Genomic DNA, 55,911 nt, shown 5'->3' with positions numbered 1-55,911 from the left:
CTGAGCCTCGAAGACGCGGGCCAGCTCATGCTCACGGGCCGCATCAGCAACAACGCCTACGACGCCGACGGCAAGGACGCCATTGAGGTGCTCACCAAGCGCGGGCACGTGGTGAACGTGGCCGAGGCCTCGGACCTGCCCAACATCCGGGCCCTGGGCCAGCGGGTGGAAAAGCACTACATCTGCTACCCCAAGGAAATTGCGGGGTGAGTTGGTAGTTGTCAGTTGTTCGTTGTCAGTTGTTAGGTCGTTCAACGGCAAAACCGTTAATCTATAACTGGCAACCCCTAGAGGGTGTGTTGGTTGAACGAGCTGACAACGAACAACTAGCAACTGACAACTAGCAGCTACCAACTCAGCAAACGATATTTCTCTACTTTTGCCGCATGGAATTTACGGTAGGCCAGATTGCAGAAGTCTTGCGCGGCGATGTCGAAGGCGACGCCACGCAGCGTATTGACCGATTAGCAAAAATCGAGGAGGCCCAGGCGGGCGCGCTGTCGTTTCTGGCCAACGCCAAGTACGAGCCCTACCTCTACACCACGGGCGCCTCGGCCGTCATCGTGAGTCGGACCCAGGTGCTGCACAAGCCCGTGCAGGCCGCCCTGATCCGCGTCGACGACCCCTACACGGGCTTTACGGCCCTGCTCGAATTCTACCAGCAGGCCACCCGCACCGGCCGCCGCGGCGTGGAAGAGCCGTCCTTTATCGGGGCCGGCTCCGAAATCGGCGACAACCACTACCGCGGGGCGTTTAGCTACATCGGTGAAAACTGCCGCATCGGCCGCGACGTGGTCATCTTTCCCCAGGCCTACATCGGCGACCGGTGCGTGATTGGCGACGGCACCATTATCTATGCCGGGGCCAAGATCTACGCCGAAACCGTTATCGGGGCCCGCTGCACCGTGCACGCCGGCGCCGTCGTCGGCTCCGACGGCTTCGGCTTCGCGCCCCAGCCCGACGGCTCCTACCGCGCCATTCCGCAGATTGGCAACGTGGTGCTCGAAGACAACGTGAGCATCGGCGCCAACGCCACCATCGACTGCGCCACGATGGGCTCGACCCGCATCCGGGAAGGCGCCAAAATCGACAACCTCGTGCAGATTGCCCACAACGTGGAAATCGGGCGGCACACGGTGGTAGCGGCCCAGACGGGCATCTCGGGCTCCACCAAAATCGGCGACTTCTGCGTGCTGGCGGGCCAGACCGGCATTGCCGGCCACCTCTCGCTGGCCAACCGCACCACCGTCACGGCCCAGTCGGGCGTGGGCAAGTCCATCAAAACCGAAGGCATCCTGCTGCAGGGCTCCCCGGCCTTCCAGCTCCGCGACAGTCTGCGGGCCAACGCCATTTTCCGCCACCTACCCGAAGTGGAACGCCGCCTGAGCGAACTGGAGAAAAGAAACCAGACGCCGGAAAAGTCCTAGCTTTGCAGCCCTATTTAGTTGTCAGTTGCTCGTTGCCAGTTGTCAGGTCCGTTCTGTTGAGGATAGCCCGGTAGCTGACAACCGGCAACTAACAACTGACAACTCACCAGATGAACGACAAGCAACACACGATTAAGGCGCCCGTGACCGTCAGCGGCATCGGCCTGCACACCGGCGTTACGGCCAACATGACGTTTTGCCCGGCCCCAGTCAACCACGGCTACAAGTTTCAGCGCATCGACTTACCCGGCCAGCCCATCGTGGATGCCGACGTGGACAACGTGGTGGATTTGAGCCGCGGTACGACCATCGAGCAAAACGGCGCCCGCGTCAACACCGTGGAGCACACGCTGGCCGCCCTGGTCGGGTTGCAAATCGACAACGTGCTGATTCAGCTGGACGGCCCCGAGCCGCCCATCATGGACGGCTCCAGCTACGAGTTCATCAAGGCCATCATGACGGAAGGGCTCGAGGAGCAGAATGCCCTGCGCAACTACTTCGAGATTCCCGAGGAAATCCGCTACGTGGAGCACGGCCGGGCCGTGGAAATTGCTGCCCTGCCCCTGAATGACTACCGCCTGACGGTGATGGTCGACTATAACTCCCCGGTGCTGGGCTCCCAGCACGCTTCGCTGAACGACATTTCGCAGTTCACCAACGAAATTGCCACGTCCCGCACGTTCTGCTTTCTGCACGAGCTCGAAACCCTCTACAAGAACAACCTCATCAAGGGTGGCGATTTGAGCAACGCTATTGTGGTCGTGGACCGCGTGGTAAGCGACGAAGAGCTTTCCGACCTGGCCACCATGCTGGGCAAGCCCAAGGTGGCCGTGAAGAAGGAAGGCATCCTCAACAACGTGGACCTGCGCTACAAAAACGAGCCCGCCCGCCACAAGCTCCTCGACCTCGTGGGCGACCTGGCTTTGGTGGGCCGGCCACTGAAGGGCCAGATTTTGGCTGCCCGCCCCGGGCACGCGGCCAACGTGGCCTTCGCCAAGAAGATCAAGAAGAAAATGATGGAGGCCAACGCCTCCTCGGTGCCCACCTACGACCCCAACCGGACGCCCGTAATGGACATCAACCAGATCATGCAGGTGCTGCCCCACCGCTACCCTTTCCTGCTGATCGACAAAGTCATTCACCTCGACGCGACTACTGTTACGAGCATCAAGAACGTGACCGTGAACGAGCCCTTCTTTCAGGGTCACTACCCCGGCAACCCCGTTTTCCCGGGCGTACTGCAGGTGGAGGCCATGGCCCAGACCGGCGGCATCCTGGTGCTGAACACCGTGCCCGACCCGGAAAACTACACGCCTTACTTCATCGGCATCGAAAACTGCCGCTTCCGGAAGATGGTAAAGCCCGGCGACACAATCATTTTCTGCTGTGTGTTGTTAGCTCCCATCAAGCGGGGCATTGCCAAGATGAAAGGCCAGGCCTTCGTGAATGGAAAAGTGGTGATGGAAGCCGAAATGAGCGCCGCCATCGTCAAGAAAGAAGCCTAATTAAATTCTGAGTTCGGAAGTATGAATCCGCAATGGTCTAAGGCTCGATAATTGCCGCCGCCCATTTCCCGATTCAGAATTCGGAATTCTTAATTCAGAATTACTCCCAGAATGAACCAGCCGCTCGCCTACATTCACCCCGAAGCCAAGATTGCCCAAAATGTCGTCGTGGAGCCGTTTACGACCATCGACAAAGACGTGGAAATCGGGGAAGGCACCTGGATTGGCCCGAACGTGACCATCATGTCGGGCGCCCGCATCGGCAAAAACTGCAAGATCTTCCCCGGCGCCGTTATCGCCGCCATGCCCCAGGATCTGAAGTTTGCCGGCGAGAAAACCACCGTCGTTATCGGCGACAACACCGTGATTCGGGAGTGCGTGACCGTGAACCGCGGCACCGTGGACCGGCTCAAGACCGTGGTGGGCGCCAACTGCCTGCTGATGGCCTACGTGCACGTAGCCCACGACTGCATCATCGGCAACAACTGCGTGCTGGCCAACGCCGTGCAGCTGGCCGGCCACGTCGAAATCGGCGACTACGCCATTATCGGCGGCACCTCGGCCGTGCACCAGTTCGTGAAAGTCGGGCAGCACGCCATGATTTCCGGGGGCTCGCTGATTCGCAAAGACGTGCCGCCCTTCGTGAAGGCCGGCCGGGAGCCGCTCACCTACAGCGGCATCAACTCCATCGGTTTGCGCCGCCGCGGCTTCACCGACCCCAAAATCAGCGAGATTCAGCAGCTCTACCGCCTGCTGTTTCTGACCGGGCTCAACAACAACGACGCCCTGGACAAGATTGAGCTGGAGCTGCTGCCCTCCCCGGAGCGCGACGAAGTGGTGAATTTTGTGCGCAACTCGGGCCGCGGCATCATCAAGGGCTACTCCCGCAACGGCAACAACGCCGAGTAGTCCGTGCGCATCGAAGCCACCGGGCTGGGGAAGCGCTTCCAGCGGGAATGGATTTTCCGGGGCCTGACGTACATTTTCGAGCCCGGCTCAGCCACGGCCATCCTGGGCCCCAACGGCTCGGGCAAAAGCACCCTGCTCAACACCATTTCCGGGCAGCTGCTGGCCTCGGAAGGCGCGCTGACCTACGAACACGCCGGCCGGCCCGTGGCCGTGGAAGACGTGCCCCAAGTGCTGGCCTACTGCGCCCCCTACCTGGAGGTGATTGAGGAGCTTACCCTCACCGAACTGCTGCAGTTTCACACCCGTTTCAAGCCCCTGCGGCCCGGCTGCAGCCCCGGCCGGCTCATCGAGCTGATGTACCTGGAAAAGTCGCGGCATAAGCTCGTGCGCGACTTTTCCTCCGGCATGAAGCAGCGCCTAAAATTGGCCCTGGCCCTCTACGCCGACTCGCCCCTGCTGCTGCTCGACGAGCCGACCACCAACCTCGACCGCGCCGGGGTGGCCTGGTACCGGGAGCACGTGCACGCCACCGCCCCGGGCCGGCTGGTGCTGGTGAGCTCCAACGTGCCCGAGGAATACGACTTCTGCTCCCAGCAGCTCAGCATCACCGATTTTGGGGCCCAGGCCGCGCGGTAGGGCAGTATCAGGCACATGCGCGGCTTGAGCGGCCGCAACAATATTTTGGCTTGGGGGCTGGCCAGCCCCCACTCACTATCCGCTACTTGACACGCTTCACCCAACGGGGTACTGCCGGTTTTTCAGGTCTTTATGCTTCCCAACTGGCCGCAGGCGCGTCGGTTCGCCAGGAATCTAGGCCGGTTTCGGGGCGGGACCCAGGGGAAACCGGCCGAAATTTTCGGCGCCTTCCGGCAACTTATTTTCCTTTCCGACAATTAACCGAAAGCTGCTTCCCCCGTATCTTCGCAGCTGTAAACCTTTGGGACGTATTACCCCCCATTTTTCACCCATTATTGCCCTTACCCGGCCATGAGACAATACGACGACCTCGACGATGATGATCTGCTCGGCGACGACGACGAGTTAGATACCTTCGCTAAAACGGGCGGCAACGCCACCCGCGGCAGCTCCGAAGACCGCCTTTCGGCCAAGTATGCCGACTATCTGATGTGGCGCGACACGGGCTCCTCCCACGATGAGGCCCTGGATTTGGCCAGCATGACGGAGGAAGAATACACAACTGCCGAGGCCGCCGAAGACCCCGACGGCAGCCGCGGCTTTGCCAGCCTCGATGACGACGACGATGATTTCGCCGACGATGACGACGAGGAAGACTCCTACACCAGCCGCGGCCGCAGCAAAGGCCGTTACGACGACGACGATTACTAGGGCTTAGATTGGCCCAACAACAGGAAAGCCGTTCTGCATTGCTGCAGAACGGCTTTCCTGTTTTGGCGGCGGACCGGCTGTAGCCTAAGCCCAAAGACCGAATGCCTCTTTACCCTTTCGAGCCGAACACGCGGCGCAGAATTTCGGTGGTGCGGGCCACGGGGTTTTCCCGAATGTTGGCTTCTTCCTGGGCAATGAGGGTAAACAACCCGCCGATGGCCTTGTCCGTGGCATACTGGTTCAGATCGGTCTGCACGGGCTTCACCAGCGGAATCTGGTTGTAGCGGGTTGTCAGGGTGGTGTAGTACTGGGTGGCACTCACCTTGTCCAGGGACTGCTGAATGATGGGTTTGAAGGCCGTGGTGAGCTGGGCGGTGGTCGTGCGCTTGAGGTACTGAGTGGCCGCGTCTTTCTGTCCGGTCAGAATACCCCAGACGTCGCTGAAGGTGAGGCTCTTGATGGCCGACAGAAAAATGGGCTTGGCGCTTTTCGCCGCATCCTCGGCCCCGCGGTTCAACGACAGCTCGAACTTATCGACCTGGGAGCCCAGGCCAATAGCCCGCAACGTGGTGGCCACGCGCTGGGCGTCGGGCGGGAAGGGAATACGGATCAGCTTGTTGAGGTAGAAGCCGTCTTGCTTCGAGGCTTGGTCGGCACCCTTGGAAATCCCCTGGGTCAGGGCTTCCTTCAGGCCCATGGCCGCTTCATTCTGACTCAGCGTGCCCTTGGTGGTAGAGCCGGTCGTGGTAGTGCCCACGCCGGGCTTGTTTTTCAATAGGTCCCCGATTTTGGGCAAGCTGAATATCTGAGCCGAGGCACTCAGGCTCAGGGTGAGGCCGGCGGCCACGAGAAGAGAATAGCGCAGAGTTTTCATATCCGGAAGCGGCAAAAAAGGCGACCAACGCAGCCGCTGCGTTCCGTTAGACAGAAACCGGACCAAAAGGTTACGGCCCACTTTAAAGCAAACCGGTCCGCCAAGCTCCCCGTGGGCTTAGCGGACCGGTTTGCTTGGGAGCAGAACCTCGCGGCGTTACTTGCTGCGGCCAAAGGTGCGGCTTAGCAGTTCGGAGGTGCGGGCGGCGGGGTTGAGGCGGATCCGGCCTTCCTCGGCGGCCATCAGCGCAAACAGGCCGTTGACGGTTTGCTCGGTAGCGTAGCTCGTCAGGCTGGGGTTGAGCTTGGTGACGAGCGGGATCTTGTTGTAGCGGGCCACCATTTCGGCGTAGAGCCGGGTGGCACCGGCCTGCTCCAGCGAGGCCTGCATGACGGGTGTGAAGGCGGCCACGAGCTGGGGCGCGGTTTTCTCGTTGAGGTAAAGCGTGGCCGCATCCGGCTCCCGGCTGGTGAGCAGGCTCAGCGCGTCGCTGAAGCTGATGTTCTGGATGGCATTCACGAAGATGGGCTTGGCCTGGGCCGAGGCAGCCTCGGCGGCGTGGTTGAGCGCCACTTCGAAGTTGTCGACCAAAGCGCCCAGGCGCAGGGTGCGCAGGGTAGTGGACACCAGCTCGGCCTCGGGCGGAGTCACCAGGCGGATGTCGGCGTTGGCGTTGAAGCCGTCGGGGGCACTAGCCTGCGCTACGGCCTTGCTGATGCTGGTCGTCAGGGCCTCGTGCAGAGCGGCGTTGGCGTCGTCAGCGGTGAGCGGGGGCAGCACCGGCACCACGGGCGTAGTCGTCTTGACGGTGGTTTTGGTGGTCGTGGCGGGCTTGGCTACCACTTTGGTGGTCGTTTTCTTCGCCGCCGTGGTCTTGCTGGCGGTGGTCGTCTTTTTGGTCGTGGTGGTTTTCTTGGTCTGGGCCGTGGCGGCCTGCGTGCCAACCACCGACAGGGCCACCACGGCGGCCAGCATGCGGAAACGAGTCATAGGGAGAAAAAAAACGAAAACCAGACGCCCTTCGTGGTGGTCTTATTCGCTCAAGGGCCCAAATTGCACCAAATTCCCACCCCTTCCTAACCCGAGACCCATGCCCCAGCTGCCCAACGCGGAAATCATTACCATCGGCGACGAACTGCTCTACGGGCAGGTTATTGATACCAACTCGGCGTTTCTGGGTCAGGAGCTGGGCAAGCTCGGCATCCGGGTGCGGCAGATTACCAGCGTCTCGGACCGGGCCGACGAAATCGTGACGGCCCTGGATTTGGCCCGCACCCGCGCCGACGTGGTGCTGACTACCGGGGGCCTGGGCCCCACCAAGGATGATCTGACCAAGCACATCCTGACCGAGTACTTCGGCACTGAGTTGGTCCTGAACGAGTCTTCCCTGCGCGACGTGGAAGCCATCTTTGCCCGCTTCAACCGGCCCATGCTGGAAGTGAACCGCCAGCAGGCCTACTTGCCCGCTACCTGCACGCCCATCCGCAACGCGGTGGGCACGGCCCCAGGTATGTGGTTCGAGGACAAGGGCACCGTGTTCGTGAGCATGCCCGGCGTGCCTTTCGAAATGAAGCGCATGATGACCGACACCGTGCTGCCCCGCCTGGCCCGGCACTTTCAGGTCCCGCCCATCGAGCACATTGTCATTCAAACCGTGGGGCTGGGCGAGTCGTTTCTGGCCGAGCAGATTGCCGACTGGGAAGATGCGTTGCCCCCGAATATCAAGCTCGCCTACCTGCCCTCGCTGGGCGCCGTGCGCCTGCGCCTGACCGGGCAGGCCGACGGGCAGCCCAACCTGCGGGGTCGCATGGAAGCCCTGTTGCCCGAGCTGCGCCGGCGCCTGGGCAACCATATTTTTGCCGAAACCGATATTCCCCTGGAGCAGGCCGTGGGCCAGCTGCTGGCCGAGCGGGGCCTGACGGTGGGTACGGCCGAAAGCTGCACCGGCGGCTACGTGGCCCACAAGCTCACCAGCGTCCCGGGCTCGTCGCGCTACTTTTTGGGCAGCATTGTTTCCTATCATAACGATATCAAAATCAAAGAGCTGGGTGTGCTGCCTGAAACCTTGGCTGCACATGGAGCCGTGAGCGAAGAGGTGGTGCGCCAGATGGCCGAGGGGGCCCGCCAGCGCCTAGGCGTAGACGTGGCCGTGGCCACCAGCGGCGTGGCCGGCCCCGACGGCGGCACCCCAGAAAAACCCGTGGGCACCTTCTGGCTAGCCTACGCCGACGCCCACCAGACGGTAGCCCGCAAGATCAGCTTCAACCGCGGCCGCCAGCTCAACATCGACTACGCCACCAACAGCCTGCTCAACCTGCTGCGCCTGAGTCTGCCCGTTTCGTAGGCGGTGCTCCGCGGACCGGAACCCGGCGGCCAGCGTTGCATTTGGGAGCCATTCGGGCCCATCGGCGGGCTGCTTGGCAGGAAACGGCGCCGCGCTTGCGGCTTTCTGCTACCTTTGCGGCACTAAACTCCCCACCCAACAATCCCAACCCAAGAAAACTACCGCATGGCACGAGTGGAAATGGTGATGCCCAAGATGGGCGAAAGCATTATGGAAGGCACCGTTCTGAAATGGCTCAAGCAGGTCGGCGACGCCATTGAGCAGGACGAATCAGTGCTGGAAGTAGCTACCGACAAGGTAGATACCGAAGTTCCCGCCATCTACGCCGGCGTACTGCAGGAGATTCTGGTCCAGGAAGGCCAGGTGGTGGCCGTGGGCGCTCCTATTGCCATCGTTGAAACCGATGCCGCCGCCGCGGGTGCTTCAGCCCCGGCCGCCGCTCCAGCTGCTCCCCAGACGGCTCCTTCAGTTAACGGCACCGCGCCCGAGGTTCCCTACGTACCCGAGGCCCAGGCCCCGCAAGCCGCCAAAGCTGCGGCCGTGGCCCAGCCCGGCCGCTTCTACTCCCCGCTGGTGCTCAGCATTGCCCGCGAGGAAGGCATTTCGATGGCCGACCTAGACTACCTGCCCGGCACCGGCAGCGAGGGTCGCGTCACCAAGAAAGACATTCTCGACTACGTGGCCGGCGGCAAACAGCCGCTGGGCCAGGCCGCCGCGCCGGCACCAGCCGCTGCTGCTGCTGCTCCCGTGGCTCAAGCTCCTGCCCCGGCTGCCCCAGCTGCTGCGTCGGCACCAGCGCCAGCCGTGGCTTCCAAGCCCGCGCCTTCCGTGAGCGGCGGGCAGGAGCTGATTGAGATGGACCGCATGCGCAAGATGATTGCCCAGCGCATGGTCGACTCGAAGCGCATTTCGCCCCACGTGACGAGCTTCGTGGAAGCCGATGTAACTGACATCGTGAACTGGCGCAACAAGCATAAGGATGCCTACAAGAAGCGCGAGGGCGAGAACCTGACCTTCACGCCCATCTTCATCCAGGCCGTGGCCCGCGCCGTCCAGGACTTCCCGATGATTAACGTCTCCATCGACGGCGACTACATCATCAAGAAGCGCGACATCAACATCGGCGTGGCCGTGGCTTTGCCCTCGGGAAACCTGATTGTGCCCGTGATTCACAACGCCGACCAACTCAACCTGAACGGGCTGAGCAAGAAAGTCAACGACTTGGCTTCCCGGGCCCGGGCCAACAAGCTCAAGCCCGAGGATCTGGAAGGCGGCACCTACACGCTCAGCAATGTGGGCTCGTTTGGCAACGTGATGGGCACGCCCATCATCATGCAGCCCCAGGTGGCCATCATGGCCGTGGGGGCTATTAAGAAGAAGCCGGCCGTGATAGAAACCCCTCAGGGTGACCTCATTGGCGTGCGTCACTTCATGTTCCTCTCGCACTCCTACGACCACCGCGTGGTCGATGGTTCGCTGGGCGGCATGTTCGTGCGCAAGGTGGCCGATTACCTCGAGCAGTTCGACCCGAACACGGCTATCTAACCCCTCGTTGCCTTACCCGAACGTCATGCCGCCCCCGGCATGACGTTCTTTTTTGCCTGCCCCGCTTTATGAAAAACGCGCTGACCATTGCCGCCCTGGTGCTTTCCCTGGGCCTGATCCTGTACCTCTACCAGCAGATAACCCGCCTGGAGGAAGCCCTGAAAGTCTCGGAGAAGCGCTTCGCCGACTGTGAACAGGTCAGCTTCCAGCTTCAGATGAAGGCCAACGGCAACGTGCCCCGCGGCAACCTGCCGGCCACCGACACTGCCCGCAGCCGCTAGAGAGTGTGCCCAAGGCATTTCTAATAGCAACAACGCCCCGCCGTGCGAACATGGCGGGGCGTTGTTGTTACTGACAGTCCGTGCGTGCCTAGGCGGGGCGGCCAAGGAGCAGCAGCAGAAAGGCGTACTGCCGGGCCACGTCGTGGATAGATTTGAAGCGGCCGGAGGCGCCCCCGTGGCCGGCATCCATGTCGGTGTGCAGCAGCAGCAGGTTCTGGTCAGTTTTCAGGGTCCGTAGCTTGGCTACCCACTTGGCCGGCTCAATGTACTGCACCTGGGAGTCGTGCAGGCCGGTGGTGACGAGCATGTTGGGGTAGGCCTGGGCCCGCACTTGGTCGTAAGGCGAGTAGGACAGCATGTAGTTGTAAAACTCCCGCTGGTTGGGGTTGCCCCACTCGTCGTACTCGCCGGTGGTGAGCGGAATGGTGTCGTCGAGCATAGTCGTGACTACGTCCACGAAGGGTACGGCGGCTACCACGCCCCGGTAGTACTCGGGGTGCAGATTGACCACCGCGCCCATCAGCAGCCCCCCGGCCGAGCCGCCCATGGCAAAGAGCCGGTCGGGGGCCGTATAGCCTTGCTCAATCAGGAAGCGGGAGCAGTCGGTGAAGTCAGTGAAGGTGTTCATCTTCTTGAGCTTCTTGCCGTCTTCGTACCACTGCCGGCCCAGCTCCTGCCCGCCCCGGATGTGGCAGATAACGTAGGCAAAGCCCCGGTCAAGCAAGCTCAGGCGGGCCGAGCTGAAGGCCGCATCCATCGACAGGCCGTAGGAGCCGTAGGCGTACTGCAAGAGCGGGGCGCTACCGTCCTTCTGAAACCCGCGGCGGTAGACGATGGACAGCGGAATCAGGGTGCCGTCGGTGGCCGGGGCGTAGGCGCGCTCGGTCACGTAGTCCTCCTTGCGGAAGCTGCCCAGCACGGCCTGCTCCTTGAGCAGGGTCTTGGTCCGGGTGGCCATGTCGTAGTCGTAGGTCGAGGTCGGCGTGGTCAGGGACGAATAGCCGTAGCGCAGCACCGGGGTGTCAAACTCGGGGTTGATGCCGATAAAGGCCGTGTAGGTGGGCTCGCCGAAGTTGAGGTAGTGCTCCGCCCCGTCCTGCCACCGAATCACGCGCAGGCGCAGCAGCCCCTCCTGCCGCTCGCCCAGCACGAGGTAGTCGCGGAACAGCTCCATGTTTTCCAGAAACACGTCCGCACGGTGGGGAATCACTTCCTGCCAGTTCGCCTTGGCCGTATCCGCGACGGGCGTTTTGAGCAGGCGGAAGTTGGGCGCCCCGGCGTTGGACAGCACGTAGAAGTCGGGCCCGAAGTGCTCGACTTCGTAGAGGTGGTCGTCCTCGCGGGCCAGAAACACCCGGGGCTCGGCCGTGGGCGTAGCGGCCGGCAGGTAGCGCACCTCCGCCGACATCGTGCTGCCCATGTGCAAAAAGATGTACTCCCGGGACTTGGACCGACTCACGCCGGTGTAGAAAGTATTGTCGGTTTCCTCGTAGACCAGCACGTCGAGGGCCGGGTCGGTACCGAGGGTATGACGGTAGACCTGGTAGTCGAGCAGAGTGGCCTCGTCCTTTTTGGTGTAGAACACCGTCTGGTTGTCGGTGGCCCACACGGCGTTGCCGCTGGTATTCGGAATCTGCTCGGGATACTGCTCCCCGGTCACTAGGTTGCGGAAGCGCAGGGTGTAGAGGCGGCGGCTGACGGTATCCTCGGAGTAGGCCAGCACCGCGTTGTCGTCGCTTACCTCGAAGCCCCCGATCTGGTAGTAGGCGTGGCCCGCAGCTAGTTCGTTGGCGTTGAGCAGCACCTGTTCGGGTGCCGACAGGCTGCCGGGCTTGCGGCAGTAAATCGGGTACTCCCCGCCCTCCTCGTAGCGCACGTAGTAGTAATAGCCGTTTTCGCGGTAGGGCACGGACTCATCCTGCTCCTGGATCCGGCTTTTGATTTCCTGAAACAGGGCTTCCTGCAAGTCTTTTACTGGGGCCATCTGCTGCTCGAAGTAGGCATTTTCGGCCCGCAAGTAGTCGAGCACCTCCGGGTCCTGGGGCTGGTTGAGCCAGTAGTAGTTGTCGGTGCGGGTGCCGAAGGGCGAAACAAGCGCTTTGGGCTTGGGAGCGGCTACGGGAGGATTAATCATAAAAAGTCAGGCGCTTTGGAACGGGAGGTCAGGTGGCGGGCCGCAGCGGGTGGGCCCGGCGCCGGTGTACGTAGGCTGGGGTAGGCAGGGCCGAACAGCCCCGGGGGAAAAAGCCGAAAGAGCTGCTCCGGGTTGGGAACAGCTCTTTCGGGCGGCGGCGACAGGGCTTTACAGGGCCGCCAGGCTTTGCTCGAGGGCCGTGATTTTGGCTTCGGCGTCGGCCAGCTTCTGCCGCTCCCGCTCCAGCACGTCGGGCTTAGCGTTGGCCACGAACTTCTCGTTGCCGAGCTTTTTCAGGACCGAGTCGCGGAAGCCGCGGGCGTAGTCGATTTCCTTTGCCAGGCGCTCCTTCTCGGCGCCCAGGTCAATCTGGCCTTCCAGGGGTACGAAGTACTCCACGCCCCCGGCTACGAAGCCCACCGCGGCGGCCGGCGCGGCCTCCACCGTACTAATGTCGGTCAGGGCGGCCAACTTGCGAATCACCGCGTCATAATCCTGCAGCAGACTGGCATCGGTGGTTTTGGCGGCCAGGGTCAGGGGCTTGTTGGGGCCCAGACCCTTCTGGTTGCGAATCACGCGCACCCCGGCGACGATGTCGAGGGCCTTGCTCATGCGGGCAATCAGCTCGGCGGCGCCGGCGGCGGGCTGGGCCTTGGGCCAGGCCGCTACGCACACGTACTCTTTGGGGCCCCGCTCGGCCAGCTCGTGCCAGATTTCCTCCGTGATGAAGGGCATGAACGGGTGGAGCAGCTTGAGCAGGGTTTCGAGGAAGCCGGTGGTGTGCTTGAGCGTTTCGGCGTCGATGGGGGCCTGGTAGGCGGGCTTCACCATCTCGAGGTAGAACGAGCAGAAGTCGTCCCACACCAGCTTGTACACGGTCATCAGCGCATCTGAAATCCGGAACTTCTCGAAGTGCTCGTCCAGCTCGGCAATGGCCGTCTGCAGGCGGGACCCGAACCATTCCACGGCCTTTTCATTGGCGAAGGGCAGCGTGGCGTCCACTTCCCAGCCCTGGGTGAGGCGGAAGGCGTTCCAGAGCTTGTTGGTGAAGTTACGGCCCTGCTCCACCAGCTTCTCGTCGTAGAGCAAATCGTTACCGGCCGGGGCCGAGAACAGCATGCCGGTGCGCACCCCGTCGGCGCCGAACTGCTTGATCAAATCGAGTGGGTCGGGGGAGTTGCCGAGCTGCTTGCTCATCTTGCGGCCCTGGGCGTCGCGCACGATGCCGGTCAGGTACACGTTGCGGAAAGGGACTTCCTTGCGGTACTCCAGCCCGGCCATGATCATGCGGGCCACCCAGAAAAACAGGATGTCCGGACCCGTGACCAGGTCGTTGGTGGGGTAGAAATAGTTAACGTCGGCGTTGTCGGGGTCCTTGAAGCCGTCGAACACCGAAATCGGCCACAGCCACGACGAAAACCACGTGTCAAGCACGTCCTCATCCTGGCGCAGGTCGCTGAGCTGCAGGTCCGGGTTGCCGCTTTGCTCCCGGGCCAGCTCCAGGGCTTCTTCGGCCGTGAGGGCCACCACGTAGGAGCCGTCGGGCAGGTAGAAGGCCGGAATCTGCTGGCCCCACCACAGCTGCCGCGAGATGCACCAGTCGCGCACGTTCTCCATCCACACCCGGTAGGTGTTCTTGAACTTGGCCGGGTGCAGCTTCACGGTGTCGTTTTCCACCACTTCCAGCGCCGGCCCCGCCATCTGCTCCATTTTCAGGAACCACTGCATGCTCAAGCGCGGCTCAATGACGGCCTTGGTGCGCTCCGAGGTCTGCACGATGCTGGCGTACTCCTCCACCTTCACCAGGTGGCCGGCCTCCTCCAGGTCCTTGACGATGTTGCGGCGGGCCGCAAACCGGTCCTGGCCCACGTAGAGCACTGCTTTTTCGTTGAGCGTGCCGTCGTTGTTGAGAATGTCGATAACGGGCAGATTGTGCTTGACGCCCAGCTCGTAGTCGTTCAAATCGTGGGCCGGCGTCACCTTCAGCGCGCCCGTGCCGAAGTCGATGCTCACGTACTCGTCCAGAATCACCGGGATTTCGCGGCCCAGCAGCGGAATGCGCACCTTGGCCCCGTGCAGGTGGGTGTAGCGCGGGTCGTTGGGGTTCACCGCCACGGCCACGTCGGCCATGATGGTTTCGGGCCGCGAGGTAGCCACGGTCAGGTAGTTGTCAGTTGTCAGTTGTTGGTTGTCAGCATCGTTCTGCTCACTAACAACTGACAACGATTCCCTGACAACTTCATACCGCAGGTGGTACATCTTGGCCATCACGTCCTTCGGAATCACTTCCTCATCACTCAGCGCGGTCTGGCCCAGCGGGTCCCAGTTCACCATGCGGATGCCGCGGTAAATCAGGCCCTTCTGGTGCAGATCCACGAACACGCGCAATACGGCCTGGGTCAGCTCGGGCTCCATGGTGAAGCGGGTCCGGTCCCAGTCGCAGGAGGCGCCGAGCTGCTTGAGCTGCTCGAGGATGATGCCGCCGTACTTTTCCTTCCAGGCAAAGGCGTGCTCCAGGAATTGCTCCCGGGTCAAATCCTTCTTCTCGATGCCCTGCTCCTTGAGCAAGGCCACTACCTTAGCCTCGGTGGCAATGGAGGCGTGGTCGGTACCGGGCACCCAGCAGGCTTCCTTGCCCTGCATGCGGGCCCGGCGCACCAGCACATCCTGAATCGTGTTGTTGAGCATGTGGCCCATGTGCAGCACGCCCGTCACGTTGGGCGGCGGAATCACGACGGTGTAGGGCTGCTTGCGGGGGTTGGCCTTGGCTTTGAAAAAGCCCTGCTCCTGCCAGCGCTGGTACCACTTGGCTTCCACGTCGGCGGGGGTATAGGTTTTGGCGATGGACATCGTCAAGGGAATATCGGTGGGGGAATAAGGGCAAAAGTAGGCAATTCGGGCCGGGGCGGGAAATCCGGGGCTGCCGGACCGGTGGCGCAACCTTTCCCCGCGGCATTAATCCGATTTTAATACCGCGGCCTGCAGATTGAAGCTACCTTTGGAACCGACATTGCCTGGCACGCCGTAAAGGGATTTTGTCTAACTTCTCCTGTTTTTTCCACCCATTTACCGGAAGTATGGCGGGAATTTTCTCTTTTCTGAAGCCGCAAAAGCCAGTTCCGGCCGCCGGAGCCGGACCCGTGGCCGCCCCGGCCCCGACCGTCCGCATCGGTATGGGGCAGCTGCTGGTGGAAGGCGGCGAGCCGGAGCGCAACCTGGAGCGGGCCGCGCGCATGATTGAGCAGGCCGCCCAGCAGGGCTGCGACATCGTGCTGTTGCCCGAAACCCTGGACTTCGCCTGGACCCATCCTAGCGCCCTGACTGAGGCCCAGCCCATTCCCGGCGCCTTCAGTGACCAACTCTGCCAGCAGGCTCTGCGCTACAGCATTTACGTTTGCGCCGGTCTGACTGAGCGCCGGCACGGCCGCAACTACAACGCGGCCATCCTGATCAATCCCCAGGGCGAAATCATCGTCACCTACCACAAAATCAACTTGCTGACCGTCGAGCAGCCCTTCTACGCCGTAGGGCAGACCCTGAACGTGGTGGATACGCCGCTGGGCAAAATCGGCGTCAATATCTGCGCCGACAACTACCTCGACGGCCTGGCCATCGGGCACACGCTGGCCCGCATGGGCGCCGAGTTTATCCTGGCTCCCGCCTCCTGGACCGTCGACTTTTCCATCACCGAAGAGGCGGACCCCTACCGGGAAAAGTGGGTGACGCCGTTTTCCATTCTGGCCCGGCTCTACAACGTGGCCGTTATCAGCACCACTTCCGTCGGCTATGTGGTAGGCGGGCCCTACGAGGGCAAGAAAAGCGTGGGCTGCTCCCTGGCCGTCGATGCGTCCGGCGTGCGGGCTCAAGGCACGTTCAACGAGTTTGCCGGCGAGCTAATTGTGGCCGACATTCCCCGGCCCGTCCGGCCTGAGCAGGGCACCGCCATCGGCGAGATGCTGCGCACCAAGGGCTACCGGTTCGACGAACTCCCAACTTCCTGATTTGACTTCCGTTACCTCTCCTATTCTTCCGCCGTCCGCTACCCTAGTGTCAGTGCCTATACCGCAGAGCCCGCAGTGCTGCATCCGTTGCATCATGGATACCACGGTGCCCGGCATCACCTTCGACGCCGCGGGCGAGTGTAACTTCTGCGCTTTGCACGACAAGCTCGACCGGGCCTTTCCCCTCGGCGCCGCCGGCCGGCAGAAGGTGCAAGAGCTAGCCGCCGACATCAAGCGGCTCGGCCGGGGCCGCAAGTACGACTGTATTCTGGGCGTGAGCGGGGGCCGCGACAGTTCCTACACGCTCTGGTACTGCGTCACGCAGTTGGGGCTGCGGCCCTTGGCGGTGCACTTCAACGACGGCTTCGGCAACCCCGTGGCCGGGGAAAACATGGTGACGGCCTGCCGCAAGCTGGGCGTAGAGCTGCGCACCATCACCTCCGACTGGCGCGAATCCAAGGACCTGAAGCTGGCGTTTCTGAAAGCTTCCACGCCCGACATGGAGGAAGGCACCGACTTGGGCATTGCCACGGCCCTCTACGGGGTGGCGGCCCGGGAAGGCGTGCAGCGCATCATCATCGGGCAGTCGTTTCGGACCGAGGGCATTGCCCCGCTGTCGTGGAACTTCCTCGACGGCAAGTACCTGAAGGCCGTGCACCGGCAGTTTGGCACCGTGCCCCTGCGCCCCTGGACGCCCAACGACCCGGGCTTCAACCTGGGTCTGAAGGAAATGTTCTACTACACTTTCGTGCGCCGGATCAAGACCGTGACCCTGCTCTACCACGTCGACTACGTGCGCACGGAGGTGGATGCGCTGCTGGAGCGGGAGCTGAGCTGGCAGAACCCCGGCGCCCATTACTTCGACGACCTCTACCAGAGCGTTATCTACTACCTCAACCGTACCAAGTTCAACATCGACCGGCGGCTGTTCAACTACTCGGCCCTGGTGCGCTCGGGGCAGATGCCGCGGGAAGTGGCCCTGGCTCGGGTAGCCCAAATCAACTCCATCGAGGATGAGCGGGTTATCAATTTGTGCATCAAGCGCCTGGGGTTGACCCGGGCGGAATTCGACCGGATTGTGGCCGCCCCGCCCCGCACCTTCCGCGACTACCCCAATAACTACGGCCTGATCCGGCTGCTGCGCTGGCCCATTAAGGTGTTCAGCCGCCTCAACCTGCTGCCCGAATCCGCCTACGACAAGTACTTCAACTGCGGCACGTAGCGGCGAGGTGGTGAGTTGTCGTTCTGGCGGGCCTGTCATGGCGAGGAGGCACGACATTCCGCGCCACAAGCGGCAGCAATCCGTCCTTGTGGCAGTTACCCACTGCTCTTTTACTAGAAAGCCCTTTCCTGTTGACACGGGAAAGGGCTTTTTGCATTACCTGAAGTAAAGAACCAGTTGAGTTTGCCCGAACGACAACTCACCAGTTCACCTTACGCCTCGGCGTGCAGCCACTCCTTCTTTTTGAGCAGGGCTTCCTGGGTTTCGCGGTAGTCGGGGTCGTCCACGCAGCAGTCGACGGGGCACACGGCGGCGCACTGGGGCTCCTCGTGGAAGCCCACGCACTCGGTGCACTTATCCGACACGATGTAGTAGTACTCGTCCGACACCGGCGTCTGCGGGGCCGTGCCCGCCACCGTTTCGCCGCCGTCGACCTGCACTTGCTTCAGGGCCGTGCCGTCGGCCCAGCGCCACTGGGCGCCGCCTTCGTAGATGGCATTGTTGGGGCATTCCGGTTCGCAGGCACCGCAGTTGATGCACTCGTCAGTTATCATGATGGCCATAGCCGCAGTCCTCTTTTTTTGGGTGATGCTGTCCTAATACGGGAGTCCTTACGAAAAAAACGGGCGCGGGGACCTCCTACAGCCCGGCAAAAGTAGAAACTAACCGCTACTCTTGCGAGTTTTTTAGCTGTTCCGCTCATTTGCCGGTTTCCTGCCACTTTTGCAGCACGGTTCTTTTACGCCGTCCGGCCGCTTCTCCCCTAGCTTGTCCTTGTTCCCTATGAATCATTCCGACCGCCTGGCGGCATTTATTGCCCTGGGCCACCGCCTGCAAAACCTGTCCGCCGCCGAAATCACCGAGCTGGCCGCCCGGGCCCGCAACCAGAACAACTGGTTTGACGAGCCCAACGTGCAGGCCGCCCTGCTGGGCGTGGCCGCGCTCCTGGAAGAGCATACCCTGCGGCAGTGGGCCAGCCGCTACCCCGCCGAGCCCGCCGAAAGCCGGCGCGTGGGCGTGGTCATGGCCGGCAACATCCCGCTGGTGGGTTTCCACGACTTGCTCTGCGTGCTCGTGAGCGGGCACCAGTTGCTGGCCAAGCCCAGCTCGGAAGACCGGCTGCTGATGCGCTGGGTGGCCGACGAGCTCATCAAGCTGGAGCCGCGCTTCGCCGAGCGCATTGCCTTCGTGGAGCGGCTCAACGAGGCCGACGCCTTCATTGCGACCGGCTCGAACAATACGGCCCGCTACTTTGAGTACTACTTCAGCAAAAAGCCCCACCTCATTCGCCGCAACCGTACCAGCCTAGCCATTCTCAACGGGCAGGAGTCGGCGGCGGCACTGGCGGCGCTGGGCCGCGACATCTTTCAGTACTACGGGCTGGGCTGCCGCAACGTGAGCAAGCTCTACGTGCCCGAAGGCTACCGGTTCGACGCCCTGCTCGACGCGCTGGAGCCCTGGCACACGGTGCTCCACCACAACCGCTACCAGAACAACTACGACTACAACAAGAGTATTCTGCTCGTCAACTCCGTGCCCCATTTCGACAACGGCTTTCTGCTGCTCACGCCCGGCGCGGCCCTGGTTTCGCCGATTTCGGTGCTGCACTACGGTACTTACCAGAGCGAAGTCGACCTCGTGGACCAGCTTACCGACGTGGCCGAGCAGATTCAGTGCATCGTCTCGGACGCCCACCAGTATCCGGGCAGCTTCGCCTTCGGGCAGGCCCAGAGCCCAACCGTGAGCGACTACGCCGATGGCATTGATACCATGGCCTTTCTGGCGGAAATAGCGTAGCTTCCACCCCAAATTTCCGGCGCGGCTCCCGCGCCGCTCATACTTTCTTCACCGCCGGGATATAATCTTCTCGTTTTTCCGGCCCTCACGCCCCCGCTCCCTACAACCGCCTATTGCCCCATGAATTCTGACCTGCCAGTTCCCGAAACCGTCGAGAAGGAAGTGCTCCCCGACTTGCACTACCCCGCCGCCGACGTGCTCAACAATCCCGTCACGCGCCAGCAGCGCCACCACGACGCGGAGCGCGCCGCCACGCTCGGCAACGCCTACCACGGCAAAGTCGACATCTATTTTCAGACTGCCGACGGCGCCACCAAGCGCGTGTACACCACCGTCTGGGCCGCCGACCAGGAGCACCTGACCCTCAAATCCGGCGGCTCGCTGCCGCTGCGGGCCGTGCTGCGCTTCGAGTTTTACTAAGCTCCTTGCCTGCGCTTCGCCAATTAAAAAGCCCCGACGTTCAGCAACGCCGGGGCTTTTTAATGAACAATGCGCGGTTGCCGAAGGCTAGATCCGGTCGAGGGTCTTGGCAATCAAATCGTTGACGGCGGCTTCGGCGTTGGTGGCAAACTCGCCGGTGGCGCGGTTGGCCACAATGGCGTTCAGCGACACCACCTCGTGGCCCAGCATCCGGCCCAGGGCGTAGTAGCCAGCGGTTTCCATCTCGAAGTTGGTCAGGCGGAACTCGCCCTCGGCGCTCTGGTGGCGGAAGCCTTGGAAGCGGCTGATCAGGTCGGGCAGGCGCAGATCCAGGCGCAGCACCCGGCCCTGGGGACCGTAGAAGCCCGGGCAGGTGAGCGTGTTGCCCACGATCATGCCCGCGCCGAGCTGCTCGCGCAGTAAGTCGGCCCCGCGCACGGCGTAAGGGCGGTACGGCAGGTCGAGGGCCTGCTGGATGCCGGCGGCCACTTCTACTTCCAGCCCGGTTTCAACGAGGGGGTAGAACTGCATCAGCGAATCGAGGCCGATGCCGTGCTCCGAGACGAGGTGGGAGCCCACGGGAATATCGGCCTGCAGGGCGCCGCTGGTGCCCACGCGCACGATGCGCAGCTGAATCCGCTCCTCCTGGGGGCGGGGCTCCCGGGTCACGAAGTCGATGTTGACCAGGGCATCGAGCTCATTCATGAGAATGTCGATGTTGTCGGTGCCCATGCCGGTGGAAATTACCGTCAGGCGCTTGCCCTGGTAGTAGCCCACGTGGGTCACGAAGTCCCGCTTGCTGATGCGCGTCTCGATGGAATCGAAGTGCTGACTGATCAGCGGCACCCGCTCCGGGTCGCCGACGGTGATGATGGTGTCGGAGAGGTGGTCGGGCAGCAGGTTGAGGTGGTAGATGCTGCCGTCTTTGTTGAGAATCAGCTCGGAGTCAGGAATGGGCATGGGGAGGGCGTTTAGAAAAGGAAGGTGCAATGGTACGGAAAAGCGCCGGGATGGTCCGGCAAAAAAAAACTGTCATCCTCCGCTGGCCGGGGCCGCGCGAGGATGACAGCGTGCAGGCAGAAGAAAATTAGCGAACCGGGGCGCGGTAGGAAAGCAGGCCCTGCTCGGGATTGTAGTTGTTGCTGAGCTTGGGATAGGTGCCCGTACCGTCGTAGGGGCGCTTGTCGGGGTGCTGCTGGCAAGTGGTGGAGCAGGCGCCGTCGAGCTGCTGGCTGCAGGTTTCGCAGAGCGGCACGTGGGCATTGCAGTGCGGATTGGCGCAGTTCACCATCCGGTCGGAAGGCGTCTGGCAGTGGTGGCACTGGGAAATAACGGTCGGGTTGACGCGGTTCACGTCCACGGTCACGCGGGAGTCAAACACGTAGCACTTGCCCTCGAAGTCCTCGCCGCCGGTTTCGATGCCGTATTTGATGATGCCGCCGTGGAGCTGGTACACGTTTTCGAAGCCCTGCTCGAGCAGGTAGGCACTGGCCTTTTCGCACTTCACGCCGCCGGTGCAGTAGGTCAGGATTTTCTTGTCCTTGAACTCGCGCAGCTTCTCCACCCGCTCGGGGAAGTCGCGGAAGTTCTCCATGTCCAGGGTCACGGCGTTCTTGAAGCGGCCCACGTTGTATTCGTAGTCGGAGCGCACATCCACAATCACCACGTCGTCGCGGTCCTTGAGGTCTTTGAACTCCTGGGGCGAAAGGTGCTGGCCGGTTTTCTCGTGGGGCTTGGTGTGGTGCAGGCTGCTGTGCACGATTTCGGGCTTCACGCGCACGTGCAGCTTCTGAAACGTGTGGGCGTCTACCTCGTCCACCTTGAACTCCAGGGCCGCAAAGCGCGGGTCGGCCTTGACGATGCGCATGTACTCCTCGCAGTCGGCCGCGAGGCCCGATACGGTGCCGTTGAGCCCTTCGTGGGCCACGATAATGCGGCCCAGCAGATTCAGCCGCAAACACAGGCGGTGGTGCTCCTCGCGGAACGCCTCCGGGTCCTCGATGGGCGAGTAGCAGTAATAAAGCAGAACGCGGTAATCCATGTCACTTAGAACTAAGATCGTAGAAGTGAGGTCTTAGAAGTGAGAATCCAGAACGACATTTCGCAGCTCTAGGCTCTCAACTCCAAGTTCTCTGTTTTAAACCTTCTGAGCCGGGTTGCCAAAGACAGTCTGGTTGGCGGGCACGTCGGCCACGACCACCGAGCCGGCTCCGACGCGGGCCTTGGCGCCAATCTTGACGCCGGCCACGATGACGGCCCCGGGGCCAATGAAAGCCTGCTCGGCTACCGTAACGTCGGCGTTGATGATGGCTCCGGCCCCCACTTGCACGTAGTCGGCCAGCTCGGCCTTGGCGTCCACCACGGCGTTGGGCCCGATCAGGCAGCCGTTGCCCAGCTTGCTATTGGAGGCTACCACCGCCCCGGCGCCGATCAGGTTGCCGTGACCCAGCCAGGCGTGCTCCGACACGCTGGCGCGGGCGTGAATGGCATTCACGGGCACGGCCTGGTACTCGTCGTGGAGCATGGTGGTGAGGCTGCGGCGGCTGGCCGTGTCCTCGGTGGCCACGAATACCTCGCACTTCTTGCCCAGCAGCTGGAGCAACTGCTTGTCTTCGGTATTGCCCATCACGGGCACGTCGTTGAGCTCGGTGTTCTGAAGCTTGGCATCGTCGTCGAGCAGGCAGTACACGACTACGTCGTTGCTGGTGAAAGCATCGAGGGCATTGATACCCAGGCTCTGGGCACCCAGAATGATAACCGGATTTTCCATAGGAACAGCACAGCGCCGGCGGGCGGCGGATTTTGGCGAAACCACAAAGATACGTGCCCCAGCCCGGGGCACCAAGCCCGGTTTGCTCCGCTCGCGCAAAAGCCCCTGTCTACAGCCCCAGGCGCCGCAGGAAGCGGGCGGCGTACTCATTTTGCAGGCTCAGCAGCAGCACGAAGGGCAGCAGTACCGAGCGGTAGCGGTTCAGCGTGCCCAGGTTGGGCGTGCTCAACCCGATCAGTACGCCCAGGGCCAGGCAGTAGAATCCCAGCGCCAGCACCAGGGCGAAAGGCAACTGCCCGCCCCGCCCCCGCAGCACCGCTCCTACGGCCACCACCACCACGACCAGCAGCAGCATATTTTCCAGCCCGGCAGCCCCGTACAGCAGGCCGGTGCCCTCCCAGGGCCAGGGGCGCACCAGCACGTTCAGCAGCGCTGCCGGGGCGTTGTGCAGCATGCTGGGCAGCGTCGGGCCTAGGTCGGCGTACTCAATGTGGGGTTGCTGGTGGGAGTTGGCAAGCATATCGGAGTAGGCGTGCAGCAGCTGGCTGGAAAACTTGTTGAAGCGAAACACCGGACTTATTTCGCTGCCCACCCACGCCCCGCCGGCCACCACCAGCGCAAACAGCAGCGCCTGCACCCCGCGCGACTGGGCCCCGCCCAGCTGCTGTACCACCCGGATCAGGGCCAGCCCGCCCAGGGCCGCAAACAGCAGGGCCGCGAAGAAAAACCGCATCTTGAACTGAAGCCCGGCCAGCAGCAGCGCCCCCAGGACAGCCAGCGGCCGCGGCCGGCCCGGGGCGTACAGCCAAGGCAGCACCAGGGCCAGCAAGCCGGCCGCGCTGCCCAGCAGCAGGCTTTCCTTGGTCAGGCCGCTGGTCCAGTACACGGCGGAGGGCCAGGCCAGCAGGGCCAGGAGCGCCGCCCCCCGCGGAACGGCGGGAAACACCGCGTTGACGCTACGCACCAGATGCCAGCAGCCCACGAAGCAGAAAAGCGACAGGTACAGGCTATTTAGGCACGCGGCCCCCAGGGATGCCAGGTTCAGGGCCGAGAGCAGTTTGATGAGAAAGAACGTGTTGGAGTAACCGTGGTAGACTAGGCTTTGGCCGCCGAAGTGCAGCTCGTCGCTGAGCAGGGTGCGCAGCCAGCTGCCGGGCGCCGCCCAGAGCTGCCGGGTCAGTACCCGGGCCCACTTCTGAAAATAGACGGCGTCGCCGCTGAGCAGAAAACAGTCGCGCAGGCTTACCAGCAGCCGCACGCCCAGCAAGGGCAGCAGCCACCGCCCTAGCTCAGCCGTGCGCCGCTGCCGACGCAGCCACGCGCCCAGCGCCAGCAGCAAACCCAGATTCAGCGCCAGGGCGACGAGTAATTTCATGATCGAACGGGATTTTGCTGCAAAATACGGCTTCCGATGGCACAGTGCAGGCAGCGGCGCGGCTGGCAGTAGCCGTGGCTCAGGGCCAGCAGCCCCTGGGAGTCGGCGGCGGTGCGGTGCCGGAAGCCCAGCCGCTCGTAGGGCTCGGTCAGGTGGTTATGTTCGGCGGGCAACTGCTCGAGCAGGCCCACCGCCGACTCCACCAGTTCGGCCTGCCCCGTCTGCCGGGCGTAGGCCACCCGCAGGGGCACTACCACATTGGTAACCAGCAAATGCACGCTGCTGCGGCCCAGGGCCGGTACCTTGCCCGGCTTGCCCGGCCGGAAGTGCTGCCGCCAGTAGTCGGATACGGGGGCCTGGAAAAACTGCTCCAACACCGCTACGCTGCCCGCGCTGAGCAGGGGCGCAAACAGCGTGGGGCGCGCGTGCAGCACCGCCGCCAGCTGGCCCAGCCGCACGGGTGGAAAGTTGGCCGGCCGCAGCCGCAGGAAGTTCCACTCGTGTCCGGGTAGGGCCGTCGGCAGCTGGTACTTGTGGCGCATAAACGAGTATTCTTTTCGCAGACTGCCGATGTACTCATCCGCCGCCGTGGCGGGCTGCTCGGCCAGAAAGCCCGCTTGGCCGAACAGCAGGGCCTCGGTTTGGAGCAGGTCGTGGCGGTGGCGGCGCAGCACGCTCAACGGCAACGCTTTGGCCAGCCGGGCCAGGGGCTCACTGTTTTTCTGAAAGCCAAAGCCCGCCGCCAGCGCGTGGTAGGCCGTGGCTTCCCAGTCGTGGGCCAGGGTTTCGTGCAGGGCTGCCACCACGACGGCTTTCTGCTCCACGCGCTCCAGCAAGGCCCGTTCCGCCATCATGGTGCGGGTAATATCGGGCACCACGGGCAGCAGCGGAGCGCAGGGCAAGGCCGCGGGCTCCGGCTGCTCTAGCAGGCGGTGGTATGTATTCAGCATTTCCGGCGAGAGGCGCCACGCCAATGCCAGCACCGGAATAACCGAGCCGTTGGTGCGCTGCACCTCCTGGTCGGCGGCGTACACCACGTGCAACACCACCTGGTCGTACTTGGGGTCGGTCTGGTGCTGGTGGCGGTGCCAGTCGGAGGCGCGCAGGTGAATTTCGACGGCCCCATTCCACTCCACCTCCCCGAGCTGCAGGCGGGCGTTGAGAAAGTCGGGGCCGGCGTCAGCGTTGCGGTAGCCGGGCTTCAGCACTGTTACGGATTCTCCCGCTTCGGTTTGCAGGTTGGTCTTGTCGAAGTACTGGTGCTGCCAGACATAATGGAGAAAATCTTCTTTCATAGAATATTCGATAGGGATAAGGGATAGAGGGGGTAAGATAGATAATCCGCTTAAAACCAAACCGGCCCGCCCCCGCACGAAGCGGAAGCGGGCCGGCTGATGGGCGGCTTCGGACGAAAGACCTAGCGCAGGTCGATAACCTTGACGCCCTTGTACTTCGTCTTGTCGAAGTTGAAGGTAGTGGCGTCAATTGGCGGGTTGGGCTGGAACTTGCGGATGGTGTAGGTGTAGCGGTTGCCGTTCTTCTTGAACATCTTCCAGCTTTTCACCGACTTATCCACCTTGCTCACCGTCACGCGCACCTTATACACGGGGTTGTCCTTGTTCTCGGGCGAGAGCTCAATCACGTCGCAGGCCTCGCCGGCTTCCTTGGTTTCCTGCACGTAAGCGTACTTGTAGCCCTTCTTATAGAGCGTGAAGATCTGCGTGGGCGACACTTCCTGGTCGGCCGGGTCATAGTCCGAGATGTTGACCTCGTTTTCGGCCTTCATGTAGGTCCACATGGTCTGGCCGTTGTTGATGATTTCCTGGCCGGCGAGCTTGACGCGAAACTTCTGCCCGCTCACGGTGATGTCGCCGGTGATGTTTTCCTTGAGCTTGGCGGCGTCGTTTTCCAGGGTCTGGGTGAAGTTGGCCTTGAACGCTTTCAGCGCCTGATACTTGGCGCTCATCTGGTCGAGAATCTTGCCGGCTTTGGGGTCCTGCTGCGCGGAGGCAGTCGACAGCAGCGACACGGACAACGCGAGCAGAGAGAGGATTTTTTTCATTGCAAAGAGAGGTGATACGGAAGAGTAGCTACAGAGACGTACGAATCGGGCCTTTGTTTGGTCCTTAACCGAAAAAAGGCCGAAAAGGTCGCTTTCCCCGGTGTTTTTCGCCGTTGCTACCGGCTATTTTGGCAGGTTATTCAACAACTGTTCCAAACTGTACTCGTCCGGAATCAGGACCTCGCGGGCCTTGCTGCCTTCGAAGGGCCCCACGATGCCAAAGTGCTCGAGCTGATCGATGAGGCGGCCGGCGCGGTTGTAGCCCAGCTTGAGGCGGCGCTGCAGCAGCGAGGTGCTGCCCTGCTGGTGGGTGACGATGACGCGGGCGGCCTCCTCGAACATGGAGTCGCGCGAGGACGGGTCGAAGTCCTCGGCATCGCCGCTGCCGGAGCCACTTTCGCCCACTACTTCGGGCAGCAGGTAGGCGTCGGGGTAGCCCTGCTGCTCGCCGATGTAGTCGCAGAGGCGGTCGACCTCGGGCGTGTCGATAAAGGCGCACTGCACCCGGATGATGTCGGAGCCCTGGGAAATCAGCATGTCGCCCTGCCCGACCAGCTGGTCGGCGCCGCCGGCGTCGAGGATGGTGCGGGAGTCGATTTTGCTCGTAACCTTGAAGGAAATCCGGCAGGGGAAGTTGGCCTTGATGATGCCGGTAATCACGTTTACCGACGGGCGCTGGGTGGCCACAATCAGGTGAATGCCGATGGCGCGGGCCAGCTGGGCCAGGCGGGCAATGGGCGTCTCGACCTCCTTGCCGGCCGTCATCATCAGGTCGGCCAGTTCGTCAATCACCAGCACGATGAAGGGCATGTAGCGGTGGCCCTTCTTGGGGTTGAGGCGGCGCTCGATGAACTTGCGGTTGTACTCCTTCAGATTGCGGCAGCCGGCGTCCTTGAGCAGGTCGTAGCGCCGGTCCATTTCCATGCACAGCGAGTTGAGCGTGTTGACCACCTTCTTGGTGTCGGTGATGATGGCCTCGTCGGTGTCGGGTAGCTTGGCTAGGAAGTGGCGCTCAATCTTGTTGAAGATGCTCAGTTCCACCTTTTTCGGGTCGACGAGCACAAACTTGAGCTGGGCCGGGTGGCGCTTGTAGAGCAGCGAAGCCAGAATCACGTTCAGACCCACCGACTTCCCCTGGCCCGTGGCGCCGGCCATGAGCAGGTGGGGCATCTTAGCCAGGTCAACCACGAACACCTCGTTGGTGATGGTGCGGCCGAAGGCAATAGGCAGGTCCATTTCGGTGCTGGCAAACTTATCCGTGGCGAAAACCGAGCGGATGCTCACCATTTCCTTCTTGGTGTTGGGCACCTCGATACCGATGGTGCCCTTGCCCGGACTGGGCGCGATGATGCGGATGCCGAGGGCCGCGAGGCTCAGGGCAATGTCGTCTTCCAGGCTCTTGATCTTGGAGATGCGCACCCCGGCATCGGGCACGATTTCGTAGAGCGTGACCGTGGGGCCGATGGTGGCTTTGATGCTGGCGATGTTGATGCCGTAGTGCCCCAGCGTTTCCACGATGCGGTCCTTGTTGGCCTCCAGCTCTTCCTTGCTGACCTGGGCCTTGGCCACGCCGTAGTCGTTGAGCAGCTCCAGGGTGGGGTACTGGTAGCGGGAGAGGTCCAGCGTGGGGTCGTAGTTGACGGCGGGCATGGTTTCCATGTCCTGGTCATCGTCGGCAATGGCAGCCATGTCGGCGCCGGCGGCGGGGTCCAGCTCGCCGGGCTGGCTGTCGATCTGCAGGGCCGGGCCGGCCGTTTCGCGGGGCGCGGAAACGGGCAGCGGGGCATCGTCGTCGGCCAGGTCGGCCATCGACAGCGGCGTGGGCACGCGCGTCGGCAGGGCCGCAACCGGCTCGGGGTCGGTGGGCGTTTCGAAGGAGAAGCTCGGGCCGCTGGCGGCCGGGGCGGCCGCGGCGCTGGCGCCGGCCGCCGCAATGGCCGCGGAGGCACTGGCCAGCGTGGCCGCTACCGACGACGAGGCGACGGTCAAGGGCACGGCAGCCGCGGCGCTCAGGGCCGGCGAGGGGGAGTTGATGGGCCCGGAGGCAATGGCCGGCGCGTCGTCCAGCTCTTCTTCCTCGGGCTCGTCGAGTTCGGGCGCGGGCACCGCTTGTACGGGCGCCGGAGCGGGCGTAGCGACCGGGCCGACGCGGCGCAGGGTCATCTGCGGGGCCGGGTCTTCCTCTTCTTCCTCCTCATCGTCGGCGGTAACCACTGCGTTGAAGCCGTTGATAGAAGCCGCGGCCGTCTGGGCTTGCGCCGCCGTGCCGAAGGCAGGCTCGTCGTCGTCCGCTTTGCTGCGGCCCAGATTCAGGGTGGTCACGTTGAAGAAATAGACCACGAACGAAATCAACAGAAAGGCCAGCAGCAGCACCGTGCCCCAACCGATGAGGCTATCAAGCCAGAGGGCCGCTTCGTAGCCCACTCCCCCACTCAGGAAGTCGAGGCTGTGGGCCAGGGCGGGGTCGGCATCGGGCGCTTCCAGGGTGAGCACCACGTAGCCCAGCAGCAGGCTCAGCCAGCCCATGGTAAACAGGCACAGCGCCAGCACGTAGCTCAAGGACAGCTCGGCGCGCCGGAACACGATTTTGTAGCCCAGAAAGAACACGATGGGAATGACGGCAAACGCGGCCACCCCAAAGCCCTTGTGAATCAGCAGCTCGGCCAGCATGGCGCCCAGCAGGCCCAGCCAGTTGCCCGACTCCTGCCCGGCTTCCTTGACTGGCGTCGCGTTCAGGCTCTCGACCACGCTCTGGTCGGCGTGCCCGGTAAAGAGGAACGAGACGAAGGCAATGGTGAGGTAGATGGACGTGAGCAGGAAGAAGAAGCCCAGAAACAGCTGGAAGCGCCGGTCGCGCAGGAAGCCGAACACGTTGCCCAGCTTCACAGAAGGCAGCTTCAGGGGCTGGCGCGGGGCCTTGGGGGCCGGTTTGGGCGCGGCCTTGGCGTCGTTGCGACGCGGCTCGCGCGCGGGCTCCGCATTCTGGCGGGGCTGGTTGCGTACCGGCCGCGGCTCATTGGTCCGGGCCGGCTCAGGAGAAGAAGTTTGTCTGTAGGTATTTTTTGCCATTGCCCCGCACTAAAAGGCCAAATCTAGGGATTTTCAGCGGTTTTTACGGCCTCGCCCCGGCCGGCGCCCCCCGCTGGATTGCGGACTGCGCTTCGTAAAGATACAGGTGCCAGTACGCCGTCCTAGCCGAAAATTCGCCGCGGGCTACCAACCCGCTGCGGGCCGGCGCCGCCAGTCGCGCCGCCGACAGCACGAAGCGGCCGCCTAACTTCCGGAAGGCCACCGCGTCGAAGGCGAAATCCTGCACCACCCGCCGCTGAAACGCCGCCACGCGAAAATCCTTGCCCAGCTCGGCCGAAAACAGGTAGCAGCGGTTGCCCCAGGCATCGAAGTAGGTGCGCAGGAAGTCGTCCTTGGCCAGCTCCCCGGCAATGAGGGGGCGGAACTGGTGCTTGTAGGTGACGGGGTAATTGTTCTGGTAGCTGTCGAGGGTGTAGAAGCCGTTGAGCTGGGCCACGGCGGGCGGAAAGCCCAGGCAGGCTACCCGGTAGGCCGCCGGCCCCAGCCCAGTCTGCTCCCGGATGCCGGCCTGCACCTGCCCAAACAGCGCGGGTGCCACGTAGGCCTGGTAATTCGGCTCCGTGGGGGCTGCCCGCCCGGCCAGCTCGCGCAGGTTGTTGGTCCACTCCGAATTCATGCCCAGCCCCAGCGCCAGCTGCAGGGCCACGAGGCCCGTCCGCAGCCCCCCGGCCGGCAGCGCGCGCAGACTCAACGCCAGAACCACAAACCAGAGCAGCGGGGTCAGGAAGTGGAAGCGGCTCAGGTTGAAGGTGCGCAGCGGGGGCAGCGCCTGCTGGACCAGCTCAATAAACTGGGGGTAAAAGCCGCAGAACAGCGCCACCGCCGCCAGCACGGCCAGCAGCCCCAGCAACAGTCGCCGCTGGTTCCCAGCCCGGCCCAGCGGCTTCCAGGCGGCGGCCACGGCCAGCAGCATCACCGCGCGCGAAACCAGGCTGGCGTGGTACTGCCCCGTAAAAAAGTAGCGCCCCGCGCTAACCAGCCCCGCGCCCAGACCCGGCTTGCCGAGCTTGCCGAGGTCAAACTCCAGGCGGTGGGGCACAAACTGCTTGGCCACCAGCAACGAGTAAACCAGCGGGTACTCGACCACCAGGTACATAGCCGTGAGCAGCGCCAGGGCCCCGGCAGCCCGCCAGGCTACTCCCCGCCCCTGCGCCCAGTCGAGCAGCAGCAGGGCCGCGCCGGCCGCCCCGGCGACGGGCCCGATAAAGACGAACATCGACCAGAGCGGAAACAACGCCACCAGCAGCCAGTCGGTCCAGCGGCCGGGGCCGCGGCGCAGGTTCAGAAACGCCAGCAGCAGCCAGGGCTGCCCCAGCACGGTGAGCCCGTAGATGGTGTAGGCCGGCAGCACGGCCCAAGCCAGGGCTAGGCCCGCCGCCAGGCGGCGCTGGTCGGGCTCCCGCAGAAAGTGGCGGCGCAGCAGCAGGTACAGCCCCAACAGGGCCAGCAGGCGCACCAGCGCCTCATGCATGAGGTAGGCCGGCAGCGGGTCGAGCAGGCCGAAGAGCAGCACGGTGGCACTGAGTCCGGGCCGCAGGGCGTTGCGGGGCAGGCCGTTCATGATGGGCTCGACCACCGCCGTGGGCCGGTAGTCCAGCGCGACGTGGTGGCGGGTGAGCAGAAAGGGCACGCTCAGCTCGGCGTCGAGGTTGTCGTCGATGAGCACGTAGCTGCGCTCCTGCAGCAGCAGAAACGGCAGCAGAAACAGCAAAAGGCCCAGCACCGCCCCGGCCAGGGGCGTGCGCAGACGGGAAGCAAGCGGCATAAGCAGAGTCGGAAGGCCGCAAAAGTACGGTTTCCGGCCGGGCCCGGGGCACCGGAATCTGGTTTCGACAACCGACGCCGGCTGCCGCGGCCATTACCGCCCCGCGAACCGCGGCCGAAGGGCCCGCAGCATCTAAAAAAAGCAGGTCCGACCTAGAAAAAAGGTGGTCAGACCCACTAAAAGGTACCGGCGAAGCAGAAAAAAGTAGGTCGGCCCCTAGTAAAAGGTCCTTCGCGAGGAGTAAAAAGCAGGCGGGAGCTAGTAAAAGGTCGTTCGGAAGCAGTAAAAAGCAGCTTGGCCCCACTAAAAGGGGCTGCGGAGGAAGAAAAAGGTCCTGCGGAAGCTCTAAAAGGCACTTCCCTCCTACTAAAAAAGTATTCCGCTCCCCTAAAAGCGCCTTGCCCAGCGGCGCCTAGCTGCGGGGGTGAAACTCGGTGATAACCTGCTTGAGGTAGTCCCGGTCGAGGTGGGTGTAGATTTCGGTGGTCGTGATGCTTTCGTGGCCCAGCATTTCCTGCACGGCCCGCAGGTCGGCCCCGCCCTCGATGAGGTGGGTGGCGAAGGAGTGGCGGAACGTGTGGGGGCTGATGGTTTTGCGGATGCCGGCCTGGGCGGCCAGGGCTTTGATCATGGTGAAGACCAGCACCCGGGACAAGCCCGTGCCGCGCCGGTTCAGAAATATCGTGTCTTCCGAGCCCCGCTGAATGTCGAGGTGGCAGCGCACTCCGCTCAGGTAAAAGCTGATGTACTTGAGCGCGTCGCGGCCGATGGGCACCAGCCGCTCCTTGTTGCCCTTGCCCGTCACGCGCACGAAGCCCTGGTCGGCGTAGAGGTTGGAGAGCTTCAGCGTAATCAGCTCCGACACCCGCAGGCCCGACGAATACAGGGTTTCGAGCATGGCCCGGTTGCGGGTGCCCTCGTTGGTGCTCATGTCGACGGCCTCGAGCAACTGGGTGATTTCCTCGTAGCTGAGCGTGTCGGGCAGCTTGCGGCCGGTTTTGGGCGCTTCGAGCGAGTCGGTGGGGTCCAGGGTGAGCAGGTCTTCCATGATCAGGAAGCTGTAGAAGGCCTTGATGCCCGAGAGCGTGCGGGCCTGGGAGGTGGCACTCAGGCCCAACTCGCCCAGCCAGGCCAGAAAATCCCGCAGGATGCGCGTCGTGACCTGGGCCGGGCTGGCCGGCAGCTTCGAGATGTCGAGGTACTGGCGCAGCTTGCTGATGTCGCGCGAATACGCTTCTACCGAGTTGGCCGACAACGACTTTTCGAGCTGCAGGTAACCCTCAAACTGCTTGATGCTGGTGTTCCAGGTGGACATTTTCGGGGCTTAGATGTTAGAGCGTAGGGCAAAGGTAGCTGCATCCTTGCTACGTTCCAGATGCGACTACCTTTGCCCCAACGCCCCTCCTAGCCACACCCCGCCATGCAAATCCTGATTCTGAACGGCCCCAACCTGAACCTGCTCGGCCAGCGCGAGCCCGGCATCTACGGCACCCGCAGCTTCGACGACTACCTGCCCGAGCTGCGCGCGGCCTTCCCCGACCTCACCCTCGACTACTTCCAGAGCAACCACGAAGGCGAGCTGATCGACAAGCTCCACGAGGTGGGCTTCACCTACGCGGGCGTGGTGCTCAACGCCGGCGGCTACACCCACACCAGCGTGGCCCTGGCCGACGCGGTGGCCGCCATCCACACGCCGGTGGTGGAAGTGCACCTCTCCAACCTGCACGCCCGGGAGGAATTTCGCCAGCGCAGCCTGCTGGGCAAAAACTGCGTGGGCAGCATCAGCGGCTTCAAGCTCGACTCCTACCGCCTGGCCGTGCAGTACTTCGAAGGCCTAAAGCCCAAGCGCGTGGGGTTTAAGGTGAAGTAGTGGAATGGTGAACTGGGGAGTTGACGTTCTGCTGGAGCGGCCCTGCACAACCTGCGCCGCTGGCGCAGTCAGAACAAAAACTCACCATTTCACCACCTCACCATTTCACCGTCCCTACCTTTGCGTTTCCCCTTTTGACTCCCACACCTATGTATACTTTCAATCCCGGGCCTTCCGCCGTGTATCCGGCCGTACGCGGCTACTTGCAGGACGCTTTCGACGAGGGCTGGCTCTCGGCGCCCCACCGCGGGGAGCGGTTTACGGGCCTGATGCGGCAGACCGTGGCCGACATGAAGGCCAAGCTCAACATCCCCCAGGACTACACCATCTTCTTCCTGAGCTCGGCCACCGAGTGCTGGGAAGTCTTGGCCCAGAGCCTGACGCCCACCAAGAGCTTCCACCTCTACAGCGGGGCTTTCGGCGAGAAGTGGTTTGAGTACGCCAAAGCCCTGCGCCCCGCCTCCACCGGCCAGCAGTTCGGCGTCGATGAGGCGCCCGAAATCTACACCCTGCCCCTGCCCGACGAGTCCGGCCAGACTGACCTGGTCTGCATCACCCAGAACGAAACCTCCAACGCCACCCAGTTGCGCGACGGGTTCGTGCTGAACCTCTACAACCGCCTGGGCAACGCCCTGCTGGCCGTGGACGCCACTTCCTCGCTGGCCGGCATTCAGCTCAAGTACATCAAGGCCGACATCTGGTTTGGCTCGGTGCAGAAGTGCTTCGGGCTGCCCGCCGGCCTGGGCATCATGGTGTTGTCGCCAAGGGCCGTGGCGCGCCTGCGCAGCATCAATGAGCGCAGCCACTACAACTCGCTCACGGCCCAGTACGAGAAGATGCTCAACTTCCAGACCACCCATACGCCCAACGTGCTCGGCATCTACCTGCTGAGCCGGGTGCTCCAGGACCGGGAGCCCATCAAGGCCGTGCACCAGCACCTGCTCGACCGCGCCGCTAAGCTCTACGACTACTTCGAGCAGGCCACCCAGCTCACGCCCCTGGTCACGAACCCCGAAACCCGCTCTACTACCGTCATTGCCCTGCAGGGCGCCCCGGCGCTGATTGACGAGGTGAAGCGCCGGGCCCTGGCCCAGGGCCTGCAGCTCGGTAACGGCTACGGCACCTGGAAAGCCAACACCCTGCGCATCGCCAACTTCCCCGCCATCCCCGACGCGGCCTACGAGCAACTCGTCCAGTTCTTCGCCCGGGAGTTTTCTTAAGTAGTGAAATCGTGAGATGGTGAACTGGTGAGTTGTCATTCCGTCTGCGTAAGCGGGGCGGCTCCGCACCACCAACACCTCAACCTCACCACCTCACCAGTTCACTATCTCACCATGTTCAGCCTCAAGGAAATCTTCTCCGTTACGCTCACCCTGTTTGCCGTGATTGATATTCTGGGCTCCATCCCGATTATCATTCAGATCCGGCAGCGCGAGGGCAAGATTCACTCCGAGAAAGCCACGCTGGTGGCTGGAGTGCTGATGGTGGTGTTTCTGTTTCTGGGGCAGAGCATTCTGAGCTTGTTCGGCGTCGACTACCAGTCGTTTGCCCTGGCCGGGGCCATCATCATCTTCCTGATCGGCATGGAGATGATTCTGGGCATTGAGCTGTTCAAAAACGACCCGACCACCCGCACGGGCTCCATCGTGCCGCTGGCCTTCCCCATCATCGTGGGGGCCGGCACCATGACCACCCTGCTCTCGCTGCGGGCGGCCTACTCCCTGCCCAACGTGCTGGTCGGCATTGCCCTGAACCTGGTGTTTGTGTTCATCGTGCTCAAAAGCTCGGCCTGGATTGAGCGCAAGCTCGGCAATGCCGGCGAGGACATCCTGCGCCGGGTGTTCGGCGTGATCCTGCTGGCCATTGCCATCAAGCTGTTTAAATCAAATTTCTGAAGCAGTTGACGGTTAGTTGTTGGTTGTCAGTTGTTGGTTGTCAGTTGTTGGTTGTCAGTTGTTAGGTCCTTCAACCCTTACTAACAACTAACAACTAGTAACTGACAACTAGTAACTGACAACTAGTAACTGACAACTGGCAACTACCAACTGACAACCAAGTTGATTCATCTCTTCACCGACGGCTCTTCCCGCGGCAACCCCGGCCCGGGCGGCTACGGTACCATTCTGCGCTACGGGCACCACGAAAAGGAAATCACCCAGGGCTTCCGCCTGACCACCAACAACCGCATGGAGCTGCTGGCCATCATCGTGGGGCTGGAGGCCGTCACGCGCCCCGACATCCCGATTACCGTCGTCACCGACTCGAAGTACGTGGTCGACTCGGTGGAAAAGCGGTGGGTGTTTGGCTGGGTGAAAAAGCCGGATTTCGGCAAGAAGGCCAACGAGGATTTGTGGCGGCGCTTTCTGAAGATCTACGAGCAGCGCAAGGTGCGCTTTCAGTGGGTACGCGGCCACAACGGCCACCCCGAAAACGAGCGGTGCGACCAGCTGGCCGTGGGCAGCGCCACCCGCGGCCCCCTGCTCATCGACGAGGGCTACGAAAGCCAGATGGCGTAAATGACGGCCGCGCGCACCCACCTTCCGGCCCTGACGGGCGTGCGGGCCGGGGCCGCGCTGCTGGTGTTTTTATTTCACTACCGCACCTCCTTGCCCGCCCCCGCCCCGGGTTGGGCCGCGGCGCTGCAGGCCGTAGGCAGTGAGCTGCACGTGGGCGTGTCGGTCTTTTTCACCCTCAGCGGCTACCTGCTTAGCCGCCGCTACTTCGCCACTGCCCACGCGGGCAGCTTCGGGCAGTTTCTGCTGCGCCGGGTGGCCCGCATCTACCCGCTGCTGCTGCTGCTGACCACGGCCACGTTCGTATTCGGCCATGCCCAGCGCGCCCTGCCCGCGGCGCAGTGGTGGCAGCAGTACGCGCTGAACCTCACGCTGCTCAAGGGCTTGGCCGCCCGCTGGTACCTGACCGGCATCGGCCCCAGCTGGTCCCTGACGGTGGAAGAGTCGTTTTACCTGCTGCTGCCCCTGCTGTTTGCCCTGGCCCGACGCTTCTCGCCGCGGATCTGGGTGGGCTGCGTGGTGGGGCTGGCGGCGCTGGGCTTGGCATTGGGTTCCGTGCTGAGCGGCCGGGGTTGGCTGGAAACGCCGCTGTTTGTGCTGAGCGCCACCTTTTTCGGGCGCAGCGCCGAGTTTTTGTTCGGGGCTGCGTTTGCCCGGCTGGCCCCCGCCCGGGTGCCCCACGCTACGGCTTTGGGTGGCTTGGTGCTGGTCGTCGTACTGGGGTTAATGGTGGGCGTGCAGCAGCAGCTGGGCGTGGGCTCGAGCATCGAGAGCCTACCGGGCGTGGCGGCCAACAACTGGCTGCTGCCGCTGGGTACGGGGCTGCTGCTGCACGGGCTGGCCAACCAGCCCAGCTGGTTGCAGCGCGCACTCGGCAGCCGGCCCCTGCAGGTGCTTGGCCGCAGCTCCTACGCTTTTTACCTGCTGCACCTGGGCCTGCTCCCCGACTTTCTGCTGCCCCGCATCATTCGTCTGGCGCCCTTGTTGCCGCCGGTGCCGGTGCTGCTGCTGCTGCTCGTGGGGGCCGCCATCGGGCTGCACTACGCGGTGGAAGCGCCCCTGCACCGCCTGGTACTCCGCCTGGGTGCGGCCCGGCGTGGGCCCGGCGCGTAAGCGTTGCGCCCGCGGCTACGCCTTACCTTTGCCCCAACCTTTCGTTTCCGCGTGGCTAATTCCTATTTCCAGTTCAAACACTTCCGCGTCGAGCAGGGGCAGTGCGCCATGAAAGTCTGTACCGATGCCTGCGTGCTGGGTGCCGTGGCCGACCTGACGGCCGCCACCCGCATTCTGGACATTGGTGCCGGCACCGGGCTGCTGGCGCTGATGGCCGCCCAGCGCAACGCCCGGGCGCGGGTGGAAGCCGTGGAACTGGACCCGGCCGCGGCGGCCCAGGCCGCCGCCAACGCGGCCCGCAGCCCGTGGTCCGCCCGAATCAAGGTGCACGCGGCCAGTCTGGCGCAGTACGCGGCCCTCGCCCCGGCCCGGTTCGACCATATTCTCTGCAACCCGCCGTTTTTCCGCCACTCGCTCCGCTCCCCGGATGCCCAGCGTACCACGGCCCGTCACACCGCCCCCGACACGCTCAGCTTTCCTGAGCTGGCCGAATTCACTGCCCGCTTCCTCACAGCCGACGGGCGGCTGACGGTGCTGCTGCCCCCGCCCGAAATGCTGCACTTCGAGCGGGAAGCTGCCCTGGCCGGCCTGTTCTTGGCGGCCCGGCTCACGCTCCGCCACCGGCCCGGCAGCAAGGCCCTGCGCCACATCAGCTCCTTCACGCTCCGCCCCCAGCCTCAGCTGAGCCGGGAGTTGGCCATCCACGAGGCCGACTCGGAAGCCTACTCGGCGGAATTCCGGACTTTGCTCCAGGATTTCTACTTGGCCTTTTAACGGCTACCCCAGCGTCTGCTCCTGCTCCACAAAGTGGATTCCGTAGTCGGTGGCCAGCTCCTGCAGAATGGGCTCGTAGAGGTCGGGCTGGGTCGGAATCACGACGCCGCGCTGCTGGAGGTGGCCTTGGGCCAGGCGCCGCACGGCCATAGCTACGGGCAAACCCACGGTTTTGGCCATGGCCGTGTGGGTGGCATCGTCGCCGAGCACGACCAGGGAAGAGCTGCGCTGGAAACGCTGCCCCTCGATTTCGAAGTCAAACAGGTGCTGCATCACAATCATGTCGTGGTCCCCGTCCTGCAGAGCCCACTTGGTGGTCAGCAGCCGCTCGAGCAGCTGGGCGGGCGTGGCGTCGGCCAGGCCCACGGGCAGCTCGGTAAAGATGCCCAGCCAGCTCAACCGCTGCATTTCCGGCCCGTCGGCGGCTAGGCCCAGGTAGTCGGCAAGCTGCTGGGGCAGGCTCCGGCCCGCTTCCGCCGCGGGCAGGTAGGATTCAAGCAGCTGGGCCCAGGTCATGGCCGCGTCGTTGGCCAGGTGCACGGTGTCGTCGGTGAGACCCAGGCGCACTAGGGCCTGCCAGGCGGCGCAGTAGCCCGGGCGGCGCAGGGTGCCTCGCAGCATGGTGGGAATGTCGTGTAGGCCGTAGGGGGCGCGGTAGCTGAGCGAGTCCCGGTTGGCGTAGCCCTCAAACTGTCCGTAGCCCGGCACCTCCAGCGTGGCGAGGCGGGTAAACAGGTGCTGGTAGGGAATAAAGCGCAGGCGACCATTTTCGAGGTACTTGGCCGTGCTCTGCCCGGCCAGCACCACGTTGCGCGGGTTCCAGGTGAACTTATAGCGCCAGGGGTTGTCGCCCTCGGAGTCGGGCGCCATCAGGCCGCCGCAATACGACTTAAACGAGGTGAGCTTGCCGCTGCGGCTGCGGATGTGGCCCAGCGCCTGCATGGCCGACATATGGTCGAGGCCGGGGTCGAGGCCGCACTCCATCAGAATCAGGATGTCCGCCGCCCGCGCCTCGGCGTCCAGGGCCCGGATTTCCTCACTCACGTAGCTGGCCGTCACCAAATGGCGGGCGTGACGCACGCAGGCCTGGGCCACGGGCAGGTGAAACAGCGCCGGCAGCATCGAAATCACAATATCGGCTTGGGGCACCAGCTCCTCGAGCAGCTCGGGGCGCTGAATATCAAACGGCACGGCGCGGGCGTAACCGCTGTGGGCGGCCAGCACGGGCACCAGGTGGGCCGGGTTCACGTCGGCCACCGTGAGCTGCCAGCCTTCGGTGGGCGCGTGCTCCAACAAATAGGAAATCAGGGACGAAGCCGAGCGGCCGGCACCGAGAAGCAGAATACGGGACATGGGCGGAGGGGTGGGAAAGAAGTTGGCGGCACGAAACTAGGGCTTTACCCCGCTACTGTCGGGATTTAAGCCTCATTTATTCCCAGACCGCCCCCGATTTGGGCGGCCGAAGTTGGATAAAAGTTATTTGGTCCGCCAGAATTGTAGTACATTCACCGCCCCTTCCCGCCCGGGGCCGCCATTCGGTCTCGGAATTTGTTTCTTTTATTCCCCGATGGCCCATCCGCTCCATCTGACCATCACCGTCGAGGTGCTGGATTCCGAAGCCGAACTTTCCCCCGCTGAAGCAACCGTCTGGCAACAGGCCCGCGCCGCTACCGAACACGCCTACGCCCCTTACTCCCACTTCCACGTGGGTGCCGCCCTGCTGCTCGACAACGGCAGCGTGTTTCGGGGTACCAACCAGGAAAACGCCGCCTACCCCTCCGGCCTCTGCGCCGAGCGCACCGCCCTGTTTGGCCTGGCCGTCAACCAGCCCGACCGGCACATTGTGGGGATGGCCGTAGCCGCCCGCCCCGCCGATGGCGCCTTCGGGCCGGCCATGCCCTGCGGGGCTTGCCGGCAGGTGATGACCGAGTACGAAAACCGCCAGGGCCGCCCGATTCCGCTGCTGCTGCCCGGCCCCAACGGCAGCATCTACCGCTTCCGCTCCCTGGCCGACTTGCTGCCGTTCCAGTTCAACGCCGACGACCTGCCGAAGGCGAAATAGTGCGCTGGTGAACTGGTGCGTGGCGGTGCCGCTGGCGCCAGTGACGCAGTATCGACCAGGTAGAACGCCACCTCACCAGTTCACTAGGTCACCACCTCACAGATGGAACAACAGCTGATCGTGAGCCGGACGGCGCGGTACTTTCAGGCCGGGGAGCTTGGGCCCGCGACCCGGCAGGTCTGGTTTGTGGGCCACGGCTACGGGCAGCTGGCCAAGTATTTCATTCGCCACTTCCACCACCTCACTGCCGCCGACCCGACGTTGGTCGTGGTGGCGCCCGAGGGCCTGTCCCGCTTTTACCTCAACGGCACCAGCGGGCGGGTCGGGGCAACCTGGATGACGCGCGAAGACCGGCTGGCTGAAATTGAGGACTACGTGGGCTACCTCAACCAATTGGCCCAGCACGTGCTGGCGGGCCTCCCCGCGGACGTGGCCGTAACGGTGCTGGGCTTTTCCCAAGGGGCGGCCACGGTGAGCCGCTGGCTGGCCCGGGCCCGGTTTCGCCCGGCCCGCCTGATTCTGTGGGCCGGCGCCTTTCCGCCCGACCTGGAGCTGCCCGTGGCTACCCGCCTGCTTCGGCAGCTGCCCGTGGTGCTGGTCTGCGGCACTCAGGACGAATACGTCAGCGCCGAAGACCTAACCCGGCAACAACAGTTTCTGCGGCAACTGGGCGTAGAGCCGGAGCTACTGCAGTTTGATGGCAAGCACAGCCTCGATGCGGCTGTGCTCCGGCAGCTGCACACGTCCCTGCCAACGGCAACGGGCCCCGCCACCTAAGTAGCAAGGCCCGTTGGTGGCTTTAACGGTAAGTTCCGGCTTAGTCGCGCCGGATCAGCGTGGCCGCGCCCTGAGCCCCGGCGAAGATGGTGACCTCGGCAATGTGCACGTTGGCGGGGCGGGTCACCATAAACTGGATGACTTCGGCAATGTCCTCGGGCTTGAGTGGGTCGAAGCCCTCGTACACTTTGGCCGCCCGGGCGGCGTCGCCCTTGAAGCGCACCTCGGAAAACTCCGTTTCCACGGCCCCCGGATTCACTTCCGCCACCCGAATGTGCAACGGCAGCAGGTCGATGCGCATGGCCTTAGTCAGGGCCGCTACGGCGGCTTTGGAGGCGCAGTACACGTTGCCGTTGGCGTAGACCTCGTGGCCGGCAATGGAGCCGATGTTGATGATGTGGCCCTGCCGCCGCGCTTTCATGCCCGGCAGTACGGCCTGGCTCACGTTGAGCAGGCCTTTCACGTTGCTGTCCACCATCACGTCCCAGTCGTTGGGGTCGCCCTCCTGAATCGGGGCCAGCCCGTGGGCGCCGCCGGCGTTGTTGACCAGCACGTCCACGTCCCGGAACTCGGCGGGCAGACTAGCTACGGCCGCATCCACGGCCGCCCGGTCGCGCACGTCGAAGGTGAGAATGTGCACGGGCGTAGGGGTGAGCTGCTGGGCCAACTCTTCCAGCCGCTCCCGGCGCCGGCCGGTAACAACGAGCTGAAAGCCGGACTGGGCCAAAGCCACCGCGGTGGCGCGGCCAATGCCGGACGAGGCGCCGGTAACGAAAGCGGTACGGGTCATGTGGGGAAGCAAACGGCGGCTAAAACGCCGGTTATTCGATGTTCAGGTAGAGCGTCACGGTGTTGCTCTTCATGCTCTGCAGGCTGCGGCTGTACACGTCCTTGCCCGGCACCAGCAGGTTGGTCAGGCCATTGGAAAAGCGCAGCTCGGGGGCAAACTTAAACAGCGGGTAAAACAGGTCCAGGCCCACGCCGTACTCGATGGCGAAGTCGCTGGCCGTGGCCCGGAGCAGGTTGCGGGCCGGGTCCTTGCGGCGGTTGCCGACACCCACGCTCGAGCGGACGCCGCCCACGACGTACACGCGGGTGTTGCGCCGCCGGTCCGACTTGAACTTGAGCAGCAGCGGCAAGTCAATCTGGGTACCCCCGATTTCCTGGGTCAGAATGGAATCGGCGGGCGAGTAGCCGAAGGGCTTGAACTCAACCTGCCGGGTCACGAAGCTGGCGCCCGGCGTGAAGCGCAGGTTGAAGTTGGGCGCCAGGCGGGCGTCGGCAATAAAGCCCACCGACAGGCCGGGGCTGATGATGGAGTTGGCCGACACGTTGCGCGCCTGGGTGTAGGCCCTCGACTGCTCAATTTTGTAGCGCGAGAAGTTGGGCGCAATGAACATGCCGGGGTGAAACCACTTGTCGTCGTAGCCGGGCAGGTTGTCGACCGTAATCGACTTGACCTGCCCCCGGTTGCCCTTGCTGGCCCGGCTCGACTTCTGGGCCTGCGCGGCTAGCGGCAAGCCGCAGGCAACGAGAGCCAGCAGCGCCAGACGGCTTATTTTTGAGCGGTGTAGATGGAGCTTATACCGAACGTGAGGGGTTGCCATGCGGGAGTTTTGAAGCCGACTTGTTGAAGGATAGCCAGAAAGTCCGGGCCATCCGGGAAAGCCTGCACCGACTCGGGAAGGTAGGTGTAGGCGGCGCGGTCCTTGGAAATCATCTTGCCAAAGACCGGCAGAATATTCTTGAAGTAGAAGTTGTAGGCCTGCTTCATGGGGAAAGCCGTGGGCTTGGAAAACTCTAGAATCACCATCTTCCCTCCCGGGCGCAGTACGCGGTGCATTTCCTGAAGGCCCTTTTGCAGGTTTTCGAAGTTGCGCACCCCAAACGAGGCCGTTACGGCGTCGAAGTGGTTGTCGGGAAACGGCAGGTTTTCGGAGTCGCCCAGCTCGAGTTGGATGCGGTGGCTGAGGCCTTTCTCCGCCAGCTTGCGCCGTCCTACTTCCAGCATACCCTCCGAGATATCCACCCCCGTCACCGTCGTTTCCGGCGACAGGCGCAGGCTTTCGATGGCGAAGTCGGCCGTGCCGGTGGCAATATCCAGAATGCGGGCCGGCCGCAACTCCTTCAGCTCACCGACGGCCTTGCGGCGCCAGTAGATATCGGTGCCGGCACTCAGGAAGTGATTCAGGAAGTCGTACTTACCCGCAATGCTGTTAAACATCTGGGCAACCTGCGACTTCTTGCCGGCGGCATCTTCTTTATAGGGAACAACGGACATACTTCTGAGGCGAAGAACGGAAAAAACGAAGCGGAATTGCCCAAACATAACGCCCCGCGGCGCATTATGTTGAAAAAAAACGGGCCGGGCATAATGCCCGGCCCGTTCTGTACTCTTAACCAGACCGTTTAGTCGTTGTCGGTCTTCACTTTGGTTTTCTCACCGTTGGCGTCTTTGGTCTTCGCGTCGATGGTACCATCCTTGGTTTTGGTCTTCGACTCTTCGCCCGCGGGGCCTTTGGCTTTCACCTTTACTTTGTCGCTGTCCTCATCCACCTTGGTTTTCACCTTGGTGCCGTCGGCCATCTTCACCTTGCTCTTGCCGGGCTGCAGGGGTGCGCCGGTGGTCGTGGTGCCGGTCGAGCTGGCGCCCGAGGTACCGGTGCCCGTGGCGCCCGAACCAGCGCCGGGGTTCAACGTGGGCATCGTTTCACCCTCTTTCAGGATCGGACGGAATTCCACGCGACGGTTGAGCTGCATGTTCTCCGGCGAATCGTTCGGGGCATCCGGACGACGCTCGCCGTAGCTGACGGTCGTCATGCGGGTTTCGGTGATACCGCTTTTCTTCAGGTAGTTGTAGGCGGCATCAGCCCGGTTCTGACCCAGGACAATGTTGTACTCGTCGGTGTTGCGGCTGTCGCAGTGGCCTTCAATCGAGATGTTCAGACCGGGGTTAGCCTTCAGGATGCTGCTGATGTTGGCCAGCTCCTTGATCGACTCCGGACGCAGCTTGTACTTGTCGGTATCGAAGTAGATCTTCTTGAAACCGGCGTACATGGTTCCCGACGTGTCGATGTAGTCGACGTAGAAATTCTTCTCAATGACGGTCGAGTCATTGGTCGAAATCGGCACGGCAAACTCTTCGGTCGTGATGTTCTTGCTGTCTTTCGACACAGCTACCTGGTAGGTACGGCCCGAAAGCACGCTTACTTGGTAGTCGCCGGTAACGGGCTTGGTCACGTCGCGGTAGCTCAGGGCCGTTTTGTCAGCCTGGGTACCGTTGAAGACCAGCTCCACACCCGGAATGACGGTGCTGTCACGCTTGGTGAAGACCTTGCCGCGGATGATGGCGTTCTTGATGTAGTTGATGGTGTAGATGTCCTTCTCGCCGTAGCCACCGATGCGGTAGCTCGACAGGTAGGCGTACGACCCATCGGGGCTCAGACGGTAGTAGGTGTCGTCGTCAGGCGTGTTGATGGGGTAGCCCATGTTCTCGGGCGTGCCCCACTTGCGGCCGATTTCGTCGTACTCCGACTTGAAGATGTCGTAGCCGCCCATCGTGTTGTGCCCACGCGAGCTGAAGTACATCGTCTTACCGTCCTTGCTCAGGTACGGGCTGTCGTCGTCGAACTTGGTGTTGATGACGTTGCCCACCGACTTGGCTTCACCCCAGTCCCCACCGGGCTGGCGGGTGGCGTAGTAGATGTCGAGCGTGTTGTCTTCCGAGTACTTGCTGGTCGAGAAGTAAATCGTCAGGCCGTCGGGCGTGATGAAAGCATCCGACTCGAAAGCCTTCGAGTTGATTTTGTTGTTGAGCTTTTTGGGAGCCGTCCAGTCGCCGCCGGCCTTCTCCGAGTAGAAGATGTCGCCGTTTTCGTCCTGACGATACATGAGCATCTTCTGGTCGTTATCGAACACCTGGATGGAGGCATCGTGGCCTTTGCCGTTGAGCACGCCGCTCAGCGAACGGGGCTTCTCCCAGTTCTCGTCGTCGATGCGCTTGGCTTCGAAGATGTCCTCGAAGTACTCACCGTCGGAGGCAATGTTGCCTTTGTTGGTGCTGTTGGTGTTGCCGGCGCCGGTCACGTTCTCCCCGCGGGAGGTGAAAAGCAGGGTCTTGTCGTCGGCCGAAATCACCGGGCTGTGCTCGGAGAAGCTAGTGTTGATGGTCGGGCCCAGGTTCTTCACGAAGATGTCCTTGGGGCTGTTGAACTGCACCTTGGCGTTCTTGCTGTGCTGAATCAACTGCGCCAGCGCGGCTTTGCGGGTGTCCTTCTTCTTAAGCGTGGCATTGTACGCCTGGAAGTGGGAAATAGCCTCGTCGAAGTTGTAGTTCAGGTGGTCGACGCGACCCAGCCAGTACTCCACATCCTTCGACACTTTCGGCTTAAGCCGCTGCGCCTTGTAGATATAGTCGCTGGCTTTTTCTTTGTCGAAAGACATATACGCAATGCCGGCGCGGAACAAAGCCAGGGCATTGTTGGGTTCCTTAGCCAGTACCTGCTCGTAGAAAGGAATGGCGGCCCGGTAGTTCTCTTGCTCAAAGTACTTGTTCGCAGTTTTAAGCTGCTTGCGGCTGCTCTGGGCCAGGGCAGGCTGAGCCACGGCCGCGGCAAGAGCGAAGGCGCAAGAGGCTTTCAATAACCTTCTGACTAAGTTGTCCATTGTAGGAGGGGTTTGGGAATAAGGAGTTGCAGGGAGGTTCACGCAAACAGCAGCCACCAGTCGCGGCTGCTATTTTAAGAGTTGCCTCTTATACTGAAAACCCGTTCCAGGGTTAAGCCAGCAAGCTTTTTTTTCGGGGCGCAAGCGCGGAAAAAGCGAAGCACCAGGGGCTGGCCGTTGCCTAAGAAGGCAGGAAACAAGGCTCCAGTGCGGGCAAAGATAGAAATTTTATAATACGACCTTTGCCCTATCCAATTGGAAAAAAACTTTACTCGGATCTGGCTAAAAACCGCCTGGGGAAGCTGCTTTTGGCCTTTACGACGGGAAGCAGGCCGCGCAAATATAGGGGCGCTTTGTAAATAACAAGGATTTTTAAAGAAAATTTATGATTCGGGCGCCCCGGCGCATTCCCTTACCTTTGCACCCGCAACTCGCCTTTCCGCTTATGATTATCCGCGAAGCAAAATTTTTGATGAGCAACTCACGGGTGGACCAGTGTCCGCCGCCCGTGCTGCCCGAATACGCTTTCATTGGGCGCTCCAACGTGGGCAAGTCCTCCCTGATTAATATGCTCACGGGGCAGAAGGGCCTGGCCAAAACCTCGTCGTTGCCCGGCAAAACCCAGCTCATCAACCACTTTTTGATCAACGACAGCTGGTACTTGGTCGACCTGCCCGGCTACGGCTACGCCAAGGTCAGCAAAGTCTCGCGGGCGGCCTGGCTGAAGATGATCAACTATTATATGCGGCACCGGGAAAACCTGGCCTGCGTGTTTGTACTCATCGACTCCCGCCACGAGCCCCAGGCCGTGGATCTGGAGTTTATGGAAATGCTCGGCAACGAGGGCGTGCCCTTCGTGATGGTGTTTACCAAAACCGACAAGCTCTCGGGCTCCCGCACCCAGCAGAACGTGGCGTCCTACCTGCAGAAGATGGGCGAAAGCTGGGACGAGCTACCCCGCCATTTTATTACTTCGGCCGAGGAAAAGACCGGCCGCGAGGAAGTCCTCGGCTTTATTGAGGAGGTAAACCGGCAGTTGGCCCAAACGGCCGATAATGCGTAGATTGGCCCCGTAATTGCCAAGCCCAGCGCCGCAACATTTCCTCATTCCCATCCCTTTTTTCTCTCCGGTTTTTCCATGAAAAAAATCACATTTGTGCTGGCCCTGGGCCTGTTGGCCGGATCTGCCCCGGCGTTTGCGCAAAAAACCAAAGTCAAGGTGAAAAGTGACGGCCCGACGCCCGAGCTGACCACCCCAGCCCCCGCCGAAGCTCCCGCGCCGGCGGCTACTCCCGCACCCGGCCACGTCGGCAAGTCCATTCCGGTGGCCGAGTACTACGAAGGCGGGCAGGACGCCATGTACGAGTTCATCGAAAAAGAGCTGAAGTACCCGATAATGGCGCGCCGCAACCGCATTCAGGGCACCTGCATCGTGAGCTTCACGCTTAATACCGACGGCACCATGAGCGGCATCAAGCTGGTGAAGAACGTGGGCGGCGGCTGCGGGGAAGAAGCCCTGCGCCTGACCCGGCTGCTGAAGTTCAACAAGCCAAGCTACGCCGTGCTGACCAGCCTGCCGATTGTATTTAAGCTGCCTACGCCCACCAAGGAGGCCACGCCGACCGAATAAATTTGCATTTTCTTACCCAACTGCTTTTTCTATGCCCTACGACCTGAAGGAAATTGCCGCCATCAGCGGAATGCCTGGCCTCTACCGTCTGATCAGCCCCACCCGCGCGGGCGTCATCGTCGAATCACTGACCGAAAACGGTAAGCGCTCCGTGGCTTCGGCCCGCAACAAGGTTTCGCTGCTGCACGAAATTTCCATCTACACCCAGGACTACGACCAGACCGTGCCCCTGACGGAGGTGTTTGACCGCATTCACCAGCAGTTCGGCACCGACCTGGCCGTGACCAACAAGTCGGACGACCGGGATCTGACCGCCTTCATGGGCGCCATCATTCCCGACTACGACCGGGAGCGGGTGTATATGTCCGACATCAAGAAACTGGTTTCGTGGTACAAAGCCGTGAGCAGCAGCCTGGAATACCAGGCTCCGGCCGTGGAGGAAGAAACGGAAACGGCCGCTACGGCTCCCGCAGAAGCTAAGCCGAAAGCCAAGAAGAAAGCTGCCAAGGCCGACGAGCCCGCCGCCGAGGAAGCGTTGAGCACCGCCGGCATCATCCCGGCCGAGGCGGAGTCGACGGAGCCCATCAATCCGGAAATCACGACGGAGAAGCCCGCCAAGAAAGGCAAGAAAAAGGAGTAGCTCCTCCCCGCTTCGTGCATAAAAAAGGCCACCCGGAAGCGGGTGGCCTTTTTTGATGGGCTGGAAGGTCGCTTTACTTAAGCGCCTCAACCGCAGACGCACTGTGCTCCCGGGCCATAAACTCCTCCGCCTTTTCGACCAGCTCCGTCGAGCCGATGAACAGCGGGCACCGGTCGTGCAGACCCTTGGGCTCGAGCTCCATGGTGCGGGTGCGGCCGTCGCTGGACTTGCCGCCGGCCTGCTCCACAATGAACGCCAGGGCGTTGCACTCGTACATGAGGCGCAGCTTGCCGTTGGGCGACTTTTTCGTGGCCGGGTAGATGTAGATGCCGCCCTTGAGCAGGTTGCGGTGGAAGTCGGCTACCAACGAGCCGATGTAGCGGGCCGAGTAGTTCTGCTGCTTGCAGTAGGCCACGTAGGCCGCCATGGCTTCCGAGAAGTGCTCCGAGCTACCTTCGTTGATGGAGTAAACCGAGCCGGTTTTGGGCGAGGTAATCTGGGGGTGCGAGAGGAAGAATTCGCCCAGGCTGGGCTCGTAGGTGAAGCCGTTGACGCCATTGCCGGTGGTGTACACCATCATGGTGCTGGAGCCGTAAATCACGTAGCCGGCCGCCACCTGGTTGGTGCCGGTCTGCATGCAGTCCTGCTCGGTGCCCTCGTTGCCGGTCGGCGACACCCGGCGGTAGATGCTGAAGATCGTACCGATGCTCACGTTCACGTCGATGTTGGAGGAGCCGTCGAGCGGGTCGATGGCCACCACGTACTTGCCCTGCACGTTGCCGGTTTGGATCATCTCCTCGTCTTCTTCGGAAATGATGGTGCAGACCTCGCCACCGTTGCGCAAGGCCCGGATGAAGCGAATGTTAGCAATTACGTCGAGCTTCTGCTGCTCCTCGCCCTGCACGTTGCGGTTGCCGTAGGCCCCGGCAATGTCAATCAGGCCCGAACGGTTAATCTCGCGGTTCACGATTTTGGCCGCCAGGGCAATGTCGCGCAGCAATTGGGAAAGCTCCCCGGTGGCGTAGGGAAAGTCTTCCTGCTTGCGCATGATGAAGCGGTCCAGGGTGGTACCGACGGGTAAAGCCAGTTTGTTGTGATCCATAAATGGGTGGAAGAATGAGCAGTGGGACTGGCCTACAAAACTAAGCTTTTTCGCCACATCTGCGGCGTGCTGCCTACTTTTGGGCCATGCAGGAACAGCTCGCTCTGAAGGTTTACAAGTTCGGTGGCGCCTCGGTGAAGGACGCCACGGCCATCCGCAATCTGGTCGAAATTGTGCAGCAGCACCGGTCCCAGGGCCCGCTGGTGGTGGTGGTGTCAGCCATGGGCAAAACCACGAATGCGCTGGAGGCCATCTTCGCTTTGGCCTTTGCCCGCCAGGATTACGCCCCGCCCCTGGCCCAGCTGATCAGCTTTCACCGCACGGCCCTGCAGGAGCTTTCCGGCGGCTTCGGCCCTGGTACCGCCGCCACCCTGGAACAGGAGTTTGAAGCGGTTTTTCGCCAGCTCGCCGCCCAGCTCGCGGAGGTGAGCCCGACCCAGGACTACGACGCGCAGTACGACCAAATCGTGAGCTGCGGGGAGCTGCTGGCCTCCAAGCTCATTGCCGGCGTGCTTCACGACACTCACCCTACCCGCTGGCTTGACTGCCGCCCCCTACTGCGCACCGACGACTGCTGGCGCGAGGCCCGCATCGACTGGCTCACGACCGAGGCCAACCTGCGCACCACCGTGCCCAAGCAGCTGCGCGAGGCCTCCGTGCTGGTGACGCAGGGGTTCGTGGGCGGCACCCGCGACGGCCGCACCACCACGCTGGGCCGGGAAGGCTCCGACTATACGGCGGCCATTTTTGCCTACTGCCTGCAGGCCAAGTCGGTGACTATCTGGAAGGACGTGGCCGGGCTGCTCAACGCCGACCCCAAGTTTTTCGCCGACCCGGTGCGCTACCCGGAAATCAGCTACCAGGAAACCATCGAAATGGCGTACTACGGGGCCTCGGTCATTCACCCCAAGACCATCAAGCCCTTGGCCGTGCGGCAGATTCCACTGTTCGTGAAGTCGTTCCTGGACCCCGCCGCCGAGGGCACGCGCATCGGGGACTGCCGGCACGAGCTGCTGGCCCCGGCCTTTATCCGCAAGACCGGGCAGGTGCTGATTTCGTTTGAGTCGAAGGACCTGACTTTTATTTCGGAGGAAAACCTGGAGGTGATTTTTGGGGCCCTGGCCCAGGTCCGGCTCAAGATTAACATGATGCAGAACTCGGCCATTTCCTTCTCAGTCTGCACCGACTTTGCCGCCTTCCGCCTGGAGAAGCTGCTCGGGCAGCTGCGCGAGCAGTTCACGATTCACTACAACACCGGGCTGGAACTCTACACCATCAAAAACTACGACGCGGCCAGCATTCGGCGCCTGATCGAGGGCCGGGAGGTCCTGCTCGAGCAGCGCACCCGCCAGACCTTCCAGGTGGTGTGCCGGGGCGGCACGGAGTTCATTGCCTGAGCTACCGGCGCAGGTCCCAGCCGGCCGTTTGCATCCCTAGCCACGGGGGTAACTACTGGCTACATCATTTAGCAACACTCAGTATATAATGCACGTTTTCTGAATATTACACCAACGAATATCAAGTATTGACCCAAGTAACTTACACTCAACTTTCAGCTACTTTTCCCCCGTGGCGGGCACGGCTGCCCGGATAATTCCGGCCGGCTGATAAAACCTTTTCAGCGCGGTTTTCCTTCTACGCTTACCTTTGCGGAGAATCATTCTTACCTGTGCAGCCAGCTTCTTCCTCTTCTTCTCCCCCCCATCCCGTTGATGCCAGCCCCGCCGCCTTACGGGACAAGCTGGCGCTGACGGGGCTGCGCGCCACCCGGCAGCGCCTCGTGATTCTGGAGAGTCTGCTGCTGCTGCCGGGCCACCCCACGGCTGAGCAGGTGCACCGGCGCATCCGCCCGGCCCACCCCACGCTTTCCCTGGGCACGGTCTATAAAACGCTCGACAGCTTCGTGGCGGCGGGCCTGGTGCGGCGCGTGGCGGCGGCCGAAGGCAGCTCCCGGCGCTTCGATGCCGACTGCTCGGCCCACCACCACCTGCACTGCACCGATACGCAGGAAATCATCGACTACTGCGACCCCCAGCTCGACGCGCTGATTGCCGACTTCTTCGCCGCCCGTGGGTTGCCTGGCTTCCGGCCCCGCTCCTTTTCCCTGCACATCACCGGCACCAAAACCTGACGCGCGGGGGTAGCCCAACCTTTCGCCCCCGCTGCTTCCGCTGACTTCTTACCTAGTACAATACCCTTTTCACTTTTACATTCCACAACATGGCAGTTCTCGTTGGCAAACGTGCTCCTTCTTTCAAGGCTACGGCCGTAATCGACAGCGAATTCGAAGAGGATTTCTCCCTCGACCGCTACCTGGGCAAGAAGCACGTTATCTTCTACTTCTACCCCGCCGACTTCACCTTCGTGTGCCCCACTGAAATCATTGCCTTCCAGGAGCGCCTGGCTGATTTTGAGGCCAAGGGCGTGGCCATCGTCGGGTGCTCGACCGATACCCACTTCTCCCACTTCGCCTGGCTGCAGACGCCCCGCGACAATGGCGGCATTCAGGGCGTAACCTACCCGCTGGTGGCCGACGCGACCAAAACCATTGCGGCCAACTACGACGTGCTCGGCGGCCACTATGACTACAACGAGGCCGGCGAAATGGTCTTCGTAGGCTCGCCCCTGGCCTACCGCGGCCTGTTCCTGATTGACAAAGACGGCATCGTGCGCCACCAAGTGGTCAACGACGGTCCGCTGGGCCGCAGCATCGACGAGGCCATGCGCATGGTCGACGCCCTGCAGTACTTCGAGGTGAAAGGCGAAGTATGCCCCGCCAACTGGGAGGAAGGCAAGGAGGCGATGGAGGCTACCCGCGAAGGTGTAGCCAACTACCTCGGCAAGCAGGGCGCCCACTAAGCACCCCGCCACGCAAGCGTAAGAAAGCCCCGACCAACTGGTTGGGGCTTTTTTCGTTTGCCGGCCGGCAAACGCCTATTTTTGCTCGGCGCTTTGACCGGGTTTTCTCCGACCCAGGATCTAAGTCCTCCGCCCTAACTCCCAGCCTTTGCTTTTTCTGTATTCCCTCGGCCTCCAGCTCTACGCCCTGCTTCTGCGAGTGGTGGCACCCTTTGTGCCCAAAGCGGCGCAGTGGACCAAGGGCCGGCGCGGCCTGCTGCCCCACATCCGGCAGGCGCTGGCCGCCGAAACGGCCCCGCGGGTGTGGTTTCACTGCGCCTCCCTGGGCGAGTTTGAGCAGGGCCGCCCCCTGCTCGAAGCTTTCCGGCAGGCCCACCCCGACTACAAAATTGTGCTGACGTTTTTCTCGCCTTCGGGCTACGAAATCCGCAAAAGCTGGCCCGGCGCCGACTACGTGTTTTACCTACCCCTCGATACGGCCGCCAACGCCTGCGCTTTCCTGGATGCCGTGCAGCCCCGGCTGGCGGTATTTGTGAAGTACGAGTTCTGGTACTACTTCCTCACGGCCCTGCACCAGCGCCAGATTCCGGTGATTTGCGTGTCGGCCATCTTCCGACCCAACCAGGTGTTTTTCAAGCCCTGGGGTGGCCTATTCCGCCGGATTCTGCGCAGCTTCACCCATATCTTCACCCAGAATGAGGAGTCGACGGAGCTGCTGCGGAAGCTGGGCCTGCGCCAGGTCAGCACGGCCGGCGACACCCGCTTCGACACGGTGGTGGCCACGGCCGCGGCCACGGCCCGGGAGCTACCCGTGCTGTCCGCCTTCGCCGCCGACGGTGCCCCGGTGCTGGTGGTAGGCAGCAGCTGGCCCGCCGACGTGACCATGCTCACGCCCGCGCTACGGGAACTGGCACCCGCGGCTATGCGCGTCATTGTGGCACCCCACGAGCTGCACGAAACCGGGCTGCGGCAGGTGGACGAGCTGCTGCCCGGCCAGGTGCTGCGCTACTCCCAAGCCACGCCCGAAACGGCGCCCGCGGCCCGCATCCTGCTCATCGACTCCATCGGGCTGCTGCGGGAACTGTACCGCTACGGGTCGGTGGCCTACGTGGGCGGGGCCTTCGGCAAGGGTCTGCACAACACGCTGGAAGCGGCCGTATTCGGCCTGCCCCTGCTGTTTGGGCCCAATTTCGGCAAGTTCCAGGAAGCCCGGGACCTGGTCCAGCAAGGTGGTGCCGATGCCGTGCAAGATGCGGAGGAGCTGGAAACCGCCCTGAAATTTCTGATTTTCAACCCGGACCAGCGCCAGCCCATCGTGGCCCAAAACAAGGAGTACGTCCGGGCCAAGGCCGGCGCCACGGCCACCATCATGACCTGGCTTGGTGGTGAAATGGTGAACAGATGAAATGGTGAGTTTACTGTTCGATTTGCGCAAGCGGCGCAAAACCGCGCCAGCTGAACGGCAATTCACCATCTCACTAACCCGCAATTTCACCAGCTCACCACTTCACCATTTCACCAACTCACCATATGACCGGCATCGTTGTTAAATCTACCGGCTCGTGGTACCTCGTGCGGGAAACGGCCACCGGGCAGCTGCACCGCTGCCGCCTGCGGGGCAAGTTCAAGAACAAGAACCTGAAGGTGAGCAACCCGCTGGCCGTCGGCGACCAGGTGGAGTTCACCGTGGAGGAGCAGACCGAGGGTGCGGGCGTGATTCACCACATCGAACCCCGGCGCAACTACATCATCCGCCGCTCGGTGCACAAAAGTGAGCACGCCCACATTGTGGCGGCCAACCTCGACCTGGCTTTGCTGGTGGTCACGCTCGTGTCGCCGGCCACCTCGTTCGGGTTTATCGACCGGTTTCTGGTCACGGCCGAGGCCTACGGCATTCCCGTGCAGCTCATCTTCAATAAAGTAGACCTCTACGACGAGGAGTTGGCCGGCTACCAGGAGCAGATTCTGAAAATGTACCGCCGCACCGGCTACGAGGGGTTGCGCTGCTCGGCCCATACCGGCGAGGGCCTGGCCGACATCGACGCCCTGCTCGACGGCCGGGTCACGCTGCTCTCGGGACACTCGGGGGTCGGTAAAAGCACGCTTATCAACGCCCTGGTGCCCGATCTGGACATCAAGACCTCGGAAATCAGTGAGTTTTCGGACAAGGGCGTGCACACCACCACCTTCGCCGAGATGCTGGAAGTACGCCCCGGCACCTACATTATCGATACGCCGGGCATCAAGGAGCTGGGGCTCGTGGATATTCCGCCCGCCCAGCTGGCGCACTACTTTCCCGAGATGCGCGCGTTGCTCAACCAGTGCCGCTACCACAACTGCCAGCACGTGCACGAGCCGGGCTGCGCCGTCCGCGAGGCCGTCGACAAGGGCAAGATTGCCCTGCCCCGCTACGACAGCTACCTGAGCATGCTCGCCGACCAGGACAACCGCCACTAGCTCCGGTACCCACCGTGGGCCGCGGCGCCGGAATAAAAAACGGGAACAATTGGCTTTGGCGGCGGTTTTGGCAGCTATGACTGCATCCAAGAATCTGAACGTTGCCTTTATCGGCCTGGGCCAGATGGGCCTGGCGCTGGCCACCAACCTGCTTAAAGCCGGCTACCCCCTCACCGTCTATAACCGCACTGCCAGCAAAGCGGCCGACCTCGTGGCGCAGGGTGCGCGGCTGGCCGCCTCCCCCGCCGAAGCCGCCCGCCACGCCGACGTGGTTTTCACCATGGTCACCGACGACGCGGCCCTGACCGACCTGACCACCGGCCCCGAGGGCCTATTACATGGCCTGCCCAAGGGTGCCATCCACGTATCGTGCAGCACTGTGGCTCCTGATACCAACCGGCAGCTGGCCGAGGCACACGCCAAGCACGGGACCACGCTCGTGGCCGCGCCGGTATTTGGCAAGCCCGATGCCGCCGCCGCGGCCAAGCTCTGGATTGCCACCAGCGGTCCGGCGGCCGCCAAGTCCACCAGTGCGCCCCTGCTGACGGTGCTGGGCCAGGGCACCCACGACTTCGGCGACGAGGTGGGCGCGGCCAACGTGGTCAAGCTCTGCGGCAACTTTATGCTGGGCGCGGCCATCGAGGCCATGGCCGAGGCGTTTACATTGGCCCAGAAAAGCGGCCTCGGGCGTGAGCAGGTTTACGACTTTTTCACCAGCACCATCTTCGCCGCCCCGGTGTACAAAAGTTACGGCAAGCTCATTGCCACCGAGCACTACCAGCCCGTGGGCGCGGCGCCGGCCATTATCCGCAAGGACCTGAAGCTGGTGCTGCGCGAGGCCCAGGAGCACTTGGTGCCCATGCCCTTCGCCAATATCGTCTTCGACCAGCTGTCGGCCACCGTGGCCCTGAACAAGCCGGACGTGGATTGGGCCAGCTTCGCCGAGCGGGTATCGGAAAACGCCGGGCTGGGCAAGCGCTAAGCCCCCGCGCCGAACAACCTGAACGCAAAAAAGCCCCGCGGCCGAAACAGCGGGGCTTTTTTGTTGGTCTGGCGAGCCGCTTACTGGGCCGGAGCCGGCGGCAGCAGCACTTGGTCGATGACGTGAGTCACGCCGTTGCTCGATACCACGTCGGGAATCTGCACGGTGGCGCCGTTGATCATCACCTTGCCGTCCTTCACCGACACTTTCACTTTCTCACCGTTCATGGTGGTCAGCTCCTGGCCGTCCTTGAGGTCGGAGGCCAGCAGGCGGCCGGCAATAACGTGGTAGGTCAGCACGCCCTTGAGCTTTTCCTTGCTCTCGGGCTTCATCAGGCCATCCAGCGCGCCTTTAGGCAGGGAGATGAAAGCCGAGTTGGTGGGCGCAAACACCGTGAACGGGCCGGGGCCGCTGAGGGTGCCGCCCAGGTCGGCGGCCGACACGGCCTTGATGAGCGTGCTCACGCTGGCAGCCTGCACGGCATTCTGGATAATGGTTTTGTCGGGCGTCATGGCCACGCCGTCCACCATCACGCCCTCGGGCTTGCCCATGCGGGCCGAGTCGGTCGACATGTTAGCCGAGTCGGCAATGACGGCGGCTTCGGTGGCGGTGGTGGTTTCGGTGGTTTTGGGGTCGCCGCAGCTGCTGAGGCCGGCGGCCAGCAGGCCGGCAGCGCCGAAAGCGAGGGAGACGTCGCGCAGAGTCTTTTTCATCGGAAACGGAACGGGGTTGGGATTGGAACTGGTGGAGATGGTTGAGTTGGGGCCAATATCGGGATATTCAGTTTCCGATATGGTAATTCTGCTTACGAAACTCCGCCGTAGGCCGGATGTTCAGCCCGCGGCCGATATTGGCTACCTTTGCCACCGACCCCGCGGGGCTGCGGCCCGTATAGCCCGGGGTTACTTTTCCATCTACCATTTCTTTCTTCCGCATGAAAACTGCCGAAATCCACACCAGCAAAGGTGTTATGAAAGTGGAGTTCTACGACCAGGACGCCCCCAAGACGGTGAAAAACTTCACTGACCTGGCCGAGAAAGGCTTTTACGACGGCCTCAAGTTTCACCGCGTCATTCCCAACTTCGTGATTCAGGGCGGCTGCCCCAACTCCCGCGACGGCGCCAAGGGCACGCCCGGCACCGGCGGCCCCGGCTACAAAATTGAGTGCGAAACCAAGGGCGGCCACCAGTACCACGAGCGGGGCGCGCTGAGCATGGCCCACGCCGGCAAAAACACCGGCGGCTCCCAGTTCTTCATCGTCCATGACCGCCAGAACACGGCTCACCTCGACGGGGTGCACACCGTATTCGGCAAAGTCGTGGAAGGCGTCGACGTTATCGACCAGATCAAGCCCAACGACGAGATTCAGAAGATTGTCGTGCGTGAGGAGGCCTAGGCTTCTTTTTAGATAAAGCCCCAAAAAGCCGCTGGTCTGCCAGCGGCTTTTTTTATGCGCGAGCCCCAAGGCGGGCCCGGCGCGGGAGCCTAGCGGTGGAAGAAGCGGTAGAGCGGGCCGTGGGGCTGGCTGCCGCGGTATACTTTGTAGTTGGGCCGGTGCAAAACAACGCGCCCCTTGCTGACGGCCCGCACGTAGGGCGA

52 protein-coding genes (1 of these 52 only partly in view) are annotated in these 55,911 nt (G+C 62.7%); 31 read left to right on the top strand and 21 right to left on the bottom strand.

Going from position 1 to position 55,911, the window contains the following annotated elements; translation table 11 throughout:
- The 6 genes from EWM57_RS11885 to EWM57_RS11860 all read left to right on the top strand — a co-directional run.
- A protein-coding gene (locus tag EWM57_RS11885; RefSeq protein ID WP_129921371.1) for an HD domain-containing protein crosses the window boundary here: on the top strand, positions 1-210 show its end. 1,023 nt of this gene lie to the left of the window's left edge; 210 of the gene's 1,233 nt are visible here — the last part of the coding sequence; its start codon lies off the left edge, out of view; the stop codon is at positions 208-210.
- Between the two features lie 176 nt (positions 211-386).
- Complete coding sequence (lpxD, locus tag EWM57_RS11880; RefSeq protein WP_129921370.1) at positions 387-1,427, top strand: UDP-3-O-(3-hydroxymyristoyl)glucosamine N-acyltransferase; 1,041 nt, start codon at positions 387-389, stop codon at positions 1,425-1,427.
- A gap of 110 nt (positions 1,428-1,537) precedes the next feature.
- On the top strand, positions 1,538-2,932 hold the full coding sequence (locus tag EWM57_RS11875) for a bifunctional UDP-3-O-[3-hydroxymyristoyl] N-acetylglucosamine deacetylase/3-hydroxyacyl-ACP dehydratase (protein WP_129921369.1): 1,395 nt from the start codon (positions 1,538-1,540) through the stop codon (positions 2,930-2,932).
- A gap of 111 nt (positions 2,933-3,043) precedes the next feature.
- Positions 3,044-3,841, top strand: a complete 798-nt coding sequence (gene lpxA / locus EWM57_RS11870; protein WP_129921368.1) for an acyl-ACP--UDP-N-acetylglucosamine O-acyltransferase — start codon at positions 3,044-3,046, stop codon at positions 3,839-3,841.
- Positions 3,842-3,844: 3 nt separating this feature from the next.
- Positions 3,845-4,477, top strand: a complete 633-nt coding sequence (locus tag EWM57_RS11865; protein WP_129921367.1) for an ABC transporter ATP-binding protein — start codon at positions 3,845-3,847, stop codon at positions 4,475-4,477.
- A 351-nt stretch (positions 4,478-4,828) separates the two neighbouring features.
- On the top strand, positions 4,829-5,188 hold the full coding sequence (locus EWM57_RS11860; protein ID WP_129921366.1) for a hypothetical protein: 360 nt from the start codon (positions 4,829-4,831) through the stop codon (positions 5,186-5,188).
- Between the two features lie 109 nt (positions 5,189-5,297).
- Here the strand turns inward: EWM57_RS11860 and EWM57_RS11855 are convergent, their stop codons facing one another.
- Entirely contained in the window at positions 5,298-6,062 is a 765-nt protein-coding gene (locus EWM57_RS11855) for a DUF4197 domain-containing protein (protein WP_129921365.1), read from the bottom strand.
- A gap of 156 nt (positions 6,063-6,218) precedes the next feature.
- Positions 6,219-7,052, bottom strand: coding sequence for a DUF4197 domain-containing protein (locus tag EWM57_RS11850; RefSeq protein ID WP_129921364.1), 834 nt, complete (start codon positions 7,050-7,052; stop codon positions 6,219-6,221).
- A gap of 100 nt (positions 7,053-7,152) precedes the next feature.
- On the opposite strand from EWM57_RS11850, the gene EWM57_RS11845 reads away from it, so the two are divergent.
- The 3 genes from EWM57_RS11845 to EWM57_RS11835 all read left to right on the top strand — a co-directional run bounded on the left by EWM57_RS11845 (position 7,153) and on the right by EWM57_RS11835 (position 10,232).
- A complete protein-coding gene (locus EWM57_RS11845; RefSeq protein ID WP_129921363.1) occupies positions 7,153-8,406 on the top strand; it encodes a competence/damage-inducible protein A in 1,254 nt (417 codons plus the stop codon).
- A gap of 165 nt (positions 8,407-8,571) precedes the next feature.
- A complete protein-coding gene (locus tag EWM57_RS11840) occupies positions 8,572-9,951 on the top strand; it encodes a dihydrolipoamide acetyltransferase family protein (protein WP_129921362.1) in 1,380 nt (459 codons plus the stop codon).
- Between the two features lie 68 nt (positions 9,952-10,019).
- Positions 10,020-10,232 (top strand): hypothetical protein, encoded by a 213-nt coding sequence (locus EWM57_RS11835; protein WP_129921361.1) that lies wholly within the window; start codon positions 10,020-10,022, stop codon positions 10,230-10,232.
- 88 nt (positions 10,233-10,320) lie between these two features.
- Here the strand turns inward: EWM57_RS11835 and EWM57_RS11830 are convergent, their stop codons facing one another.
- Positions 10,321-12,366 carry a S9 family peptidase gene (locus EWM57_RS11830; RefSeq protein ID WP_129921360.1) on the bottom strand — a complete coding sequence of 682 codons (2,046 nt, stop codon included), beginning with the start codon at positions 12,364-12,366 and terminating at the stop codon, positions 10,321-10,323.
- 168 nt (positions 12,367-12,534) lie between these two features.
- Positions 12,535-15,216: a valine--tRNA ligase gene (locus EWM57_RS11825; RefSeq protein ID WP_129921359.1), complete on the bottom strand. Its 2,682-nt coding sequence runs from the start codon at positions 15,214-15,216 to the stop codon at positions 12,535-12,537.
- A gap of 227 nt (positions 15,217-15,443) precedes the next feature.
- On the opposite strand from EWM57_RS11825, the gene EWM57_RS11820 reads away from it, so the two are divergent.
- Positions 15,444-16,367 carry a carbon-nitrogen hydrolase family protein gene (locus EWM57_RS11820; RefSeq protein WP_129921358.1) on the top strand — a complete coding sequence of 308 codons (924 nt, stop codon included), beginning with the start codon at positions 15,444-15,446 and terminating at the stop codon, positions 16,365-16,367.
- Between the two features lie 46 nt (positions 16,368-16,413).
- Positions 16,414-17,589, top strand: a complete 1,176-nt coding sequence (locus tag EWM57_RS11815; protein ID WP_317128180.1) for an N-acetyl sugar amidotransferase — start codon at positions 16,414-16,416, stop codon at positions 17,587-17,589.
- 212 nt (positions 17,590-17,801) lie between these two features.
- On the opposite strand, the gene EWM57_RS11810 is transcribed toward EWM57_RS11815, so the two are convergent.
- Entirely contained in the window at positions 17,802-18,152 is a 351-nt protein-coding gene (locus EWM57_RS11810; protein WP_129921356.1) for a 4Fe-4S dicluster domain-containing protein, read from the bottom strand.
- A gap of 220 nt (positions 18,153-18,372) precedes the next feature.
- Here EWM57_RS11810 and EWM57_RS11805 point away from each other — a divergent pair, with 220 nt between their 5' ends.
- Both EWM57_RS11805 and EWM57_RS11800 read left to right on the top strand, forming a co-directional pair.
- Complete coding sequence (locus EWM57_RS11805; RefSeq protein WP_129921355.1) at positions 18,373-19,386, top strand: acyl-CoA reductase; 1,014 nt, start codon at positions 18,373-18,375, stop codon at positions 19,384-19,386.
- A gap of 120 nt (positions 19,387-19,506) precedes the next feature.
- On the top strand, positions 19,507-19,806 hold the full coding sequence (locus EWM57_RS11800) for a hypothetical protein (RefSeq protein WP_129921354.1): 300 nt from the start codon (positions 19,507-19,509) through the stop codon (positions 19,804-19,806).
- Positions 19,807-19,893: 87 nt separating this feature from the next.
- Here the strand turns inward: EWM57_RS11800 and EWM57_RS11795 are convergent, their stop codons facing one another.
- The 9 genes from EWM57_RS11795 to xerD all read right to left on the bottom strand — a co-directional run bounded on the left by EWM57_RS11795 (position 19,894) and on the right by xerD (position 32,183).
- Positions 19,894-20,766, bottom strand: a complete 873-nt coding sequence (locus tag EWM57_RS11795) for a nucleoside phosphorylase (RefSeq protein ID WP_129921353.1) — start codon at positions 20,764-20,766, stop codon at positions 19,894-19,896.
- A gap of 127 nt (positions 20,767-20,893) precedes the next feature.
- Positions 20,894-21,847 (bottom strand): oxygen-dependent tRNA uridine(34) hydroxylase TrhO, encoded by a 954-nt coding sequence (gene trhO / locus EWM57_RS11790; RefSeq protein WP_129921352.1) that lies wholly within the window; start codon positions 21,845-21,847, stop codon positions 20,894-20,896.
- Positions 21,848-21,943: 96 nt separating this feature from the next.
- Positions 21,944-22,576, bottom strand: coding sequence for a NeuD/PglB/VioB family sugar acetyltransferase (locus EWM57_RS11785; RefSeq protein ID WP_129921351.1), 633 nt, complete (start codon positions 22,574-22,576; stop codon positions 21,944-21,946).
- 109 nt (positions 22,577-22,685) lie between these two features.
- A complete protein-coding gene (locus EWM57_RS11780) occupies positions 22,686-23,951 on the bottom strand; it encodes a hypothetical protein (RefSeq protein WP_129921350.1) in 1,266 nt (421 codons plus the stop codon).
- Positions 23,948-25,246, bottom strand: coding sequence for a DUF2851 family protein (locus EWM57_RS11775; RefSeq protein WP_129921349.1), 1,299 nt, complete (start codon positions 25,244-25,246; stop codon positions 23,948-23,950). Before EWM57_RS11775 ends, EWM57_RS11780 begins: the two co-directional genes overlap by 4 nt.
- Positions 25,247-25,368: 122 nt before the next feature.
- Complete coding sequence (locus EWM57_RS11770; protein WP_129921348.1) at positions 25,369-26,013, bottom strand: LolA family protein; 645 nt, start codon at positions 26,011-26,013, stop codon at positions 25,369-25,371.
- Between the two features lie 123 nt (positions 26,014-26,136).
- Positions 26,137-29,082, bottom strand: a complete 2,946-nt coding sequence (locus tag EWM57_RS11765; RefSeq protein ID WP_129921347.1) for an FtsK/SpoIIIE family DNA translocase — start codon at positions 29,080-29,082, stop codon at positions 26,137-26,139.
- 43 nt (positions 29,083-29,125) lie between these two features.
- Positions 29,126-30,868 carry a DUF6044 family protein gene (locus tag EWM57_RS11760; RefSeq protein ID WP_129921346.1) on the bottom strand — a complete coding sequence of 581 codons (1,743 nt, stop codon included), beginning with the start codon at positions 30,866-30,868 and terminating at the stop codon, positions 29,126-29,128.
- 412 nt (positions 30,869-31,280) lie between these two features.
- Positions 31,281-32,183, bottom strand: coding sequence for a site-specific tyrosine recombinase XerD (gene xerD / locus EWM57_RS11755; protein ID WP_129921345.1), 903 nt, complete (start codon positions 32,181-32,183; stop codon positions 31,281-31,283).
- Between the two features lie 105 nt (positions 32,184-32,288).
- Between xerD and aroQ the strand changes: the two genes are divergently transcribed.
- The 6 genes from aroQ (at position 32,289) to EWM57_RS11725 (ending at position 37,138) form a co-directional block, all read left to right on the top strand.
- Positions 32,289-32,738: a type II 3-dehydroquinate dehydratase gene (gene aroQ / locus EWM57_RS11750; RefSeq protein ID WP_129921344.1), complete on the top strand. Its 450-nt coding sequence runs from the start codon at positions 32,289-32,291 to the stop codon at positions 32,736-32,738.
- Between the two features lie 149 nt (positions 32,739-32,887).
- Positions 32,888-33,958, top strand: a complete 1,071-nt coding sequence (locus EWM57_RS11745) for an aminotransferase class V-fold PLP-dependent enzyme (RefSeq protein WP_129921343.1) — start codon at positions 32,888-32,890, stop codon at positions 33,956-33,958.
- Positions 33,959-34,072: 114 nt separating this feature from the next.
- Positions 34,073-34,633 carry a MarC family protein gene (locus tag EWM57_RS11740; RefSeq protein ID WP_129921342.1) on the top strand — a complete coding sequence of 187 codons (561 nt, stop codon included), beginning with the start codon at positions 34,073-34,075 and terminating at the stop codon, positions 34,631-34,633.
- Between the two features lie 162 nt (positions 34,634-34,795).
- Entirely contained in the window at positions 34,796-35,254 is a 459-nt protein-coding gene (rnhA, locus tag EWM57_RS11735) for a ribonuclease HI (protein ID WP_129921341.1), read from the top strand.
- On the top strand, positions 35,255-36,364 hold the full coding sequence (locus EWM57_RS11730; protein WP_129921340.1) for an acyltransferase family protein: 1,110 nt from the start codon (positions 35,255-35,257) through the stop codon (positions 36,362-36,364). It begins immediately after the preceding gene.
- 51 nt (positions 36,365-36,415) lie between these two features.
- Positions 36,416-37,138: a tRNA1(Val) (adenine(37)-N6)-methyltransferase gene (locus EWM57_RS11725; RefSeq protein WP_242510052.1), complete on the top strand. Its 723-nt coding sequence runs from the start codon at positions 36,416-36,418 to the stop codon at positions 37,136-37,138.
- Positions 37,139-37,141: 3 nt separating this feature from the next.
- Here the strand turns inward: EWM57_RS11725 and EWM57_RS11720 are convergent, their stop codons facing one another.
- Positions 37,142-38,491: a saccharopine dehydrogenase family protein gene (locus tag EWM57_RS11720; RefSeq protein ID WP_129921339.1), complete on the bottom strand. Its 1,350-nt coding sequence runs from the start codon at positions 38,489-38,491 to the stop codon at positions 37,142-37,144.
- A gap of 214 nt (positions 38,492-38,705) precedes the next feature.
- On the opposite strand from EWM57_RS11720, the gene cdd reads away from it, so the two are divergent.
- Both cdd and EWM57_RS11710 read left to right on the top strand, forming a co-directional pair.
- On the top strand, positions 38,706-39,200 hold the full coding sequence (gene cdd, locus EWM57_RS11715; protein ID WP_129921338.1) for a cytidine deaminase: 495 nt from the start codon (positions 38,706-38,708) through the stop codon (positions 39,198-39,200).
- Between the two features lie 102 nt (positions 39,201-39,302).
- Complete coding sequence (locus EWM57_RS11710; protein ID WP_129921337.1) at positions 39,303-39,977, top strand: alpha/beta hydrolase; 675 nt, start codon at positions 39,303-39,305, stop codon at positions 39,975-39,977.
- 40 nt (positions 39,978-40,017) lie between these two features.
- Here the strand turns inward: EWM57_RS11710 and EWM57_RS11705 are convergent, their stop codons facing one another.
- The 4 genes from EWM57_RS11705 to EWM57_RS11690 form a co-directional block, all read right to left on the bottom strand.
- Complete coding sequence (locus tag EWM57_RS11705) at positions 40,018-40,767, bottom strand: SDR family NAD(P)-dependent oxidoreductase (RefSeq protein WP_129921336.1); 750 nt, start codon at positions 40,765-40,767, stop codon at positions 40,018-40,020.
- A gap of 31 nt (positions 40,768-40,798) precedes the next feature.
- Entirely contained in the window at positions 40,799-41,497 is a 699-nt protein-coding gene (porT, locus tag EWM57_RS11700) for a type IX secretion/gliding motility protein PorT/SprT (RefSeq protein ID WP_165370497.1), read from the bottom strand.
- A 35-nt stretch (positions 41,498-41,532) separates the two neighbouring features.
- Positions 41,533-42,258 (bottom strand): bifunctional demethylmenaquinone methyltransferase/2-methoxy-6-polyprenyl-1,4-benzoquinol methylase UbiE, encoded by a 726-nt coding sequence (gene ubiE / locus EWM57_RS11695; RefSeq protein WP_129921334.1) that lies wholly within the window; start codon positions 42,256-42,258, stop codon positions 41,533-41,535.
- A gap of 128 nt (positions 42,259-42,386) precedes the next feature.
- Positions 42,387-44,582 carry an OmpA family protein gene (locus tag EWM57_RS11690; protein WP_129921333.1) on the bottom strand — a complete coding sequence of 732 codons (2,196 nt, stop codon included), beginning with the start codon at positions 44,580-44,582 and terminating at the stop codon, positions 42,387-42,389.
- Between the two features lie 505 nt (positions 44,583-45,087).
- Between EWM57_RS11690 and yihA the strand changes: the two genes are divergently transcribed.
- The 3 genes from yihA to EWM57_RS11675 all read left to right on the top strand — a co-directional run bounded on the left by yihA (position 45,088) and on the right by EWM57_RS11675 (position 46,912).
- Positions 45,088-45,705 (top strand): ribosome biogenesis GTP-binding protein YihA/YsxC, encoded by a 618-nt coding sequence (gene yihA / locus EWM57_RS11685; RefSeq protein ID WP_129921332.1) that lies wholly within the window; start codon positions 45,088-45,090, stop codon positions 45,703-45,705.
- 75 nt (positions 45,706-45,780) lie between these two features.
- Positions 45,781-46,272: an energy transducer TonB gene (locus tag EWM57_RS11680; RefSeq protein WP_129921331.1), complete on the top strand. Its 492-nt coding sequence runs from the start codon at positions 45,781-45,783 to the stop codon at positions 46,270-46,272.
- A gap of 31 nt (positions 46,273-46,303) precedes the next feature.
- The gene (locus EWM57_RS11675) at positions 46,304-46,912 is read left to right on the top strand and encodes a DUF5606 family protein (RefSeq protein ID WP_129921330.1); all 609 of its coding nucleotides are present in this window, start codon (positions 46,304-46,306) and stop codon (positions 46,910-46,912) included.
- A 73-nt stretch (positions 46,913-46,985) separates the two neighbouring features.
- Here EWM57_RS11675 and fbp read toward each other — a convergent pair whose 3' ends face one another.
- Positions 46,986-48,014, bottom strand: coding sequence for a class 1 fructose-bisphosphatase (gene fbp, locus EWM57_RS11670; protein WP_129921329.1), 1,029 nt, complete (start codon positions 48,012-48,014; stop codon positions 46,986-46,988).
- An 86-nt stretch (positions 48,015-48,100) separates the two neighbouring features.
- Here fbp and EWM57_RS11665 point away from each other — a divergent pair, with 86 nt between their 5' ends.
- The 6 genes from EWM57_RS11665 to EWM57_RS11640 all read left to right on the top strand — a co-directional run bounded on the left by EWM57_RS11665 (position 48,101) and on the right by EWM57_RS11640 (position 54,312).
- On the top strand, positions 48,101-49,411 hold the full coding sequence (locus EWM57_RS11665; RefSeq protein ID WP_129921328.1) for an aspartate kinase: 1,311 nt from the start codon (positions 48,101-48,103) through the stop codon (positions 49,409-49,411).
- 272 nt (positions 49,412-49,683) lie between these two features.
- Positions 49,684-50,145 (top strand): Fur family transcriptional regulator, encoded by a 462-nt coding sequence (locus EWM57_RS11660; protein WP_129921327.1) that lies wholly within the window; start codon positions 49,684-49,686, stop codon positions 50,143-50,145.
- An 89-nt stretch (positions 50,146-50,234) separates the two neighbouring features.
- Positions 50,235-50,873, top strand: a complete 639-nt coding sequence (locus EWM57_RS11655) for a peroxiredoxin (RefSeq protein ID WP_129921326.1) — start codon at positions 50,235-50,237, stop codon at positions 50,871-50,873.
- Between the two features lie 148 nt (positions 50,874-51,021).
- Positions 51,022-52,278, top strand: coding sequence for a 3-deoxy-D-manno-octulosonic acid transferase (locus EWM57_RS11650; RefSeq protein ID WP_129921325.1), 1,257 nt, complete (start codon positions 51,022-51,024; stop codon positions 52,276-52,278).
- 125 nt (positions 52,279-52,403) lie between these two features.
- Positions 52,404-53,330: a ribosome small subunit-dependent GTPase A gene (gene rsgA, locus EWM57_RS11645; RefSeq protein WP_129921324.1), complete on the top strand. Its 927-nt coding sequence runs from the start codon at positions 52,404-52,406 to the stop codon at positions 53,328-53,330.
- 76 nt (positions 53,331-53,406) lie between these two features.
- Positions 53,407-54,312, top strand: coding sequence for an NAD(P)-dependent oxidoreductase (locus EWM57_RS11640; protein WP_129921323.1), 906 nt, complete (start codon positions 53,407-53,409; stop codon positions 54,310-54,312).
- Positions 54,313-54,392: 80 nt separating this feature from the next.
- On the opposite strand, the gene EWM57_RS11635 is transcribed toward EWM57_RS11640, so the two are convergent.
- The gene (locus tag EWM57_RS11635; protein ID WP_129921322.1) at positions 54,393-55,025 is read right to left on the bottom strand and encodes a fasciclin domain-containing protein; all 633 of its coding nucleotides are present in this window, start codon (positions 55,023-55,025) and stop codon (positions 54,393-54,395) included.
- 221 nt (positions 55,026-55,246) lie between these two features.
- Here EWM57_RS11635 and EWM57_RS11630 point away from each other — a divergent pair, with 221 nt between their 5' ends.
- On the top strand, positions 55,247-55,708 hold the full coding sequence (locus tag EWM57_RS11630) for a peptidylprolyl isomerase (RefSeq protein ID WP_129921321.1): 462 nt from the start codon (positions 55,247-55,249) through the stop codon (positions 55,706-55,708).
- Positions 55,709-55,911 lie beyond the last annotated feature (203 nt).

Source organism: Hymenobacter persicinus (assembly GCF_004167665.1).
GTDB lineage: Bacteria > Bacteroidota > Bacteroidia > Cytophagales > Hymenobacteraceae > Hymenobacter > Hymenobacter persicinus.
The sequence above is the reverse complement of the archived record's forward strand: the minus strand, read 5'-3'. Positions and strand labels throughout refer to the sequence as shown.

What these genes read in the sequence shown, in the direction of transcription:
- lpxD (WP_129921370.1), top strand. Translation starts at nt 387, where the DNA reads ATGGAATTTACGGTAGGCCAGATTGCAGAAGTCTTGCGCGGCGATGTC.
- EWM57_RS11875 (WP_129921369.1), top strand. Translation starts at nt 1,538, where the DNA reads ATGAACGACAAGCAACACACGATTAAGGCGCCCGTGACCGTCAGCGGC.
- lpxA (WP_129921368.1), top strand. Translation starts at nt 3,044, where the DNA reads ATGAACCAGCCGCTCGCCTACATTCACCCCGAAGCCAAGATTGCCCAA.
- EWM57_RS11860 (WP_129921366.1), top strand. Translation starts at nt 4,829, where the DNA reads ATGAGACAATACGACGACCTCGACGATGATGATCTGCTCGGCGACGAC.
- EWM57_RS11855 (WP_129921365.1), bottom strand. Translation starts at nt 6,062, where the DNA reads ATGAAAACTCTGCGCTATTCTCTTCTCGTGGCCGCCGGCCTCACCCTG.
- EWM57_RS11850 (WP_129921364.1), bottom strand. Translation starts at nt 7,052, where the DNA reads ATGACTCGTTTCCGCATGCTGGCCGCCGTGGTGGCCCTGTCGGTGGTT.
- EWM57_RS11845 (WP_129921363.1), top strand. Translation starts at nt 7,153, where the DNA reads ATGCCCCAGCTGCCCAACGCGGAAATCATTACCATCGGCGACGAACTG.
- EWM57_RS11840 (WP_129921362.1), top strand. Translation starts at nt 8,572, where the DNA reads ATGGCACGAGTGGAAATGGTGATGCCCAAGATGGGCGAAAGCATTATG.
- EWM57_RS11835 (WP_129921361.1), top strand. Translation starts at nt 10,020, where the DNA reads ATGAAAAACGCGCTGACCATTGCCGCCCTGGTGCTTTCCCTGGGCCTG.
- EWM57_RS11830 (WP_129921360.1), bottom strand. Translation starts at nt 12,366, where the DNA reads ATGATTAATCCTCCCGTAGCCGCTCCCAAGCCCAAAGCGCTTGTTTCG.
- EWM57_RS11825 (WP_129921359.1), bottom strand. Translation starts at nt 15,216, where the DNA reads ATGTCCATCGCCAAAACCTATACCCCCGCCGACGTGGAAGCCAAGTGG.
- EWM57_RS11820 (WP_129921358.1), top strand. Translation starts at nt 15,444, where the DNA reads ATGGCGGGAATTTTCTCTTTTCTGAAGCCGCAAAAGCCAGTTCCGGCC.
- EWM57_RS11810 (WP_129921356.1), bottom strand. Translation starts at nt 18,152, where the DNA reads ATGGCCATCATGATAACTGACGAGTGCATCAACTGCGGTGCCTGCGAA.
- EWM57_RS11805 (WP_129921355.1), top strand. Translation starts at nt 18,373, where the DNA reads ATGAATCATTCCGACCGCCTGGCGGCATTTATTGCCCTGGGCCACCGC.
- EWM57_RS11800 (WP_129921354.1), top strand. Translation starts at nt 19,507, where the DNA reads ATGAATTCTGACCTGCCAGTTCCCGAAACCGTCGAGAAGGAAGTGCTC.
- EWM57_RS11795 (WP_129921353.1), bottom strand. Translation starts at nt 20,766, where the DNA reads ATGCCCATTCCTGACTCCGAGCTGATTCTCAACAAAGACGGCAGCATC.
- trhO (WP_129921352.1), bottom strand. Translation starts at nt 21,847, where the DNA reads ATGGATTACCGCGTTCTGCTTTATTACTGCTACTCGCCCATCGAGGAC.
- EWM57_RS11785 (WP_129921351.1), bottom strand. Translation starts at nt 22,576, where the DNA reads ATGGAAAATCCGGTTATCATTCTGGGTGCCCAGAGCCTGGGTATCAAT.
- EWM57_RS11780 (WP_129921350.1), bottom strand. Translation starts at nt 23,951, where the DNA reads ATGAAATTACTCGTCGCCCTGGCGCTGAATCTGGGTTTGCTGCTGGCG.
- EWM57_RS11775 (WP_129921349.1), bottom strand. Translation starts at nt 25,246, where the DNA reads ATGAAAGAAGATTTTCTCCATTATGTCTGGCAGCACCAGTACTTCGAC.
- EWM57_RS11770 (WP_129921348.1), bottom strand. Translation starts at nt 26,013, where the DNA reads ATGAAAAAAATCCTCTCTCTGCTCGCGTTGTCCGTGTCGCTGCTGTCG.
- EWM57_RS11765 (WP_129921347.1), bottom strand. Translation starts at nt 29,082, where the DNA reads ATGGCAAAAAATACCTACAGACAAACTTCTTCTCCTGAGCCGGCCCGG.
- EWM57_RS11760 (WP_129921346.1), bottom strand. Translation starts at nt 30,868, where the DNA reads ATGCCGCTTGCTTCCCGTCTGCGCACGCCCCTGGCCGGGGCGGTGCTG.
- xerD (WP_129921345.1), bottom strand. Translation starts at nt 32,183, where the DNA reads ATGTCCACCTGGAACACCAGCATCAAGCAGTTTGAGGGTTACCTGCAG.
- aroQ (WP_129921344.1), top strand. Translation starts at nt 32,289, where the DNA reads ATGCAAATCCTGATTCTGAACGGCCCCAACCTGAACCTGCTCGGCCAG.
- EWM57_RS11745 (WP_129921343.1), top strand. Translation starts at nt 32,888, where the DNA reads ATGTATACTTTCAATCCCGGGCCTTCCGCCGTGTATCCGGCCGTACGC.
- EWM57_RS11740 (WP_129921342.1), top strand. Translation starts at nt 34,073, where the DNA reads ATGTTCAGCCTCAAGGAAATCTTCTCCGTTACGCTCACCCTGTTTGCC.
- EWM57_RS11730 (WP_129921340.1), top strand. Translation starts at nt 35,255, where the DNA reads ATGACGGCCGCGCGCACCCACCTTCCGGCCCTGACGGGCGTGCGGGCC.
- EWM57_RS11720 (WP_129921339.1), bottom strand. Translation starts at nt 38,491, where the DNA reads ATGTCCCGTATTCTGCTTCTCGGTGCCGGCCGCTCGGCTTCGTCCCTG.
- cdd (WP_129921338.1), top strand. Translation starts at nt 38,706, where the DNA reads ATGGCCCATCCGCTCCATCTGACCATCACCGTCGAGGTGCTGGATTCC.
- EWM57_RS11710 (WP_129921337.1), top strand. Translation starts at nt 39,303, where the DNA reads ATGGAACAACAGCTGATCGTGAGCCGGACGGCGCGGTACTTTCAGGCC.
- EWM57_RS11705 (WP_129921336.1), bottom strand. Translation starts at nt 40,767, where the DNA reads ATGACCCGTACCGCTTTCGTTACCGGCGCCTCGTCCGGCATTGGCCGC.
- ubiE (WP_129921334.1), bottom strand. Translation starts at nt 42,258, where the DNA reads ATGTCCGTTGTTCCCTATAAAGAAGATGCCGCCGGCAAGAAGTCGCAG.
- yihA (WP_129921332.1), top strand. Translation starts at nt 45,088, where the DNA reads ATGATTATCCGCGAAGCAAAATTTTTGATGAGCAACTCACGGGTGGAC.
- EWM57_RS11680 (WP_129921331.1), top strand. Translation starts at nt 45,781, where the DNA reads ATGAAAAAAATCACATTTGTGCTGGCCCTGGGCCTGTTGGCCGGATCT.
- EWM57_RS11675 (WP_129921330.1), top strand. Translation starts at nt 46,304, where the DNA reads ATGCCCTACGACCTGAAGGAAATTGCCGCCATCAGCGGAATGCCTGGC.
- fbp (WP_129921329.1), bottom strand. Translation starts at nt 48,014, where the DNA reads ATGGATCACAACAAACTGGCTTTACCCGTCGGTACCACCCTGGACCGC.
- EWM57_RS11665 (WP_129921328.1), top strand. Translation starts at nt 48,101, where the DNA reads ATGCAGGAACAGCTCGCTCTGAAGGTTTACAAGTTCGGTGGCGCCTCG.
- EWM57_RS11655 (WP_129921326.1), top strand. Translation starts at nt 50,235, where the DNA reads ATGGCAGTTCTCGTTGGCAAACGTGCTCCTTCTTTCAAGGCTACGGCC.
- rsgA (WP_129921324.1), top strand. Translation starts at nt 52,404, where the DNA reads ATGACCGGCATCGTTGTTAAATCTACCGGCTCGTGGTACCTCGTGCGG.
- EWM57_RS11640 (WP_129921323.1), top strand. Translation starts at nt 53,407, where the DNA reads ATGACTGCATCCAAGAATCTGAACGTTGCCTTTATCGGCCTGGGCCAG.
- EWM57_RS11635 (WP_129921322.1), bottom strand. Translation starts at nt 55,025, where the DNA reads ATGAAAAAGACTCTGCGCGACGTCTCCCTCGCTTTCGGCGCTGCCGGC.
- EWM57_RS11630 (WP_129921321.1), top strand. Translation starts at nt 55,247, where the DNA reads ATGAAAACTGCCGAAATCCACACCAGCAAAGGTGTTATGAAAGTGGAG.